Origin of the sequence: Citrobacter sp. Igbk 17 (assembly GCF_028069775.1) — a bacterium.
Taxonomy (GTDB): Bacteria; Pseudomonadota; Gammaproteobacteria; order Enterobacterales; family Enterobacteriaceae; genus Citrobacter.
This window is the reverse complement of sequence record NZ_JANEWI010000015.1, coordinates 57,672-105,490: the sequence shown is the minus strand read 5'-3', so window position 1 is coordinate 105,490 and position 47,819 is coordinate 57,672. Positions and strand designations below refer to the sequence as shown.

Here is a 47,819-nt window from a genome sequence, read left to right as displayed (position 1 = left end):
GTATATACAATTATCATTGATAATGGTTGTAATACCAACCATGCAGCCCCTAGCATACTAGTTTGGTATCTACTTTTAAAGTCACGTTTTATGCTATTAACAATGAAGTCTTTATATCTGTATGCAGAAAATATTATACCTAACATTAATTCAAACCTCGGATTAAATTCAAAATTTCCGCAGTTCTCTTTTTCATTACATCATCCGAATTACGACTTTCTATATTTACTCGTAGAACAGGCTCTGTATTTGATGTTCTGATGTTAAGGCGCCAATCGATAAACTCAAGGGTTAGACCATCAATGTCATGCTCAAATTCACTACATTCTGAGTATTTATTCCTAATTATCTCTATGATGTCATTAGCGTTATTTAGTTTGAAATTTATCTCACCACTACAAGGATATGTTTTAATTCTTTCCCGTACTACAGACACCAAACTAGTCTGTCCTATAGAGAGCATTTCTATTACAAGTAGCCACGGAATCATCCCACTATCGCAATATGCAAAATCGCGGAAGTAGTGATGTGCGCTCATCTCGCCACCGTAGATAGCATCTTCCTTACGCATACGCTCTTTGATGAAGGCATGGCCCGTTTTAGACATCACAGGAATGCCGCCAGCTTTAGTTACAATATCGATAGTATTCCAGGTCAGTCGCGGGTCATGGATGATCTTCGCGCCCGGTTCTTTTTGTAAGAACGCTTCAGCCAACAGGCCTACAATGTAGTAACCTTCGATAAACTGCCCTTCTCCATCAAACAGGAAGCAACGGTCAAAATCGCCGTCAAATGCGATCCCTAAATCTGCGCCATGTTCTTTAACAGCATCGGCAGTGTCTTTGCGGCATTCTGGTAACAGAGGATTAGGGATCCCGTTAGGGAAAGTGCCATCCGGCTGGTGATGAACTTTAATAAATGAAACGGGGACATTAGCAGCAACGAAACGTTTTTCAATCGCGTCAATGACATGGCCTGCAGCACCATTGCCAGAGTTAACCACAAGCTTCATTGGACGAGTGAAGTTCGCGAAATCAATGTAGCCCATTAAGTGATCGACATAAGCGTCAAGGATAGAAATCTTCTTGTAGCTGCCGCGCAGTTGGGCATCCACAGGCGCGAAATTATTTTCTTCGGCTAAACGCTGCACATCGCGTAGTCCTGTGTCACCACTGATAGGTTTCGCATTTTCGCGAACCAGTTTCATTCCGTTATAATCCATCGGATTATGGCTGGCGGTAACTTCGATGCCGCCATCTACACCAAGATGGAAAGTTGCAAAATAGATCTCTTCTGTCCCGCTTAAACCAATATCGAGGATATCGGTACCCGCATCCATTAGACCATTCGCTAATGCCAGCTTCAGGCTCTCGCTGGTTAAGCGAACGTCACCGCCCACCACGATTGTTTTAGGCTTGAGGAATTCACCGTATGCGCGACCAATGCGATACGCAATATCTTCATTTAATTCTTCGCCTAATTTTCCGCGAATATCATAGGCTTTAAAACAAGTCAGCTTAGACATAGATCTTTTTACCTTAAAAATTAGCAACGACCATACTGGTCTTTAATACGAATAATGTCATCATCCCCTAAATACGAGCCAGATTGGATCTCAAGCAGTTCCAATGGAATCTTGCCTGGGTTTTCCAGTCGATGTTGTGCTCCGATGGGAATAAAGGTTGATTGGTTTTCAGTCAGCAGGAATTTTTGATCTTTAATCGTCACTTCACCCGTACCAGAAAGCACAACCCAGTGTTCGGTCCGGTGGTGATGCATCTGCATCGAAAACGCTGCCCCCGGTTTAACGGTGATCCGATTTACATTAAAACGCTCGGTCTGTACCACCACATCGCATCGCCCCCACGGACGGTATATTTCCCGGTGACGCTTATATTCACTGCGATGATTAGCTTTAAGATACTCAACAACTTTCTTAACATCCTGCACCTGATCTTTATCAACGACCAGTACAGCATCTTTTGTATTAATGATCACCAGATTATCGACACCGATAGCTGCGACCAATTTTTCATCAGTGTTGATATAGCAGTTATTTGCGTTGTGCATGAAGGTATCGCCCGTCAGAACATTACCTTTTTTATCTTTAGGACTCACTTCCCATAGCGCCGACCAGGAACCCACGTCACTCCAGTCTGCATCAAGCCCAACGACGACAGCGTCTGTCGTTTTCTCCATGACCGCGTAGTCAACGGACTCATCCGGACAAGCGATAAACAGATCGCGATCGATCTTGATAAATTCATCGCTATCTTTGCAACCGCGGATTGCCGCCTTGCAGGACTCAAGAATATCCGGTCTGAATTTTTCCAGTTCTTCAAGATATTTCTTGGCACGGAACATAAACATTCCACTGTTCCAGTAATATTCGCCAGACGCTAAATAACTTTCCGCAGTTTCTTTGTTCGGTTTTTCCACGAAACGGTTGACCTGGTAAGCGATATTCTCACCAAGGACTTCTTCCTTACCACGGTGAATATAGCCATAACCCGTTTCTGCACCAGTTGGTACAATCCCAAATGTGACAAGGCGCCCCTGCATGGCAAATTTAAATGCTGACTTTACAGCCTGGTGGAATGCCGGCTTATTGTTAATTATATGATCTGCGGCTAATACCAGAAGAATTGGGTCATCACCATTCTCTATTGCACTTAATGCTGCCAGCGCTATTGCTGGCGCAGTGTTACGGCCAACGGGTTCAAGAATGATATTATGCGAGAGCTTATTAATTTGTCTTAGTTGCTCGGCAACAAGAAATCTGTGTTCCTGATTGCAAATGACTACCGGTTCCCGTGCATCGACATCATCCAGGCGGAGCACTGTTTCTTGCAGCATTGAACGCTGTCCATACAAGCGAAGAAACTGTTTTGGGTAGAGCTCGCGCGACATCGGCCATAAACGACTACCGGTACCACCAGCCATTATCACAGGAAGTAACATTTTAAATCCTTAAATATCAATGCGTTATACTAAACCAACGAAAGAGTCTCATCGTCGCTCAATGACAAATGGGCACGCTACCGCACTGGCTCTACAGCTACCAGGACACTGCTCATTTTATGTTGGGCAAACAAATTGCTGATACCCCTCAACGAATTAGGGATATCTCGACCGAATATTCTCTTATTTATTCACTGTGTAGACAAGAAAAATGTCCTACGGCGGACCGGTAATTTCTTACCGATCTACCTTTTTTAGTATTTGAAATTTATAAAAAAACAGTTGTAGCAGCATGCTGCGGGTATCAGACAAATCATTACTCTTTACATATACTGCTGCGATACCCGGTTCAAATCGTAGGCAATGAGAGTAGCAGTGGCATTAGCTCAGCAGTTTTAAAATTTGATCCCTGAACTTCGGCCCCTCTTTCAGGTTGCGCAGTCCGTACTTCACAAATGCCTGCATATAGCCCATTTTCTTACCACAATCGTAGCTATCGCCGGTCATCAACATAGCATCAACAGACTGTTTTTTCGCCAGCTCAGCGATAGCATCCGTTAGCTGAATACGCCCCCACGCACCTGGCTGTGTACGCTCAATTTCCGCCCAAATATCAGCAGAAAGCACATAGCGCCCTACGGCCATCAGGTCCGAATCAAGGGTTTGCGGCTGATCGGGTTTTTCAATAAATTCAACGATGCGGCTGACCTTACCTTCGTTATCCAAAGGCTCTTTGGTCTGAATAACGGAATACTCAGAAAGATCGCCAGCCATACGTTTTGCGAGCACCTGACTACGTCCGGTCTCATTAAAGCGGGCCACCATTGCGGCCAGGTTGTAACGCAGTGGATCCGCGCTCGCCGTGTCAAGAATGACGTCAGGTAACACCACCACGAAAGGGTTGTCCCCGATTACCGGGCGTGCGCAAAGAATTGAGTGGCCCAGACCAAGCAATTGTGCCTGACGGACGTTCATGATAGTCACACCTGGAGGGCAGATGGACTGCACTTCGGCCAGTAACTGGCGCTTAACACGCTGTTCAAGCAGCGATTCAAGTTCATAAGAGGTGTCGAAGTGGTTCTCAACCGCGTTCTTAGACGCATGTGTTACCAGAACGATTTCTTTGATACCTGCAGCTACAATCTCGTCGACAATGTATTGAATCATCGGCTTATCAACGATCGGTAGCATCTCTTTTGGGATGGCCTTTGTGGCAGGCAACATGTGCATCCCGAGGCCTGCTACCGGAATAACTGCTTTCAAATTAATCATTAAGTCATTCACCTATTCAATAGTTGCTGAATTATAGCTTTTTAGCTTGTTTTAGCCAGTATGAATTACATTGCTCAGTTAGGTCGCATGTTACGCCGCTTATCGGCAGAATGCAGTAATCATAATCTTAGCCGGGTAGGTTTTTAGCCAGGAATGGTCGTAAAATTACCGACCCGGTAGTCGAAAATTCACTGCCGCGACATTCACAACCTGGTGGGTTACGCTGTCAATATCAACCGAGCTTTGTCCTGCTTCATTAACTGCATAAACGTTGGCCAGCGAGAGCAAGGTACCCTGTTTGGCCATAAACTTACCGCGGACATCTTTGCGCAGATCAAAGTGCATCTTTAATGCTGGCCCTGTAGTGGATTGTTGCATCACCTTGATATTTCGCAAGAAAAGATGCTGAGGTTTGTTATGCAGCTCCAGCGTCGCGCGCTTCATCTCAACGTTGGTAATGGCCACAAATGAAGTTGCATTACCTGAGGAAATCTGAATACCACGTAATTTATAATCGAGATGTGTGTTATCCAGTTGAATATTATTTAGCTTAAAGTTTTGTGGTATGGACAAATATCGTCCTTTGATCACACCGTAACCAATCAGCATCCCTGCGCTATTTTTCATATTGATATTATCGATCACGAAATTATCACATCCATAAATAGCGACTGTAGCATTATCGATGCCCGCTTTCTTGCTGAAATCCGGGGTGATATTTCGCGCGGTAATATTACGAATGATAAAATGTTTGCCGTTCTCGACATGGACTAACTGCCGACAATCCGAGCCCGTTATATTTGCTACCACAAATCTTTTCACCGCCAGTTCGTCTGGGTAGGTGTTGTCGTACGTACTACCTGCCAGCCCAATACCGATACCCCAGTTAACATTTCCGTTCGTACAATTGATGCGTTCTATAACATGGTCTGAAATCACGATGTCACTGTCGTTTATCGCGACATTCCACTCGATGGCATCACCCTGTAAGTCACTAAAACGACTGTTGGTTATCCGTACGCCATCCATCTGATTATGAAACCCCTGACGCAAGATCCCATAATTCGCATGAGTGACGGTAATGCCATCAATGGTGAGATTACGCATCGCTCGCGGCGTTTTCCCACCGATATAAATTTGCGCCACGGGGGCGAAACCGCTCATGGCTAGGCCTTTTATCACACAGTCGGAGCCCCGAACATCAAGGGTAATATTTCGCAAGCGCCCCCCCTGCCCCCCTGTCACACGACAGCCATCCTGCAGAATAAATCGCCCACGACTACTGCTACTGACCCCGCCTTGCAGATGCAACGTTTTACCTGGCGGGATCACGATTGCGGTATTGATATTCTTGCACTCCAGACCAGCAGGCACGATAACAGTTTGCGCCTCTGAAAACGCCTGGCGGAAGGAAGCCACCCAATCCTGGGGATTGTAATCCTGAATGTTGACGCTACCCGGTGATTCAAGCGCCCGGGCAACGGGAGAATGCAGTACGACAAGCGCAGAACCTGCCGTCAGAAAAGTACGTCGGGAGAGTTTTTTCTCTGGCATACAACCTCGATTTACATCGTTTGCAGCAGACTGGCTAGCTGTTTATTGATCGCCAACTGGTTAAATTCAGCGGCTATTTTTTCGCGGGCGCACGCCACCACCGGCTTCACTTGCTCACTGTCGAGCATACTGATCGTCGCTAATCGCTCCGCCAGGGCCTGAGCATCATTTTCTGGTGCCAGCCAGCCGGACTTTCCAGCGTCCACCAGCTCAGGGATCCCACTGTGCACGGTAGAAACGACCGGTATTCCAACCGCCATGGCTTCCATCAACGCCACCGGGATCCCCTCCATGTCACCATCAATCCCCGTGACGGAGGGCAACAGGAAAACATCCGCCTGCTCAAGCATCTCTTTAACCTGATGGCTGGGTTTAAATCCTGACATTTCAATCACATCATCCAGTTGATATTGCTCGACAAGCGTACGTAACCGACGCTCCCAAGGGCCAATTCCCAGAATGCGATAACGAAATGAGATACCTCGCGCCTTCAACTGGCGGCACGCTTCAATAGCGACATGCAGCCCTTTTTTCTCGGTTAACCGTGCAACGGAAAGAATTTCTAGCGGCGTACCTGGCGCTTTCACCTCACGAGGTGTAAAACGCGTCATATCAATCCCCATACGCGATACCGCTATTTTATGTGGTGGACATCCCATATTTCGCAAACGTTCGGCCCAGAGATTGCTGATGGGCAACATCAAATCACCGCGCTGAAACAGCTTCTGATATTCGGGGGTATAGCGGGCAAGGATGTCCCGATGCGAAACATCAATACCATGGAAGACAGTGGCTATTTTGCCGCGGATCACGCCGAGTTCACGCAGTTTGGCCGCCGTTACGCCAGCGGGCCCAAAGTGCGCAATAAAGACATCGGCCTGGAATGCGCACGGGGTTGCCGCACAGATCGCGGCTAAAATCAGATTACGCGCCTCATCGCCATAGCGTGGAACATTGAACGCCTTCCAGGTCGCAGTCCGGGTAATGCCCTGTAAAATCGTCAAGGTGCGATATTTCAGCTTTGCCAACCTGCCAGCCGGTTCTTTCAATAACCATCGTGTTTTTTCGCCCAGGCGGTAGTCCACATAGGAAGCATGAGTGTTATCAAGATCGCCCTGATATAACGCGATAATTTCAACATCATGCCCCATATCGATAAACGCGGTAATCTGATTCAGCACAAAGGTTTCAGAGGACAGCGGAAATTTAAGCAGGAAAAAGCTGACTTTCATTTCCCCTCCTCAATACGCGTTAATACCGATTGCACCATGTGCATACCGTGTTCACGTTCACGCTTAACGGCCTCCTCTACCCTGACATTAAGTTCAGCCAACCGTCCCAGGATATCGGCAACCCTGCCCTCAAGGCTGCCATCCAACAGATGGTGGATATCAACCGCCATTTCCGCTAATCCCAGTTGCTGCATAATTCCCGCCGATTTGTGCTCATAATTAATGGCTATCGCCGGCGTCATAAAGTTCATCGAGATGATGGCAGAGTGCAGGCGTGTGCCCACCGTCAGGTCACATGCGCCCAATATTTTTCCCATTTCGAGATCGTTTAGTTCATCCATGACCACGTGATAACGGGTCGGATCGTTAACGTACTGGCGCAGGTTCAGTGCAACCATGCGATCATCTTTGTTGTAACTATCAATACCGGTACAGGTTGAGAGCGCCATCACCTGGTAACCTTCGTCAAGGATCCGATTAACCACGCCGGCAAAGGCTCGCTCATAGGCCTGTTGTGTGGTCCCAAGACGCTTATCAAACGGTGCCAGTTCACGTAGTGTAATGGCGACAGTCTTCTGCTTTGCTGCCGTTTGTAACCAGTGCTGTACGGCATAACCCGGTTCAAAGTCATCGTGATGGTTGTCTACCAGCCAGGCGGTATCCACACCCGACTCAACTTTCTCTGTCGTTATTTCACTGCGTTTCATCAGTTCCAGACTGACCGACTCTCGTAAAATTAGCGCATTGCAGTGCCCAAAAACGTAATTCGCCAACTGATTGAACTGTTCGTCCTGGAATGGCCCTACGCTGTGACCAATCATGTACAGCGGTTTTTTGGCCATAAATGAACACAGTGCATGCTCAAACTGCGGCACACCATAAAGATCGACAAAAAACGATCCTCCGACCTGGATAATGGCGTCATAACGCGACAACAAGCGGACAAAGTCAGTAAACCCCTGAGCAATAGCGATGTTGCGCAGATTTCCGGAATCGGTAACGCGCGAGAGCAGCACCTGATGCTGATAGCGACGACGCAGCACTTTCTTTACGCGCCCCATGACGCCTGCAGCGTTGTTATGCTGCTTCATCTGTGAATACAGTGGGTCGCCCATCACCGGTCGGTTTAGTAACCAGGAGGAACTCACCGGATAGCGGCTCATCACATCCACTTCCGTCTCAGGCTGGAGCGTATGAATGGCATCCAGCAAACCGCGCAAAATGGCGCTGTCCCCACGATTTCCGCAGGTGTGGTTGCCCAGAATCAGTAATTTCATCATGACCTCTTAAAATCAGTGCGGATAACGGTTTTCGCGTCTCCGGACGACAACAAACGCAATTCATCCTGCGCGGAACAGGGCTTTCATTTTTTCACCTCGACAGAACTGGCGTTTGATTTCCACCACCAGCGGATCACGCGACAGCATAATCATCACGACAAACGCCAGAGCGCCAGCGGCTATCTGTAGGCTCAGCAACGCACCTAACGGCAATTTATTTTGCAGTGTCATTCCCAGCACGTAACTCACCACCAACGTGGGTAAGGAGAGATAAAACGGTAGCCACAGGCTGAGCATGTACTGCCGATAGCTCGGTCCCAGTACCGGTTTGATCATCACGAAATAGCTCAGGATGGTGTTTATGACCTGTACCAGTAAAAAACCCAGCGTGACGCCAATCACACCCGCCATATTTCCGCCAACCAGGATGGCGGGGATAAACAAGAAAGTTTTGAATATATTGAATTTGAAGCTGATATCGACCCGTGCTTTGGCCATCAGCAGAGAGCCAATCGGATTACCGACTGAGCGCAGCAGACCCACAATGCACAGCAGTTGCAGCACCGGAACAATACTGTTCCACTTTTCACCAAACACCAGCGGTACGACGTTATTCGATACCACCATCAATCCCAGTAGCGCCGGGAAATTGATAATGCCGACAACGGATAGCAGCTTGTAAAAATTCACCCGTAGTTTTTCGGTATCGTCCTGAATTTTGGCAAACGCAGGAAACAGTACTCGGGTAATTATCGGATTCAGTTTGATGGGCGGTACAACTGCCACGTTCCAGGCAAGATTGAAGCCTCCCGCCACGCCCGCCCCCAGGGTTCTGGCCAGCACCAGCGTTGAAAGGTTGGTGTTCACGTAATTGATAATGCTGTCCGCCGTCAGCCACGCCCCAAAGCGCAGATTTGACGACACGGATGAAAGTGAAAAACACAGTCCAGGTCGATAATTTTTGCGGCCAAAATAGCCAAACAGCAGCGTGCGTAGCGTACTGTTCACCAGATACCCAACAATGGCCGTCATGGCGATCGGCCAAAAATGCGCGCTAACCACGGTAAAAGTAAAACCGGCCAGTACTGAACTGGTTTCAATCATGCCAATTTTGTTGAAGGCCAGTTCTTTTTGCATCAGCGCACGGAACTGCTGCCCATGCGGGATCACCACAAACGCCAGCGCTAAGGTTTTAACCAGTGGCACCAGCTCAGGGTTATTAAGCACATCGGCTATAGTCTCGCTGAGCGAAAACATAGCAATACAAACGGCGATCCCCAGTCCAACGTTTAACCAGTACAAGGTGGTTAGTTCAAGATAACCTATCTCTTTGCGCTGAATAATCGAGTTGGCGATCCCAAAATCAGACAACGTGTCGGCCAGCGCGATAATCACCAGTGACACGGTTAATAAGCCGAACTGATGATTATCAATAATCCGCGCCAGAACCGTCATCTGGATGAGCCCCAGACCGATGATGATTACCGTAGCAATGGCTGACCACTTGGCACCGTTGAGGGTTTTTTCTCGTAAGCTCATATTAATATGCCGCTTTATTGACGAAGCCTTTAAACACCGTCAGAAAAACGATTTTGATATCGAACCACACACTCCATTCACGAATGTATTCGAGGTCAAACTCTACCCGTTTTTCCATTTTTTCCAGCGTATCGGTTTCACCACGCCAGCCGTTGATTTGCGCCCAACCGGTAATACCTGGCTTCACCTTATGGCGTAACATGTACCCTTCTATCAGCTGACGGTACTGTTCGTTATGCGCCACCGCATGTGGACGCGGCCCGACAATAGACATCCCTCCTGTCAGCACATTGATAAACTGTGGTAATTCATCCAGAGACGTCCGCCGCAGGAAGTTACCCACGCGGGTCACACGCGGATCGTTCTGCGTGGCCTGGGTAACTACTGCATCGTTTTCCATTACCTTCATGGAACGAAACTTCCAGACTTTGATCGGTTTCCCGTCCATCCCATAGCGGGTCTGACGAAAAATTACCGGCCCCTTTGAGGTCAGCTTCACCATCAGCGCAATGGCGCATAGCACAGGAGAAATTAGCAGCAGGATTAACGATGCCAGGACGATATCCTCCGCGCGCTTCAGCAGACGATTAATGCCAGAAAGCGGTGTGTCATACAGCGGTACCACAGGAACACCGTTCATCTCTTCAATTCGTGAGTGCAGAATATTGAAGGTAAAGACATCAGGGATCAGGAGCACTGAACAGGTGGTATCAGCCAGTTCGCGTACCAGTTTTTTTACGCGCGCCCCATCGCTCATCGGCATAGCGATATAGACGTTATGAATGCGTGAGGCTTTGGCATCATCCACCAGTTGCTGCAGATTTCCCGCCCAATCACGGGCATTTTTCCCGGGTATTGGGTCGTGATAGACACCAGCGACCTCAAATCCCAACCATGGCTCATGGCGAAAGCTTTCCAGCAGTACCTGTCCGGCGGGAAGGTCCCCTGCTACCGCTACCCGGCGCGTGTTATAACCACGATTTCGCAACCATCCCGCCCCGTAGCGAATAAACGCACGGCACAGCACCAGACCAATACTTGACAGCAGATACCATGCCAGCCAAAGAGCAAACCGGTTATCAAAATCGTTATTAAAGGCAATCAGACCCGCGCAAAAAATCAGACTCAGCGTCCAGTTTTGCAACAGCAGCACCAACTCAGTTGAAATTTTTACCCCGCGCCAGGAGCGGTAGAAATCCGTTATCCCGCCCAGCATCTGAAAAACGACCAGCGTGATTAACGCCACCAGCAGGTGCATATACAGGAAAGGCAAACCGCTCAGTTCGCAGACTATCCATAATCCACCAAACATGATGGTGATATCTGAAAAGCGTTGCACCATCGATATTAACGACGCATTGGTTTTGGCTCGTTCGCGCTTTTTTAGATGTGTCATCGTGGTTCCTGTTAGTCGCCACTTGCCCGTATCGGGCAAGGGAAATACCAGCATTACTGATTTAGCAATGCCAGGAGAGTGCGCGTTCGCACGTTCAGGCGTACATCAGCAATTGACCCGTAACAAATATCAAAAGTGGTAACACAGACTATTTGGCTCACGTTATCTCCTTTTTCAGGCAACAGTTAGCCCGGACCTGATTGCCTCAATAAATAAGTAACAAAGGCCAGACTCTGTTATTTTTATTTCATAAAAGTTCGCAGAGAGTCAGTTAACAGAGATGAATAATAGATTTCTATATATGCTCATGATGTGTGCCAAATCTTACAATATCATCTTCTTCAAGGTAGACTCCAGAACGAACTTCAATCATCTCCAAGGGAACCTTCCCTGGGTTTTCAAGACAATGAACAGTACCCTGTGGAATATATACTGATTGATTTTCACTTAATAACTGGACCTCATCACAGATCGTAACTTTCGCAGTTCCCGCAACAATAATCCAGTGTTCAGCGCGATGATGGTGCATACGTAATGCAAAGCCCTGACCGGGTTTCACGGTTATTCTTTTAACCTGATAACGATCGCCTTCATCGATAGAATCATATTTCCCCCAGGGTCTAAAAACCTCCCGATGAATATGATGTTCCGAGCGACCTTCCGCCTGAATTTGTGCAACGATTTTTTTTACATCTTGTACATCTGTTTTATTTGCGATTAATACTGCATCTTTAGTTTGGACAACAATCAGATCTTTTACGCCGACGGTTGCCACCAGTCCCGACTCGGCGTAGACGTAACTGTTTTCAGTGTTATGATCAATGACATCGCCATGATAAACATTGCCCTCATCGTTACGATCGCTGATTTCCCAAAGTGATGACCATGACCCTACATCGCTCCAGCCGACGTTCATCGGCAGGACTACAGCATCCGTGGTTTTCTCCATCACGGCATAGTCGATCGATTCTTCTGGACAATCCTGGAAATCCTCCCGACTGACACGGATAAAATCATTGTCCAGTTCAGCGTTATCCATCGCCAACAAGCAGGCCTGTAAAATATCTGGACGATATTTTTCGAGCTCTTCAAGATAGCGTCGGGCCTGGAATAAAAACATACCGCTATTCCAATAATATTCACCAGCAGAGATATATTTTTCGGCTGTTTCAAGGTCAGGTTTTTCCACAAAAGCATCAACATTGAAAGCAACAGAATCAACTTTTATCTGGGTACTACTGACTTCACCGCGTCGAATATAACCGTACCCTGTTTCCGGTGCATCCGGGACGATACCAAATGTTACCAGCTTGCCATTTTCGGCTAACGGAATGGCTGAGGTCACTGCATCGTGGAAGAACTTATTTTCTTCGATAATATGATCAGCCGCCAGGACCAGCAACAACGGGTTATGATCGGAATTATTGTTGCATGCCGCGATTGCTGCCAGCGCGATTGCGGGTGCAGTATTCCGGGCTTGTGGCTCAAGAATAATATTACCCGTTAGCTTATCAATTTCTTGTAATTGCTCAGCAACAATAAATCGATGCTTTTCATTACATATTACAAGCGGTGGTGAACAATCCAGGCCATCAAGGCGGCAAATTGTCGATTGCAACATAGTGTTTTGCCCATCCAGACACAAGAACTGCTTTGGATATAATGTTCTGGATAATGGCCATAAACGGCTACCGGACCCACCTGCAATAATTACCGGATGAATGTTATTTTGGCTCATACGTCAACCCTTCAAATGATTAATAAATTGATTTAAGACATTATCTTTTTCAAGTGCAGACTCTGCATATGAACGTGCAATCATATTGTATTCAGGCATAGTGATTGCTTCAGTAATACCCGCCACAAGCATTTCAACTGATTCTGGCTCAATACAGATCGCAATACCTGGATGTTTCTGACAAAGCTGCCCCAGTTCGGTGTGGGGCTCTGCTGTAATCACGGCATTTCCCCCGACCGCCAATATGTTCGTTAACTTCGAAGGAAGGACCGCATCTGCAGCGCCACGTCTTTGGATGACTAAATGGCAATCTGCTAGCCTTAATAACGCAGGCAGCATTTCATAAGGTTGCAGTGGGTAGAACTTAACATTCGTTAGGGCTCGTTCCTTGACCATTTGTTCCATCCTGGATTTTCCCCCTCCCTGACCCACAATAACGTATATCCATGGTTTATCCTGAGTCTGACTTGCAGCCTCAACGATATTTTCAACACCTTGCTTCTCACCAATATTGCCGGAATACAAAATCATTTTTTTATCGGTTGGCAAATCAAACTGCTGACGTATTTGCTCTATATCAGCACTATCCACCTGGCTGAATCTTTCCACTTCAGACCAGTTCGGGAAAAAGATAAGTTTTTCTGCAGCAACACCTTTCTCCTGCGCTTTTTGCATCATAGAACGGGAGATCGTGGAAACATTATCCACACTCAACAAACTGCTGCGCTCAAATGCTTTGGCTACTCGCGCAATCATTGTGGAGTTTCCGGTTGCCGCCAGTCCCAGTCCCAACATCGCATCAACTTCATAGTCCTGAATATGCAGCACGGTGCGAGAGCCAGACAGTTTTGCCAACAAACGCATTCCTGGTGTACAGAATAGCGTGGGTACCACACCGATAATGTATTCAGGCTTCCACCGATACTGAGCCAACAGGGGAAAAAGACTGCTCAGGGCAAAACTGCCCAAATGTAGCAACCGCTTTAGCGTTGAAGGCTGAGCCGGTACATATAATGGACAGCGCCAGACAGTAGTGACACCCACTTCCCGACGATAACGCCAGGAAGAATAAGGCTCGCCTACTTGCCACTGCGGATAATAAGGGGGGGCCGTGACAACCCTAACCTCATGCCCCTGGCCTGCCATCCATTCCACCATCTCTCCCGTGTATTTACCAATTCCGGTCAACTCGGGCGAGTAATTGATGCCATAAACCAGAATTCTCATATCCCGGGCACCCGATCTTTCGTCGCTGGGTTGAAATATGCCTGCGTATTTTTATGCACATTTCCATCGACAATCAGTTCATCCGATTTAGCCCAACGCCAGGTATCATGCTGTTTTGACGGCAGCATTGATGTACTGGTATTAATTTTCAGTCGAAAACCCAGCACCACATAATGCGTTGTAAACGAAGAACCAGAAAAATTATCATCATAAAAGTGCTGCCAGACACCAAAAAACTCACCGTGTGTTATGGGAAACTGCTGACCTAATTCCTCTTCCGTCAAACGCATAAATGCTTGTTCCAGCGTTTCATCTTTTAATACTCTGCCGCCTGGCACAAACCAATATCCTTGAGCAGGCCTGTTAGTTCTTTTCCCAACTAAAAACTCCCCAAACTCATTCTCAATGATAAAATCCAGAGAGATCAGCGGTATCGTGCGCACCGCATTAGCGAAGTCTTCTTTATTGAGAAACATTACTCACCCCGATACCGCTGCTGATTATCAAGGAACCAGCGATAAGTATTAACCAGCCCCTGTTCAAGCCCTATTTCATGATGCCATCCGAGTCTTCTCAGGCGGCTCACATCAAGCAGTTTCCGTGGTGTCCCATCAGGTTTAGAAGCATCAAAAATAATTTCACCGCGAAAACCAACAACTTTTGCAATGGCATCGGAAAGTTCACGAATAGTGCAATCTTCACCCGTACCTACGTTGACATGGGAAAGCATTGGCTCTGTATTCTCCTGCCAAACCTCATTGTCTAACTCCATAACATGGATGCTTGCTGCCGCCATATCATCGACATGCAAAAATTCACGCATGGGTTTTCCACTGCCCCAAACTTCAACGTACTTGTCATCACGTTGGGTGGCTTCATGAAAACGACGCAATAGTGCAGGAATCACATGGGAATTATCTTTATGGAAATTGTCGTTAGGTCCATACAAGTTCGTCGGCATCACTGAACGGTAATCCCGGCGATGCTGCCGGTTATAGGACTCACACAGTTTTATCCCTGCAATTTTAGCGATGGCATAGGGCTCATTTGTCGGCTCCAGTGATCCCTGCAACAACTCGCTCTCTTTGATTGGTTGCTGCGCAAACTTAGGATAAATACATGATGAGCCTAAAAATAATAACTTTTCGACATTTGAATTATGAGCCGCATGAAGAATATTACTTTCCATCATCATGTTTTCATAAATGAAATCAGACGGATAATTATTATTAGCCATAATCCCGCCCACTTTTGCCGCGGCAAGATAAACCTGGTCAATATGTTCACTGGTAAAGAAATCATTAACCGCCGTTGTGTCTAATAAATTGAGCTGCTCACGGTTACGAATGATTAACTCTACATCTTCACGTTGTGCGAGTTGTCGGTAAATAGCAGAGCCCACCATTCCCCGATGTCCCGCGATATAAACACGTTTCTTCTTCATCATCATTAGCTCTCCAGTGCAATAACAACATCGTAACCATGGGACTTCAGCAGTGAATGTTTCTTCGCAGCCTCCAGATCGTGGGCAACCATTTCAGAAACCATCTGTCGCAGCGTGATTTCCGGCTTCCAGCCCAGTTTTTCGTGTGCCTTCGTCGGATCGCCCAACAGCGTTTCCACTTCCGCAGGACGGAAATAGCGCGGGTCGACGGCGATCATCACATCCCCCGGTTTCACCCCTGGCGCATCATGCCCAGTCACCGAAACCACAATGCCTTTTTCATTCACGCCCTCACCTTCAAAACGCAGCTTAATACCGAGTTGGGCAGCGGCCATTTCCACAAACTGACGGACGGAATACTGCACACCAGTGGCGATCACGAAATCTTCCGGCTGTTCCTGCTGCAACATCATCCACTGCATCCTGACGTAGTCTTTGGCATGTCCCCAGTCACGCAGCGAATCCATGTTGCCAAGGTACAGACAGGACTCCAGTCCCTGGGCGATGTTGGCAATTGCGCGGGTAATTTTGCGAGTGACGAAGGTCTCGCCACGGCGCGGAGATTCATGGTTAAACAGAATGCCGTTACAGGCATACATGCCATAAGATTCACGGTAATTGACGGTGATCCAGTAGGCATACAGTTTGGCGACGGCATAGGGCGATCGCGGATAGAACGGTGTCGTTTCTTTCTGCGGGATCTCCTGAACCAGACCGTACAGTTCAGAGGTGGAAGCCTGATAGAAACGGGTTTTCTTTTCCAGCCCCAGGAAGCGAATCGCTTCCAGCAAACGCAGTGTGCCGATCCCATCAACATCAGCAGTATATTCTGGCGAATCAAACGACACCGCCACGTGGCTCATTGCGCCCAGGTTATAGACTTCATCCGGCTGAACCTCTTGCAAAATGCGGGTCAGATTAGAGGAGTCCGTCAAATCGCCATAATGCAGATGGAATTTGGGATTACCCGCATGCGGGTCCTGGTAAATATGGTCTACCCGTTCGGTATTAAATGACGAGGCCCGGCGCTTAATGCCATGAACTTCATAACCTTTTTCCAGCAGAAACTCTGCCAGGTAAGAACCATCCTGCCCGGTTACGCCAGTAATGAGAGCGACTTTTGACATGTTATTACCTCTTAAAATTTCCCTTCAGGGAGTAACGTTCTCGACGCGTTTACGCGTAACTACTGCGGGGTTACCCCGACATATGGCATTGGCCGGCAACGATTTAAAAACGCTGCTGCGTGCACCCACGACGGTGCCGTCGCCAATCGTCACGCCAGGCGCGACAAAAACATCTGTCGCCAGCCAGCATTTCTCGCCAATCACAATTGGCGAGGCGCTAATATCAAAGTGTTGACTGGCATAATCATGGCTTCCGGTGCATAAATAGCTTTTCTGCGAAATAACCGCATGAGCCCCAATCGTAATATTACCCAACGTATATAGAACCGCGTCATCACCCACCCAGGCGTAATCACCCAGTGTCAATTTCCACGGGTAAGTAATTTTTACTGAGGGCCGAATAACTACGTTTTTTCCTATTTTTGCGCCAAATATCCTTAATAAAAATGCACGCCAGCGGTACATAACCTGTGGTGACCAGTGAAATAATGTTGCCTGAACTGCCCACCATAATTGCACTTTAATGACACCGCCGCCGCGAAAACCTTTCGGCACCGCGAAGCCGTTTAAATCCTGCATAGCGTATCCTTACGTTTTACCATATAAGTGTTTTGTCTTACCGGTTGTGCGCAGGCGTATATATTCAGAAAATCCGGCCCAAAAGCCCGGCATACGCAATATTTGTCGCTGGACTCTTTTGGCATCCCGGCACAATTCCAGATTATTCGTAGTCGATACGCCACCCATGGAAAACTCCGACACTAAACCAGTCAGTTTTTTAAAAGCGAACCCGGATTTGTATAATTTTGCTGCCAGTGCATAATCCGATGATATTTTATATTGCAAATCATAATGCCAGGTTTGCAGGCCTGTCAGCGGGAAAAATATTGCCTGATGACTGGCTGGCAAACTGTGGTAGATGTACCAACCGGGTTTAGCCCGGCGCGTCATTTTTTTACCATTACCAAAGTCCAGCAATGCATCGCCAATCACCATCGTTTTATCACTCTGCGTTTTTAACTGGCGGATAAAATGCGCAGAATCAGCGTGCAGAATATCTCCAGAGTTGAGAAAGAGTGCAAAACGCCCGCGCGCCATAGCTATCCCTTTATTCATTGCGTCGTAGAGACCGTTATCAGGCTCGCTGACAAAACGTAACTGGTGCTCTCCATTGAGATTCTCCAGGAACGCTGGCGTACCGTCTGTAGACCCCCCATCGATAACAATCCACTCAAAGCTGATATCGCTCGTCTGCGCAAGATGTGCTAGTGACGCGTGGGTTTTGACGATCCCGTCCAGATTGCGAAAAGCGACGGTGATAATACTCAGCAGCATGTAAATTACCTCGCGATATTCAGCGCCTTGCGCAAAATAAACGGACATACGATTAAAAAAGCGTATTCCGGACTAAATACTGAACCGGTGAAAAACAACGACAACGGTGTAAAAAGATAAAGTTGCACCCGATAATTCTGATTATCACCAAATGCATTCATCATCATCTTCGTTACTTTCCCCATGTACCACAGGGATAATATTACGGCGAACCACGAAAAATAGATAATTAACAGATACAAACCATTGTCTATCGTTTTACCTACATCTGCACCGTTAAAGATTCCGAATGATGCAACATATTCATAAAGTGAGCCAAATCGCACTACACCATCGATATTCAGTAATGAATACCCAACCATGACCAACGGCCCGACTATACGATAATACGAAGAAGAACCTTCCGTACCTAAATCACCAAGACGCGTCGCAATGTAGGGGAAGGCAAATATCACGCCCACCATAAACACACTCAGTGAGATAATCGCCAAGGGTAACTTCTTTTTTATCGCATCCTTATTCAGATACTGAAACGCCCACTCCAGTAGGTAAAACAATATAAATGTCATTACCCCAGAAAACGATCCTGACAATACCACCCCTGTCAGAATCATAGCATCGGTCCTGGGCGTTTTGATACCAAACTGTTTGATGCTGAGCCAAATTGAGATTAACGCCAGAGCGAAAAATGCGGGTTCAAAATAGAGTGCAGTGGTACGTTTTCCACCAAATTTAATAAAGTTCAGAACATAGCTATTGCTGTAAATAAGATATTTCGAAATAGCTTCCATTATACTGCTGCCACCACTGAGAATGATCTGTACCATTTCAACGGCAGCCAGACCGACCACTAACCCCACCGCCAGCCAGAATAAACGTAAAATTTTAGGATAGTTATGTGGTGAAATGGTTTTGAAGCGAATACTCCACACCATGCCAATAATGATCACGGTATAGATAAACAACATGGCGGATGTTACATACTTGCTGGCATCCAGCGATTGGCCAAACAGGTAGTTAAACACCGTCAGCCCCCCACCCACTCCCAACGCAATCAACAGTTTTTTAATATTGATACGGTCGACAAACAGCAGTAGCAACAGCGGTAAAAAAGTGACAACGGTGACAGGGAAACTTTCACCCAATTGTGCAAGCTTGACGTTAACCAGCAGATAAAGCAGCGGCAACACCAGATAGCTACAGACCCTGATAGTACGAGACATATTCCTCCAGCATCTGTTGTCCGCTGTATGCTGTCCGACTCTGCTGGCTAAAGGTTGCCAGCGTGGTGCCAAATACCGCCTGTGCAATTTCTGATTTTTTAAGTTGTACCAGACGCAGAACATCCGCTTCACTGAACGTTTTACCGCCTGATTTTGCCAGCACTTCCTGTGCCGCCTCGCTGTGCGTGGCGATAACCGGTACACCGATAGAAAGCGCTTCGCATAAAATTAACGGGTAGTTATCAACCCGTGAACTGAACACCAGCCCATCCATCTGATTTAGCGCCCCCATCAAGGTTCGTTTGTCACTTTCAAACCCATGGTTGATGACGTTTGCTCCGGCAAACGGGGAAAACTTACCGAATGTATGCAGCTCTATTTTGTCCCCGAGCGCGATAAGCGCCTGAACCAGTTGCTGGCTGGTTTTACCGTCATAGCGCAAATCGTGGGCTACCACGGCAATTTTCGGTCTGCCCGGCGGTTCATACTGAACTGGCAAGTCAGCAAGAATCGCTTCTGTCGCCACATCAATACCGTTATTGATGATGTGACAACGCCCGGCACCGTACAGACTGTTAAATGCTTCCGCCACATGTTGACTGGGCGAGATAAACTGGCAGCCAAGCGCCAACATCATGCGAAACATTTGACGTTTGCCAGGCAGTTGCTGGTGTGCTTTATCAACGCTAACCGGGGGATAGTTGCTTAACGTTGGGCATTTCTGGCAGCCCGTTTTCCAGCCTTCGCAACCATCGGTAAAGGCGCAGCGTCCGGTAACACTCCAGTGATCGTGCAGCGTCCAGACAAAGGTGATATCGGGCTTATGTGCCTTCACCTTTTGGCAAAACGCCACCACCTCTTCGAGATTCAGCCAGTAACTGTGCAGCACATGGAAATGCAGAACCAGCGGGCCCGCAGTGCGGGTGATCGTGCGGTACATACTGTCGAGGTTGCCAAACAGATCGCGGTTTGCGAGGCGAAACAGCGCAATATTCGCCGCCGACGTTAAACGCGGCGCATGTTTGATCGCGTGCGAATAATTCCCGTGACTGGCACTTTTCTTGCCTCTTTTGCCATAGCCGTATACAAACCGCGACGACCACCCTTTTTCCAGCGCGCGCAGGTGTAAATCCAGCGCGACCCCTGCCGCCCCGCCTTCGGCAAGCCGAACATTAAATTGCAGAATATTCATTGCATTACCTTTGCTCGCACGTATTGACTTAGCATACTTAGCGTCCTCGCAGACCGTCAGCCAGGCGCTTACCGTTGCGTATGGAAAGCAGCGTCAGCAATGTGCGCCAGTTCATCCGCTTGTTACGGATCTGATAAAGGGTAAACAGCTGATATTTTTTACTCGCCCGGTCAAATTTACCTTTGTGCTTGCGATAGAACTGGAAATAACCGGAGAACTTATGTGGAGAGGAAGTAATGCGCATCTCGCCGTGATTCACATGCAGGATCTGCGTCGCCTCTTTTACCTTCCAGGGTTTACCGTAGGCCACCACCATGCGCAGAAAAATGTCGTAGTCCTGAGCGGCTTTTAACGTGGTATCAAACAGGCATGCTTTGAAACGCCACGCCCAGCTAAAGACCTGATTACCAATGATATTTCGTTTGTAGAATCGGCGTCGTGAGTACATCGACTTCGGATACAGAGGCAGACTGGCTGGCTGTGAATAAACCTCACCTTCACAGACATAATCATCAGCGTAGAGAAAAGCGTGCGTCACCAGTTGATGACGAGACTGAAGGAATGTGCTCAGGCGATTCGGCGTCCACTCATCGTCATCATCAATTCCCGTAATGTACTGCCCACTGGCCTGCATGATCGCCTGATTGCGTACCGCGCACGCGCCGGAGTTAATAGCGTTATGCGTATAGCTCACGCGTGGATCGTTTAACGCCTCAACAAACTGTTGCAGCTGCTCATACTCGCAAGAGCAATCATCGACAATGATCATTTCCCAGTGGCTATAGTCCTGGCGCAGCACCGATTTAATCGCCCGAATAGCCAACTGCTGGCGGTTCCAGGTGGGCATATAAATAGAAATTAGCGGGTTGTCTGTCGTCATTTTTTTGTCCCAGATAAAGTTCACAGATGGCGCTACGCTTATCAGGCCTACATTCGATATGCGTTGCTGTTAGTTATCTATTTCGAATCCGACGTGTATTCGTATTCGTAGTAACCGTAATCCTGATACCCGCTGGCGCGCCGGAAAATGGAGTTGAGGATCACCCCTTTCACCTGAATACCGTTTTGCTCGAAGCGACTCAGACTGGTTTCCACCTCTTTCAGCGTGTTGACCGCGTAACGCGCCACCATCAGCGTGGTTCCGACGTGACGACCAACGATGGCCGCATCGGTCACGGCCAGTATTGGCGGCGTATCGATCAGCACCAGGTCATAGTTTGCGCTAGCCCAGGTCATCAACTCGCCAAAGCGCTCACTCATCAGCAGTTCTGAAGGATTAGGGGGAACCTGCCCGCGAGGGACCAGGTCAAAATGTGCAATTGAAGTCGGTTTTGCGCAGGAGGGGATGTCTCCCTTGCCGCTCAGGATCTCAGACAGACCGTTGACGTTATTGGTCCCGAGCAGCTCATGGGTATAGCCTTTACGCATATCACAGTCGATTAGCAGCACGCGCTTGTCGGTCTGACTGATAACCGCAGCCAGGTTGGCACAGACAAACGTTTTGCCAATCGACGGGCTGACCCCGGTAAGCATCAGCACATTATTACGTGATTGCATCATGGCGAAGTGCAGGCTGGTACGCAGGCTGCGCACCGCTTCTATTGCCAGGTCAGTCGGATTACCTACCGCCAGCAACTGGCTCTGCTTATAGCGCTTAACGCCTTTAATGGTCTGCACGTTATCACGGGCTTTTTGCCATTCGGACAAAGGAATGCTGGCATACACGCTGATGCCGTGCTCTTCAAGCACCTGCGGGCTTTCAATACCGCGATTGAACAGCGATCGCAGCAGCACGCCAACCACTGAAAGCATCAAACCAAGCAGGATACTGCCGAGAATAATCAGCGCCGTTTTTGGTTTCAGGACACCGGGCTGGGCAATGGCGGGATCGACAATGCGCACATCGCCAACCGTACTGGCTTCCGTGATCTTCAGCTCCTGCTGTTTATTCAGCAGTTGCATATAGACCTGCTGGCCGGACTCCACGTCACGCGTCAGGCGGACAATTTCCTGCTGCGTTTTCGGCATCGCTGTTACGCGCCCGTTCAGCTTGTTTTTTTCATCTTCCAGCGCCTGGCGCTTTTCCAGCAACGTGCGGTACGCCGGGTGCGCTTTGGTGAACAGTTTGGAGATTTCTGCTTCTTTAAAAGTCAGTTCATTTAACTGGGCATCAATATTGACCATCGAGTCCAGCACCGCTTTGGCCTCCAGCGGCAAATCAACGGAGTCTTTATCCTGACGAAATGCATTCAGCTTGTTTTCGGCAACGTCCAGACGATTGCGCACCTCTGGCAATTGTTTTGCCAGAAATGCCAGACTTTTGGCGGCCTCTTCAGATTTACGCTCCACGTTTTGTTGCAGATAGTTGCGGGTAATACTGTCGAGGATCTGGCGGATTTGTTCACGATCTTCCCCCGTAAAGATCAGGCTCAGAACCCCGGTATCTTTACCTGTTTCCGTCACCATCAGGTTATTTTGCAGATTGTTGATCGTGCCAAGCGTGGAGAACTTACTGACGGTAAATTCGCTACCCGGACTGGCATGAATTGCCTCAACCCGCATCGATACACCGTCATGGTTCAGTAACTGCCCAACCTGACCACGCGCGCTAAAACCACCGTCACTCACCAGTTGATAACTTTTATCGTTCAGTACACTCAACGTGAAGGTCTGTTCATTCATTGACGTTGGCAAGGTGAAGGTCGTCACATTGACCGTTTCATTCTGGCGGCCCATCAGCCGGTCCCAACCGGCTCCAAAAAGGGGAAATGTATCTTTAGTAACGGAAATATCCAGATTGAGATCGTCTACCGTTTTGCCCAATACCCGTCGCGACTGTATAAGTTGAATTTCCGCTTCAGAGGCAGGTGGCTTGTTGGATAACGCCGAGCCAATATCCTGGACTAACGAGTTTCCGGTATTTTGTTCAATTTGCACCAGCGCATCGGCACTGTAGATCGGCGTGGCAAACAGGGTGTAGACCGCCGCACACAGCGCAAATGCGGCAGTTATGCCCAGTACCCACCAGCGTGCTTCGACTACTGTCCCAACCAGACGTCCGATATCGATTTCATCGTTGCCTGTTACCGACGTTGCAGACTGTTTTTCTTTTTCTGTCATTATTTTCCCTGCTCCGCATTCAGTGCCTGAGCCCATTGGTGGGCAGACCGCTCAAGTAGCGCATACACCGCATCAAATGCATCGCGGCTTTTACGATACGGGTCGGGTATTTCGCGTTCGCTGTCCCAATGGCCGAACAGCATCACTTTGCCACGCATCTCCGGCACCATTTCACACAACGCCGTGATATGACGTTTTTCCATGGTCAGGATCAGGTCATATTCCCGGCACATCCGTCCCGAGATCTGCCGCGCACAATGATTTTCCAGCGACAAGTTATGTGCCTGAGCCACACTAATGGCACACGGATCTGCGCCCTTGCCTACCAGCGCGCCGAGGCCAGCGGAAGAAACCGTCAACGCCGGATCGAATTGCCTTAACAAGCGCTCTGCCGTCGGAGAGCGGCAAATGTTCCCCACGCAGACAACTAATATTTTGTTGAACATGATGATTACCAGTTGTGAAGGTCGCTGGCCGTATCCGTCATGTAACGAACACCGCTAATGGTCGGCAGCAACTGATTGATCAAACGGTTCCAGCGAGCAACCGGCGCGGTCGTGACATACACCACATCGTAAGGCTGGAGTCGGAAAGAGGTCGCCATCACCAACGATGTCGCATCGGACATATCAAGCTGGTAGATATTGGCTATCTTGCCGTTACGCCCCCCCTCGCCTTTTAATGGACGAATAACAAAGATACCGCTGGCATTGGAGGTGGTCAGGTCGATGCCCTCCGCATTACCCAGCGCTTCGGTCAGTGTCATACCGCTGAAGTCCATCTTGAGGGTGCTCTGTTTTTTCACTTCGCCCATCACGAACACTTTCAGGTCGTCATTTCTCGGGACAAACAAAATATCGCCAGGATAGAGCAGACGGTTCTGGCTCAGATCGCCATTTTGCATTAGCGCTTGCAGAGAAATTCGTTGCTCCTGCCCTTTGTGGGTCAGCACAACGTTGCGCCAGTCGGCCGCTTCAGTGAGGCCGCCTGCGGCATTAATAGCATCAAGGATGGTAAGAGGTACGTTGGTGATGGCCTGTTGACCGGATTTATTCACCTGCCCGGAGACATATGCCTTTTGCGAGCGGAATGCGGCGATATTAACGTCCACCTGCGGGTCCGCGATGTACTTCGCTAAGCGCCCGGTAATATCACTACGAATTTCTGCCAACGTTTTTCCCACCACGCTAACTTTACCAATGTAGGGATAAAACATCGTGCCGTCAGGCTGTACCCAGTTTCCCGTATCGCTTGAGCTACGATACTGTCCCGCTGGCGTGGTGAGTTCGGGATGATCCCATACGGTGACATTCAGGACATCACCGGGTCCGACCCGGTACTGATACCCGGAGATCTCCTGATCCAGCGACATATTAGGTTGAGCAACATTCGGTCGCGGACGTAATTGTTCAACCAGTCGTGGGGTAAGCGGATAAACATTCACCATCCGGTTGATATCAAAATCGGCATCCTGTTGCTTAATCACATCTTTGCCCATGGTAGACATATTGCTGCCCGGAAGCACGGTACAACCGTTGATCAATATTACCGACACCAATACTGGTATCAATTTAAGTTTGGATTTCATCATTGATTATTTATCACTTTGGCAGAGTCATTATCACGTGCGTTTTAAATAGCGATTACGCCTGTTTGCATTTACCTTGCCGCTAATTGAATAGAAATTTAACTGGCATCAGTCCTAAAAAAAATGAATTCATCTGCAGTCTCTTGACAGAATAATTTAGGTTTGTCATCAGGCGACCAGGCACGCTACCGCCCCTGGCTTCATTAGCTACCAATGCACTGATTAATTTATATTTTTACTATCCTCGCAATTTTCATCATATTCATAGCATCTACCCATCAGAAATAGCATGGTGCGATACTGGCAACATATTTCTCTTTTGATTATTACGGAAAGAATTGTTGCAGCTAACCGAATAGCAGGCAAGATAACAAGTCCTGAAACGTAGCCTTTTAAGATTAATATTAAGCGTGAGATGTGTATATTTTTAGGATTTTATTGATGTTGACAATGTTAATATATAAATATCCAGTCTGCGATATTTCCTAAATATAAGTGGATAAATAAAACCATTTCGTGCAGATACCTTCAGGCTATTCTCTCCCTCCTATCCTGATATAAACGGAAGAGAAATCCCTTCTCGCCATTGCATTTTTCGTCGATTTTACCCATGATCGAATTGTGACAATTGTCATATAACTATGGGTATAGCATTTACTATGGAATGGATTGCCGATCCGTCAATCTGGGCCGGACTCGTCACGCTAATCGTGATAGAACTCGTTCTTGGCATTGATAATCTTGTTTTTATTGCCATCCTCGCGGAGAAACTCCCTCCAGCCCAGCGGGATAAGGCGCGTATTACCGGGCTACTACTGGCGATGGTTATGCGCCTGCTACTGTTGGCGTCAATATCATGGCTGGTGACGCTGACCACACCTCTGTTCAGCATTCGGGACTTCAGCTTCAGTGCCCGCGACCTGATTATGCTATTTGGCGGCTTCTTCCTGCTGTTCAAAGCGACGATGGAGCTTAACGAAAGGCTGGAAGGGAAAGACAGCGACAATCCCACCCAACGTCGGGGTGCGAAATTTTGGGGCGTGGTCGCGCAAATAGTGGTACTGGATGCCATTTTCTCACTGGACTCGGTGATCACCGCGGTTGGCATGGTTGATCATCTGGCCGTCATGATGGCGGCGGTGATTATTGCCATCAGCCTGATGATGCTGGCCAGTAAATCGTTGACCCGCTTTGTTAACAGCCACCCAACTATCGTTATCCTGTGCCTGAGCTTCCTGCTGATGATTGGTTTCAGCCTGGTCGCGGAAGGCTTTGGTTTTCGCATACCGAAAGGCTATCTGTACGCGGCTATCGGCTTCTCGGTCATGATAGAAGCCCTGAACCAGCTGGCTATTTTTAACCGTCGTCGTTTTCTGTCGGCTAACCACACGTTACGCCAGCGTACCGCCGAGGCGGTGATGCGCCTGATAAGTGGTCAAAAAGAAGATGCCGAGCTGGATGCCGAAACTGCCGCCATGTTGGCGGATCATCATGAAGGCCAGATTTTTGCACCACAGGAACGGCGGATGGTTGAGCGCGTACTGAACCTCAATCAGCGAACCGTCAGTAGCATCATGACGTCACGCCATGATATCGAGCATATTGATCTCAATGCGCCGGAAGCAGAAATTCGCACACTACTGGAGAAAAACCAGCATACGCGTCTGGTCGTAACCGGAGAAGATGAACAGGAAGAACTGCTCGGTGTGGTGCATGTGATTGACCTTCTGCAACAGTCGCTGCGTGGCGAACCACTCGATTTGCGCGTCTTACTTCGCCAGCCGTTGGTATTCCCGGAAACCCTGCCGCTCCTTCCGGCGCTGGAGCAGTTCCGTAATGCCCGTACGCACTTCGCTTTTGTGGCCGATGAGTTTGGTTCGGTGGAAGGCATCGTGACGCTGAGCGACGTGATGGAAACCATCGCGGGTAACTTGCCAAATGAAGTCGAAGAGATCGACGCTCGTCATGATATTCAGAAAAATGCCGATGGGTCGTGGACGGCAAACGGCCATATGCCGCTGGAAGACCTGGTACAGTATGTCCCGATCCCATTAGATGAGAAACGCGAGTACCACACCATTGCCGGGCTGTTAATGGAGTATCTGCAGCGTATCCCGAAAACCGGAGAGGAAGTACAGGTTGGAGACTATTTGCTGAAAACCTTGCAAGTAGAAAACCATCGGGTGCAGAAAGTCCAGTTGATACCACTGCGCAGTGAAGAAGAGATGGATTACGAGGTATAAGCGATATGCCGGATGGCGCTAAAGCGACATCCGGCAATAGAGATCAGAGTTTATCCAGCAGCTTTTTAACATCTTTGCCGTTGCGAGAGTCTTTGTTGCGATCGGCCCAGTCGTTCAATCGACGTTTTGCTTCATCCTGCATATGCTTACGCAAGAGTTGGTCCACCTGCAGGTTATAGTTTAACGACTGCCACTTGCCATAGACCCTGAGCGGAACCGGAGTCGCTTTGAGGAAATCGATCAATTTGCTTTCCCCATTCCATCCGCCCAGCACACGTACGTTAAACTGAGTATCACAATTTTGCTCAACCAGATCTAACGTGCCCTTACCCGAAAGCGCCAGCATGGCGGACTGCCCTTCCATGTTATCCAGCGTAACCTTGCCGTTATCCAGCGTCAGATCGGTCACAAAGCGATCCAGCCGCGTCGCATTATCCAAATCCTGTTGTGAACTTGCACTGCCGCCGCTACGTTCAACCGCCTGTTGCACCAGTTGCTGGAAGTTCATGCCTTCCATACGCGTGCCGCTCATCTCAACATTGGCCTGTCCTTGCCAGCTGTGACGAAATGCCTGCGCATCAATGTCAGAGCCCGAAAAATCGCCAGTCAGTGACAGCTTGCCAGTAAGGGCAATCGGATAGTCAAAGGCTTTCAGGATAGTGCCGATTTCTACGCCTTCCAGCCGTGGGTGAAAGACTGCCCGTGGAGAGCCTTTTCTGGCATCCAGCGAGCCAGGAAGCGAGATCAACCCACCGTCACTTTTCCCCTGTAACTCATTGATATTCAGCAAGCCAGCCTGGTTGACGATTTTTGCAGAAACATTATCAAATGCCATTTTCCGCCAGAGAACTTTATCCGCCTGTAGTGCAATATTGGCGGAAAATCCTTGCAGCCCCTGATAAGAGACGGCATCAACCTGCGAGGCAATAACCGGCCGCGCCAGTGTAGACTGGCTCTGACTCTGCTGTGCCCCGGTATCTGTCGCCGCCAGAGCGTCATGCTGTACGATCAGGTTATCCAGGTTGAGCTGGCCGAATTTCAGATCGACGTCCCATGCAGGTTTCTCCGCCAGCGTTACCTGAGCTTGCCCGGCGAGTGAACTGTCATTCGCCGTTAAGTGAATCTGCGTAAAGTTGAGCTGTTTTTTCTCTTCCTGCCACCGAGCCTGAAGCTGACCCTGGCCGCGGATCCCCTGCGGCGGCAAGTCAGCGCCCTGTAACTGCCAGCTTAGCTGCTCAATGTTAGCGACTAAATCATGCGGATAGTCAGACGCATCGACAGCACCGCTGATGGACAACGTCAGGTCGCGCTGGTCGCGGTTAACGCGACCGGTGAAATCGAACGTTCCGCGATGCTGGGCATCCTGTTCCATATTCAGGTGAATATCACGAACCGTTATCTGTTCATCGTCTTCATGCTGGAATACCAGAACGCTGTCAGCCACGCGCAGGCGAGCGATATCGAACGACCATCCACGATCTTCTGCCAGATCCGGCAGTGTATTATCTTTTGGCGCAACAGGGGCATCGACTCCGCGCACAGCCTCGGTTTCAGGTATAAGTTGAATCACCGCGCCTTTGAGCATGACTTGCTTTACGCTGAGTTGGTGGCTCAACAACGGCCACAAGGCGACGTCCAGACGCATATTGTCGGCACGAACCAGAGGTTCGCTGGCACCTTCGGCCGTTAGCACCATGCGCCCGGAGAGAATGCTCAACTGGGGCCATACGTGCCAGCGCAGAGGACCATCCAACTGCAGTTGATATCCGCTACGCGCAGCAACTTGCTTCACCATGTATGCGCGGAAATCGTTCGGATTCACCAACAATACTAACGCAGAGAAACCGGCCACCAGCACGACCAGAAGAATCATCAGCGTCGTCAGAAATCGTCTCATGCTATCCCCAATGGACTGAAAAACACTCAGTCTTTATCGATCCGGCTGGCTACCGCGCCCTGCTGATCGCGATACTTCGCATCCTGGCGACGGTTGTAAGGTCGCGCTGCCGGGCCGGAAAGCGGTTCGAAGCTCAGTGCACCAATCGGCATACCGGGGCGCAGCGCCAACGGTAATTTTCCTGAGTTGTAAAATTCCAGCACGATGCAGCCCGACCAACCCGGATCAATACGGTGTGCCGTAACGTGTACCATCAGGCCCAGACGTGCCAGCGAAGAACGGCCGTCTAACCAGCCAACAAGGTCGGAAGGCAGCGTTACGGATTCGAACGTTACCGCCAGCGCTAATTCACCCGGGTGCAGGAAAAACGCTTCACCGTCTTTGAGGACAATTTCATCACTCATTACGCGGTCAAGCGCAGCGCTGACCTCATCCTTCGGCCCGCTCAAATCAATATACGCCGCCGTATGACCGCGGAACGTACGAAATTTGTTTCCAAGACGCACATCTACCGTTGCGCCGTTGATACGCTCGACAGGAGGACGTGGATTGATCGACAGACGACCTTCATCCAACCAGGCTTCAATATCTCGGTCACATAAACGCATGGCACTTTCTCCTTTCGTGCTTCAACCCCTTAATGCCAGGCGCGTTAAGGGTGAACCAGGTTATCACTGAACGGTACACAATTCGCTGAACTTATTCAAAGAACTGACTGATTTTCGCCTTCAGAATATCGATAGCAATGCGATTTTTACCCCCGCGAGGCACGATGATATCGGCGTATTGTTTTGAAGGCTCAATAAATTGCAGGAACATCGGACGTACGGTTTTTTGGTATTGCGCCATCACCGAATCCATTGAACGACCACGTTCATTCACATCCCGCTTGATACGGCGCATCAGGCAAATATCCAACGGCGTATCAACAAAAATAGAGAAGTTCATTTCATCACGCAAACGCGCATCCGTCAGCAACAAAATGCCTTCCAGAATAATGACTTTCTTGGGTTCAATATGAATAGTTTCTTGTGTGCGCGTGTGTTCAACATAGCTATAAACGGGCAATTCAATGGCGGAACCACGTTTAAGTGTTTGCAGATGCTGAAACAGCAAACTGTGATCCATCGCATTTGGATGGTCGTAGTTCGTTTTTACGCGTTCTTCCATCGACAGATGGCTTTGATCTTTGTAATAGCTGTCTTCGGGAATAACGCCAATATGTTCGTCACCGACTTGTTCACGCAATTCGCGATAAAGAGTACTGGCAATAAGACTCTTGCCGGAAGCCGATGCGCCGGCAATGCCGATAATGACGCACTGATGGGACTGATCAGTCATAAATTTAGCGACCTGATTAACCTGGATGTAAGGAAGGGCGGCGTCGAAACGCCAAACGCGGCAATTATAGGGATTTCAGCAGCGCGATGCCAGCCCAGGCTGCACCAATGCTTTCCCTGTCGCAAATTAAAACGGTTAATTTTAAAGCAGGCTCAAGTTTTATTCACCCGCCTTAGGAATTAATGGCTTGAGCGTGTTAATTTATGAGCAACTGGCGTATAAATTGTAAATTATTTGTACTAGCATAAACGAAGATTAAACGTGATGCGGCTGGTAACTCTGCTGGCCGACATCGGCTATTTGGGTAAAGTGGTAATGAGTAAACAATTCCAACATGTTTTAGTTACCCTACCCCATCCTCTGCTGCGCCTGGCCAGTTTAGGTCTGGTAGCATTTATCTTTACGCTATTCTCGCTGGAACTGTCGCGTTTCGGTACTCAACTGGCACCGCTTTGGTTTCCAACCTCAATTATGATGGTGGCGTTTTACCGCCATGCGGGGAAAATGTGGCCTGGGATAGCGCTGGCATGCTCATTCGGCAGTATCGGCGCGTCTTTGCTGTTTTTTCCTGGAGGTTCGCTTAACTACACTTATACGACCATCAACATTATTGAAGCGGTCGCCGGCGCGATGTTGTTGCGCAAGCTGCTACCCTGGTACAATCCCTTACAGAATCTGAATGACTGGGCGCGATTGGCGTTGGGTAGCGCCGTCATTCCACCGCTGTTAGGTGGTGTACTGATGTGGCTACTGCTCCCAGAGGGAACCTCGTTAAATACGTTTCTCATTTGGGTGCTTTCCGAATCCATCGGCGCGCTGGCGTTGGTGCCATTGGGTCTGTTATTCAAGCCTCATTATCTGCTGCGCCACCGCGATCCACGTTTACTGCTTGAGACCCTCATCACGCTGCTCATCACTTTAACGTTCAGTTGGCTCTCCATGATGTACGTGCCGTGGCCGTTTACCTGCGTCATTGTGTTGCTGATGTGGAGCGCCGTCCGTTTGCCGCGTATGGAAGCATTTTTAATTTTCCTCAGTACCGTCATGATGGTCTCTCTGATGCTGGCTGCCAACCCATCGCTGCTCTACGCCCCAAAAACGAATGTGATGACCAGTATTCCGTGGCTGCCGTTTTTGATGATTCTGTTGCCAGCCAACATGATGACTATGGTGATGTACGCATTTCGGGCCGAGCGAAAACACATTTCTGAAAGCGAATCGCGTTTTCGTAATGCAATGGAATATTCCGCGATTGGCATGGCGCTGGTCGGTACCGAAGGGCAGTGGTTACAGGCAAACAAGGCGCTGTGTCAGTTTCTTGGCTACAGTCAGGATGAACTGAGAGCGCTGACCTTCCAGCAACTCACCTGGCCAGAAGATCTGAATAACGACCTCGAACAACTCGGCATGTTGGCCCGTGGTGAAATCAATAGCTACTCCATGGAAAAGCGCTATTACACGCGCGCAGGCGAAGTCGTCTGGGCATTGCTGGCCGTTTCGCTGGTACGCCACAGCGACAACACCCCGCTCTACTTTATTGCTCAGGTCGAAGACATAAACGACCTGAAACACACCGAGTGGATGAATAAGCGGCTGATGGAGCGCATCACCCTCGCCAACGAAGCGGGCGGTATCGGTATCTGGGAGTGGGAACTGCAACCCGATGTGATCAGTTGGGATAAGCGCATGTTCGATCTCTATGAAGTCCCGCCGCATATCAAACCCAGTTGGCAAGTCTGGTACGAGTGCGTCGTACCAGAAGATCGCGAGCATGCTGAAAATGTGATTCGCGACTCTCTGGCCGCACGAATTCCCTTTAAGCTCGAATTTCGTATTGCAGTACGTGACGGCGTGCGACACATCCGCTCGTTGGCTAACCGGGTACTGAATAAAGACGGAGAAGTTGAACGCTTACTCGGCATCAATTTGGATATGACCGAAGTGAAGCAACTCAACGAAGCGTTGTACCAGGAAAAAGAGCGCCTGCACATCACGCTGGACTCGATCGGCGAAGCGGTGATTTGTATTGATGTCGACATGAACGTGACCTTTATGAACCCGGTTGCCGAGAAGATGAGCGGCTGGCAGCAGGACGACGCAATAGGTATTCCGTTACTGACAGTGCTGCGTATTACCTTTGGCGATAACGGCCCGTTGATGGAAAACATCTACAGTGCCGATATGTCGCGTACTGCCATAGAGCAGGAGGTGGTTCTGCATTGCCGTAACGGCAGCAGTTACGACATTCAGTACAGCATTACGCCACTCAGTACCCTTGACGGCGGCAGCATTGGCTCCGTACTGGTCATTCAGGATGTCACCGAGTCGCGTAAGATGTTACGCCAGCTGAGCTACAGCGCGTCGCACGATGATCTCACCCATCTTGCTAACCGGGTCAGCTTTGAAAACCATCTGAAACAATTGCTGCAAGCCGTACACGATACGCATCAACGTCATGTTCTGGTCTTTATCGATCTGGATCGGTTTAAAGCCGTGAACGATAGCGCGGGCCATGCTGCAGGCGATGCCTTGCTGCGCGAACTGGCTTCTCTGATGCTCAGCATGCTACGTACCAGCGATGTACTGGCGCGTCTCGGTGGCGATGAATTCGGCCTGTTGCTGCCAGATTGCAACATCGAAAGCGCACGCTTTATCTCTGGCCGTATTATCAGCGCCATCAACGAGTATCAGTTCATGTGGGACGGCCGTCTGCACCGCATAGGCGCCAGTGCGGGTATTACGCTAATCGATGAGAAAAATCATGTCGCGACTGAGGTCATGTCCCAGGCGGATATCGCCTGCTATGCCGCCAAAAACAGCGGACGTGGCCGGGTCTGCGTGTATGAGCCTCAGCAAAGTCAGACGCACACCTCACGGGAACTGCTATCGTTTGATGAACAGAAGCACATTATTGCGCACAACCCGATGCTCATGATCGCCCGGGGTGTGGCCTCTCCACGCATTCCTGAGACATTCAGCTTCTGGCTACTCTCACTGCGTCTGGGAACAGAGGACGGTGATGTTATCGAAGAGCATATCTTCCGTACCGGACTTGTTGACCCTGCGCTTAATCATTCGCTTGACCGCCGGGTTTTTAACGAATTTTTCCAGCATGCAGCGACGGCGATTGCCAGTAAGGGACTCAGTATTGCCCTTCCCCTTTCTGCCGCCGGACTGTTGAGTACCGAACTTGTGGATGAACTGCTAGAACAGTTGCAACGTAGCCCGCTACCACCACGATTATTACACCTGACCATTCCAGCCGGAGTGATGAAATCGCATCCAGCTCTGAGCCTATCGGCCATTCAGCGGCTTCGTCACGCGGGTTGTCGGATTATTTTAAGCCAGGTTGGGCGCGACTTAGAGATCTTTGAAAACCTGAAGTTTCACACCGTCGATTACCTGTTACTCGATAGTGATATCAGCGCCAGTGTTCACGGCAACCTGATGGATGAAATGTGGGTTTCTATTATCCAGGGCCATGCACAGCGTCTGGATATCAAAACGATCGCCGGCCCCGTGCAAATGCCGCTGATTATGGACGCACTTTCTGGTATCGGTATCGATATGATCTACGGCGACATCATTGCTGATGCTCAGCCGTTGGATCTGCTACTCAATACCAGCAACTTCGCTATCAACTGACGGCTGCCACCCTTCCGTATACCAGATATGCAATAACGCATAGGAGCGCCACGGCTTCCAGCGCTCGGCATAACGCCGGATCTGGGCTGGCGTCATGCCCGGAAAGCGTTGTTTAATCAAATAATCGTCAGGGAGAAAAACATCTTTCGCCTGCCAACCGCGTAGCGCGAAATAATTGGCAGTCCAGCGCCCTATACCGGGAAACGTTTGTAGGTACTTTACGCCTTGCTCAATATCGGCTGGTGCAACCGATGCAAGCCTTCCGGTAAGCGTTGCTCGTGCCAGATGAATGAGCGCTTCGGCGCGTTTGAGCGGCATCCCTAAGGCTTTCAGGTGCAAAGGATCAGCAGCAGCCAGCGCTTGTGGTGTGGGAAAACACACATACTCAGGCGCGTCATCAAGCCTGTCACCGTAGGCGCGTACAACTTTCGCGGTCAGTTTTGCCGCCATGGCAACGCTCACTAACTGGCCTAATATCGCCCTCACACCTTGTTCAAAAGCATCGACAGAGCCGGGTAGCCGCAAGCCAGGACGCGCTGCGCCCAGGCTGCCCAGAGCGTTAACAATATGCTGTGGACAGCAGCCAAGATCGAACAACCGCTCAATTTTAGCCAGGCATTCTGGCGCAACGGGCTGTAAACCTGGACTTAACCTGACCTGAAGCTGGTGTGTCTTCAGGTCAGGCACTACCCTCACCAGCCCGCGATACTCACCGATTGCCAGGCTCCTGGCGTAATACAACTCCCCGACGGTTTCGACACCCTCCACCGCACGGGCGGCAAGAAACCCTAGCATCCAGGACCAGTCATAAGGCGGCTGCCAGCTCAGTGTTAACATTCAGGTGTCCTTTTTAGTTAAACCTACAGCATAAACGGTATTCAATCGATACGCCTTGCTTTCATATTCCAGTTGTCGGGGCGGCAACATTTCGCTAAAGTCACGCCCCTTCTTCACTGGCATGGGGATTTCTACGGTGTTTATTGGTTTTGACTACGGTACGGCAAACTGTTCAGTAGCCGTAATGCGTGACGGGCAGCCACACTTGCTCAAAATGGAAAATAACAGCACGCTACTGCCCTCAATGCTTTGTGCGCCTACGCGTGAAGCGGTGAGCGAATGGTTGTATCGCCATCATGATGTCCCCACGACGGATGCCGAAACACAGGCGCTACTGAGTCGTGCGATGCGTTTTAACCGCGATGAAGACATCGATGTTAGCGCCAATAGCGTGCAGTTTGGTCTGGCGTCACTGGCGCAATACATTGACGACCCGGAAGAGGTTTACTTTGTTAAATCGCCAAAATCATTCCTGGGTGCCAGCGGCCTGAAGCCGCAGCAGGTTGCGCTATTTGAGGATTTGGTCTGCGCGATGATGCTGCATATTCGCAATCAGGCGCAAAACCAGCTACCGGAAGCAATCACCCAGGCCGTTATCGGTCGCCCGATCAACTTCCAGGGGTTAGGCGGTGATGATGCCAACGCCCAGGCGCAGGGTATCCTTGCGCGTGCGGCAAAGCGTGCTGGTTTTCAGGATGTTGTTTTTCAGTACGAACCGGTAGCCGCGGGTCTGGATTTTGAAGCAACCTTGCAGGAAGAAAAACGCGTATTGGTGGTGGATATCGGCGGTGGTACCACTGACTGTTCGCTACTGCTAATGGGACCGCAATGGCATCAGCGCGCCGATCGCGAAAACAGCCTGCTGGGACACAGCGGTTGCCGCGTGGGCGGTAACGATCTGGATATTGCGTTAGCCTTTAAACATCTGATGCCACTGCTGGGTATGGGCGGCGAAACGGAAAAAGGCATCGCATTGCCGATTTTACCCTGGTGGAACGCGGTCGCGATCAACGATGTTCCGGCACAAAGTGATTTCTACAGCACCGCCAACGGACGTTTACTCAACGATCTGATCCGCGATGCACGTGAAGCAGACAAAGTGGCGCTGCTGCTTAAAGTCTGGCGTGAACGCCTGAGTTATCGCCTGGTACGCAGCGCAGAAGAGAGCAAAATTGCGCTTTCTGACCAGACAAACGTTACCGCGGCACTGCCATTTATCAGCGATGCGCTGGCCACCGCTATCAGCCAGCAAGGACTGGAAGCGGCGTTAAATCAACCGCTGGCTCGTATTCTTGAGCAGGTTCAGTTAGCGCTGGATAACGCGCAGGAAAAACCGGATGTCATTTATCTGACCGGCGGTAGCGCCCGTTCACCGCTGATCAAAAAAGCCCTTGCTGAACAGCTTCCGGGGATCCCTATCGCCGGTGGCGATGACTTTGGCTCTGTCACCGCAGGGCTGGCTCGCTGGGCGGAAGTGGTTTTCCGCTAAGTCGCTCGCAGGCTGAAAAGCGTACGTATTGACATCATCGTTACTGTGGATTACTTTCAGGAGTGAGGGTTAGGGAGGTTTACCCTCCCCCTGGTGTCTTAGTAAGCCGGTAAGCTAATGACTAAGAGTATCACCAGTATGATGACCTGCTTCATCATAACCCTTTCCTTTTTTTGGCCCCTTCCTCGGGAGGGGTTTTCCCGTTCCAGCGTCCCGCTGAAATCTCTGGCTTACTTCCTTATTGCCTTGACCACACTCTGACACACTATTTCGCATTGGCGATTTTCGCTGCTGATTGTTGCGTAATGCCTCGCAAAGCCGCGCCGTCATTCAGACGAATCCCGACAGTGTTTCATAATTCCTCCATTTTTCTCCCTTGTTCACTGGCTAAACTAGTATCATTCCGCGAAACGTTTCAGGATGAGAAACTCATAACAATGAAAGGCCGTAACAAATCCCGCTGGGTGATAGTAATCGTGATCGTCGTGGCCGCCATCGCCGCCTTCTGGTTCTGGCAAAGTCGCAGCGAACCTCAGGGAACAGTGCCCGGCGCGACCCGTCAGACACAACCCGCTCCGGCAACGGGACGGCGAGGAATGCGTTCCGGTCCGTTGGCTCCGGTTCAGGCGGCTACGGCAGTCGAACAAGCGGTTCCACGCTATCTGACCGGGCTGGGTACCATTACTGCCGCGAACACCGCGACGGTACGCAGCCGCGTGGACGGCCAACTCATCGCCATACACTTTCAGGAAGGGCAACAGGTGAAAGCCGGCGATCTGCTGGCCGAGATCGACCCGAGCCAGTTTAACGTTGCGTTGGCTCAGGCGCAGGGACAGCTAGCGAAAGATAAAGCCACGCTAGCCAATGCTCGTCGCGACCTCGCCCGCTATCAGCAATTGGTCAAAACGAATCTGGTCTCTCGTCAGGAACTGGATGCACAACAGGCGCTGGTCAACGAAACACAAGGGACGATAAAAGCCGATGAAGCCAGCGTAGCCAGCGCGCAATTACAACTCGACTGGAGCCGGATAACGGCTCCTGTTGATGGTCGGGTGGGCCTGAAGCTTGTGGATGTGGGTAACCAGATATCCAGCAGCGATACCACCGGGATTGTCGTCATTACACAAACCCATCCTATTGATCTGGTTTTCACTCTGCCAGAGAACGATATCGCGACCGTCGTACAGGCTCAGCAATCGGGGACGCCACTGAAAGTTGAGGCCTGGGACCGTACCAACTCGAAAAAACTGAGCGAAGGTGTGCTGCTGAGCCTCGACAACCAGATTGACGCCACCACCGGCACCATCAAAGCAAAGGCCCGCTTTAACAACCAGGACGATGCCTTGTTCCCGAATCAGTTTGTTAACGCTCGCATGCTCGTCGATACCGAACAAAATGCCGTCGTGATCCCGACTGCCGCACTACAAATGGGTAACGAAGGCCACTTTGTCTGGGTGCTGAACAGCGACAACAAAGTCAGCAAACATTTGGTTAAACCGGGAATTCAGGACAGTCAGAACGTCGTTATCTCCGCCGGGCTGTCCGCGGGCGATCGCGTCGTCACCGACGGGATTGATCGTCTGACGGAAGGGGCTAAAGTCGAGGTCGTGGAGGCTCACGCCGCCACCGCTAGCGACGACAAAGCCGCACCGCGCGGCTATGGCAAAAAAGGAGCGAGCTCCTGATGCAGGTGTTACCTCCCGGCAATACAGGCGGCCCGTCCCGCCTGTTTATTCTGCGCCCCGTCGCCACCACGTTGCTGATGGTCGCGATTCTGCTTGCCGGTATCATCGGCTACCGTTTTCTGCCCATTGCGGCATTACCGGAAGTGGATTACCCCACCATTCAGGTCATAACGCTCTATCCCGGAGCCAGCCCGGATGTCATGACGTCGGCGGTTACCGCTCCGCTTGAACGCCAGTTCGGGCAGATGTCCGGCCTGAAACAAATGTCCTCCCAAAGTTCCGGTGGTGCATCGGTCGTCACGTTGCAGTTTCAACTGACCCTGCCACTGGATGTTGCTGAGCAGGAAGTTCAGGCCGCCATCAATGCCGCCACCAACTTATTACCGAGTGACCTGCCTAACCCACCGGTTTACAGCAAAGTTAATCCAGCGGATCCGCCAATCATGACGCTGGCCGTCACCTCGAGCGCCATGCCGATGACGCAAGTGGAAGATATGGTGGAAACCCGCGTCGCGCAGAAAATCTCCCAGGTATCTGGTGTTGGCCTGGTGACACTTTCTGGCGGCCAGCGTCCTGCGGTCCGCGTGAAACTTAATGCACAGGCGATTGCAGCGCTCGGCCTGACCAGCGAAACCATCCGCACGGCGATTACCGGCGCCAACGTCAATTCCGCCAAAGGGAGTCTTGATGGGCCAACGCGCGCCGTTACACTTTCCGCTAATGACCAGATGCAGTCTGCCGATGAGTATCGCCAGTTAATCGTTGCCTATAAAAATGGTGCACCAGTACGACTGGGTGATGTCGCCACCGTCGAACAAGGTGCAGAAAACAGCTGGCTTGGGGCATGGGCCAACAAACAACAAGCCATCGTGATGAACGTACAGCGTCAACCAGGCGCAAATATTATCTCCACGGCGGACAGTATTCGGCAAATGCTGCCGCAACTGACGGAAAGCCTGCCGAAATCGGTGAAGGTAACTGTACTTTCGGATCGTACGACCAATATTCGCGCTTCCGTTGCCGACACTCAGTTCGAACTGATGCTGGCAATTGCATTGGTCGTCATGATTATCTACCTGTTTCTGCGCAATATTCCTGCCACCATCATTCCTGCAGTTGCCGTTCCGCTATCGCTGATCGGTACCTTCGCGGTAATGGTCTTTCTTGATTTCTCCATCAACAACCTGACGTTGATGGCGCTGACCATCGCCACGGGTTTTGTGGTGGATGATGCCATTGTGGTTATCGAGAATATTTCGCGCTATATCGAAAAAGGGGAAAAACCACTGACCGCTGCCCTGAAAGGTGCGGGCGAGATTGGTTTCACCATCATCTCCCTGACGTTTTCATTGATTGCGGTATTGATCCCACTGCTATTCATGGGCGATATCGTCGGGCGCTTGTTCCGTGAATTCGCCGTTACGCTGGCAGTGGCGATTCTGATTTCCGCCGTCGTATCGCTCACCCTTACACCGATGATGTGCGCGCGCATGCTCAGTCAGGCGTCATTGCGTAAGCAAAACCGCTTCTCCCGCGCCTCAGAAAAAATGTTCGATCGGGTGATTGCCGGATACGGCCACTGGCTGGCAAAAGTACTTAACCACCCGTGGTTGACGCTTAGCGTAGCCCTCGGTACGTTGGCCCTGAGCGTCATGCTGTGGGTGTTTATCCCAAAAGGTTTCTTCCCGATTCAGGATAACGGCATTATTCAGGGTACGCTGCAGGCTCCGCAATCCAGTTCATTTTCCAGCATGGCCCAGCGTCAACGCCAGGTTTCCGATGTGATCCTTAACGATCCTGCGGTAGAAAACCTGACGGCCTTCGTGGGTGTTGACGGCACTAACCCCGCGCTGAACAGTGCTCGTCTGCAAATTAATCTTAAACCGTTGGATGAGCGCGACGATCGCGTTCAGAAGGTGATCGCCCGATTGCAGGATGAGGTAGACAGAGTCCCTGGCGTTGACCTTTATCTACAACCCACGCAGGATCTGACGATTGATACCCAGGTCAGCCGAACGCAATACCAGTTTACGTTACAAGCTAACTCTCTTGACGCCCTCAGCGCGTGGGTCCCACAGCTACTTGAAAAACTGCAGCAGTTACCACAATTGTCTGATGTTAGCAGCGACTGGCAGGATCAAGGGTTGGTCGCGTATGTGAACGTCAATCGTGACAGCGCCAGCCGTTTAGGGATCAGTATGGCGGATGTCGATAACGCCCTGTATAACGCCTTCGGACAGCGTTTAATTTCGACTATCTACACGCAGGCAAACCAGTATCGCGTGGTGTTAGAGCATAACACTGACAGCACACCTGGACTTGCAGCACTGGATACCATTCGTCTGACCAGTAGCGATGGCGGGATCGTACCGCTCAGCGCTATCGCCAGCATTGAGCAGCGTTTTGCCCCGCTATCGATTAACCATCTCGATCAATTCCCGGTGACGACTATCTCGTTCAATGTGCCAGATAACCAGTCGTTGGGCGATGCGGTACAGGCGATTCAGGATGCCGAAAAAACACTTAACCTGCCCGCAAATATCACCACTCAGTTCCAGGGCAGTACGCTGGCCTTCCAGGCTGCTCTGGGCAACACCATCTGGCTGATTGTGGCGGCAGTGGTCGCGATGTATATCGTGCTCGGCGTATTGTACGAAAGCTTTATTCACCCGATTACGATTCTCTCTACACTTCCCACTGCAGGTGTCGGGGCGTTGCTGGCGCTCATGATTGCCGGCAGCGAACTGGACGTGATCGCGATCATCGGCATTATTTTGCTCATCGGGATCGTGAAGAAAAACGCCATCATGATGATCGACTTTGCCCTTGCCGCGGAACGTGAGCAGGGAATGTCGCCCCGCGATGCCATTTTCCAGGCCTGTCTGCTGCGTTTTCGCCCTATCCTGATGACCACGTTGGCAGCGCTACTGGGGGCGTTGCCACTGATGCTAAGCACCGGTGTAGGTGCAGAGTTACGCCGTCCATTAGGTATTGGCATGGTTGGCGGTCTGCTGGTCAGCCAGGTCCTGACGTTGTTTACCACACCGGTGATTTACCTGCTATTTGACCGACTGTCGCTGTATGTGAAAAACCGCTTCCCGCGTCAGGAAGAGGACGCGTAAATGAAATTTTTTGCGCTTTTCATCCATCGCCCGGTCGCGACCATTCTTATTTCGGTGGCGATTACCCTGTGCGGGATTCTTGGCTTTCGCCTGTTGCCAGTGGCCCCCCTGCCGCAGGTTGATTTCCCGGTAATCATGGTCAGTGCATCACTACCGGGAGCATCACCCGAAACAATGGCGTCATCCGTAGCAACCCCACTGGAACGCTCGCTTGGGCGGATCGCGGGCGTAAATGAGATGACATCAAGCAGTTCGCTTGGTAGCACGCGCATTATTCTCGAATTTAAATTTGACCGCGACATCAACGGTGCAGCACGGGACGTACAGGCCGCCATTAACGCAGCGCAAAGCCTGCTGCCCAGCGGGATGCCCAGCCGCCCGACGTATCGGAAGGCCAACCCTTCAGATGCCCCGATCATGATCCTGACGCTAACATCGGACACGTACTCGCAAGGTGAATTATACGATTTCGCATCGACGCAACTGGCGCAGACCATCGCACAAATCAACGGCGTCGGTGATGTGGATGTCGGAGGAAGCTCTCTTCCCGCCGTGCGTGTGGGGCTTAATCCGCAGGCGCTGTTTAACCAGGGTGTATCGCTGGACGCGGTGCGTAGCGCTATCGATAACGCCAACGTGCGTAAACCACAGGGTGCTATCGAAGATAAAACCCATCGCTGGCAGGTACAAACCAACGATGAGCTAAAAACCGCGGCGGAATATAAGCCAGTTATCATCCACTATAACAACGGTGCAGCTGTGCGACTGGGGGATGTTGCATCTGTCAGTGATTCAGTGCAGGACGTACGCAATGCGGGGATGACCAATGCCAAACCGGCCATTCTGTTGATGATCCGCAAACTGCCGGAAGCCAATATTATTCAGACGGTCGACAGCATTCGCGCCAAACTACCGGAGTTACAAAACCTGGTTCCTGCCGCTATCGATCTACAAATCGCCCAGGATCGTTCACCCACTATCCGCGCCTCGCTGGCTGAAGTAGAACAAACGCTGATTATCTCCGTCGCGTTGGTTATCCTGGTGGTGTTTGTCTTCCTGCGCTCCGGGCGTGCCACCCTGATCCCCGCCGTTGCGGTTCCGGTCTCGCTGATTGGTACGTTTGCCGCGATGTATCTGTGTGGATTTAGCCTCAACAACCTGTCGTTAATGGCCCTAACCATCGCGACGGGTTTTGTCGTCGATGATGCCATTGTGGTACTGGAGAACATTGCACGCCACCTCGAAGCAGGAATGAAACCGTTACAGGCGGCGCTACAGGGCACGCGCGAGGTGGGTTTCACGGTTCTCTCCATGAGCCTGTCGCTGGTGGCGGTGTTTCTGCCACTGCTGTTAATGGGCGGGCTGCCAGGTCGTCTGTTACGCGAGTTTGCCGTCACCCTGTCGGTGGCTATCGGTATTTCACTGCTGGTATCGCTGACGTTGACGCCGATGATGTGTGGCTGGATGCTCAAATCCAGCACGCCACGCGAACAATCGCGTAAGCGGGGATTTGGCCGTGTACTGGTGGCATTACAACAAAGCTACGCCACCTCGCTGAAGTGGGTGCTGCGCCACACACGCATGGTGGGCGTGGTGCTACTCGCAACCATTGCCCTGAACGTCTGGCTCTATATTTCAATCCCCAAAACCTTCTTCCCGGAGCAGGATACTGGCGTGCTCATGGGCGGGATCCAAGCCGATCAGAGCATTTCGTTTCAGGCGATGCGGGGCAAACTGCAGGACTTTATGAAGATCATCCGCGACGATCCTGCGGTGAATAACGTCACCGGGTTTACCGGCGGCTCACGCGTCAACAGTGGGATGATGTTTATCACCCTGAAGCCACGTGGAGAACGTCACGAAACAGCGCAACAGGTGATCGACCGCCTGCGTGTGAAGCTTGCCAAAGAACCCGGCGCAAACCTGTTTCTGATGGCGGTGCAGGATATTCGCGTCGGCGGTCGTCAAGCTAATGCCAGCTACCAATACACTCTGTTGTCAGATGACCTCGCCGCACTACGCGAATGGGAACCGAAAATTCGTAAGGCGCTGGCCGCCCTGCCCCAGTTGGCGGACGTTAACTCCGATCAGCAGGACAACGGCGCAGAAATGAATCTGACCTACGATCGTGACACCATGTCACGTCTGGGAATCGACGTTGAAGCTGCCAACAGCCTGCTGAATAACGCCTTTGGTCAGCGGCAAATTTCAACCATCTATCAGCCGATGAACCAGTACAAAGTGGTGATGGAAGTCGACCCACGCTACACCCAGGATATCAGCGCCCTGGACAAAATGTTCGTCATTAACAGCGATGGCAAAGCAATACCGTTGTCGTACTTTGCCAAATGGCAACCGGCAAATGCGCCGCTATCGGTGAATCACCAGGGGTTGTCTGCCGCCTCAACCGTATCATTTAACCTGCCGACCGGTTCTTCACTCTCTGAAGCAACGGAGGCCATCAACCGAACCATGACCCAGCTTGGAGTACCGTCGACGGTACGCGGTAGCTTTGCGGGTACCGCACAGGTATTTCAGGACACCATGAACTCACAGGTGATCCTGATTATCGCCGCCATCGCCACCGTCTATATCGTGCTGGGTATGCTGTATGAAAGCTATGTTCACCCGCTGACTATTCTCTCCACGCTGCCTTCTGCTGGCGTTGGGGCCTTACTGGCGCTGGAGCTGTTCAATGCCCCGTTCAGCCTAATCGCCCTGATAGGGATCATGCTATTAATTGGCATTGTGAAGAAAAACGCCATCATGATGGTCGATTTTGCGCTGGAAGCGCAGAGAAATGGCAAGTTGCAGCCCGAAGAAGCGATTTTCCAGGCCTGCCTGCTGCGCTTTCGCCCAATAATGATGACCACGCTGGCGGCCCTGTTTGGTGCGCTGCCGCTGGTATTATCCGCAGGTGACGGCTCTGAACTGCGTCAACCATTGGGGATAACCATTGTTGGCGGGCTGGTTGTCAGTCAGCTACTGACGCTGTACACCACTCCGGTGGTCTATCTCTTTTTCGACCGTCTGCGTCTGCGTTTTTCGCGTAAAAACAGCAAACCGGTAGCAGAGTTATGACAGAACTTCCCGACAGCACCCGCTGGCAACTTTGGATTGTGGCATTTGGCTTTTTCATGCAGTCGCTGGATACCACCATCGTCAACACCGCGCTTCCCTCGATGGCCAAAAGCCTCGGGGAAAGCCCACTGCATATGCACATGGTCATTGTGTCGTATGTACTTACCGTCGCCGTAATGCTCCCTGCCAGCGGTTGGCTGGCCGATAAAATCGGTGTGCGCAATATATTCTTCACCGCGATCATTCTGTTTACGCTGGGATCGCTTTTTTGTGCCTGGTCAGGAACGCTGAATGAACTGGTGATGGCTCGCGTTTTACAAGGTGTAGGCGGCGCGATGATGGTGCCCGTCGGCAGGTTGACGGTGATGAAAATCGTCCCACGTGAGCAATACATGGCGGCAATGACATTCGTCACCTTGCCCGGTCAGATTGGCCCTCTTCTGGGCCCGGCATTAGGTGGTATTCTGGTGGAATATGCCTCCTGGCACTGGATATTTCTGATTAACATTCCGGTTGGCATTGTCGGGGCAATAGCGACGCTAATGCTGATGCCCAACTACACCATGCAAACTCGTCGTTTCGATCTTTCTGGATTCATAATGCTGGCTGTCGGCATGGCGGTACTCACGTTAGCGCTCGATGGTAGTAAGGGAACCGGCATTTCCCACATCACGCTGGCAGCGCTGGTAATCTGTGGCGTACTGGCGATCCTGCTGTATCTGAAACATGCCCACAACAACCCTCGTGCACTGTTTAGCCTGCATCTGTTTCGTACACACACCTTCTCGTTAGGCCTGTTCGGCAGCTTTGCCGGGCGGATTGGTAGCGGAATGTTACCGTTCATGACCCCGGTTTTCCTGCAGATTGGATTGGGCTTTTCACCATTTCATGCCGGATTGATGATGATCCCGATGGTGCTGGGCAGTATGGGAATGAAACGCATCGTGGTTCAGGTCGTCAACCGGTTTGGCTACCGTCGCGTACTGGTCACCACCACGCTTGCCCTGTCGATGGTCAGCCTGTTGCTGATGAGCACCGCGTTACTCGGTTGGTATTACGCCCTGCCGTTCATACTGTTCTTACAGGGAATGGTCAATTCTACCCGCTTCTCCTCAATGAACACGCTGACGCTAAAAGACCTGCCGGATGAACTCGCAAGCAGCGGCAACAGCCTGCTGTCGATGATCATGCAACTGTCGATGAGTATCGGGGTAACCATCGCCGGTCTGTTGTTAGGCATGTTCGGGCAGCAGCATATCGCCATCGACAGCGCGTCTACGCATACCGTCTTTATGTACACCTGGCTGTGCATTGCGTTTCTTATCGCACTACCAGCCATCATTTTTGCCCGCGTGCCGAACGACACGCAGACCAACGCGGTGATTTCACGGCGCAAAAGGAGCACCTGATGAAGTTCTGGCGGCCCGGTATCACCGGCAAACTCTTTCTGGCTATTTTCGCCACCTGCATTGTGTTGCTGATCAGCATGCACTGGGCCGTCCGTATTAGCTTCGAACGTGGTTTTATTGACTATATCAAGCACGGCAACGAACAGCGGCTGCAAATGCTCAGCGATGCGTTAAGCGAGCAGTACGAGCAGCACGGCAACTGGCGATTCTTACGCAATAACGATCGTTTTGTTTTCCAGATCCTGCGCTCTTTTGAACACGACAATGACGATGATAAACCGGGACCCGGCATGCCGCCGCACGGCTGGCGTACGCAATTTTGGGTGGTCGATCAAAGTGCCCGGGTGCTGGTCGGCCCGCGCGGTCCAGTTCCTCGCGACGGCATGCGCCATCCCATACGCGTTAACGGCAGCGAAGTGGGGGCCGTGATCGCCTCGCCCGTAGAACGTTTAACGCGGAATACGGATATCAATTTCGACATGCAGCAAAGACGATCCAGTTGGCTTATCGTGGCGCTCTCCACGATCCTTGCCGCGCTGGCGACGTTTACGCTTGCGCGCAGCCTGCTGGCCCCGGTTAAGCGGTTGGTGGAAGGCACACACAAACTGGCTGCCGGCGATTTTACCACCCGCGTGGTCCCCACCAGTACCGATGAACTGGGCAAACTGGCGCAGGATTTCAACCAGCTCGCCAGTACGCTGGAAAAAAACCAGCAGATGCGCCGGGACTTTATGGCTGATATCTCTCACGAACTGCGCACGCCGCTGGCAGTTTTACGCGGCGAACTCGAAGCTATTCAGGATGGTGTACGTCAGTTCACCCCGGATTCGGTAGCCTCATTGCAGGCCGAAGTGGGTACGCTCACCAAACTGGTAGACGATCTCCACCAGCTTTCTATGTCTGATGAAGGTGCGTTGGCCTACCAGAAAACCTCGCTGGATCTGATCCCTCTGCTGGAAGTGGCGAGCGGCGCGTTTCGCGAACGCTTCGCCAGTCGTGGACTGACGATCCAACTTTCACTCCCGGACAGCATGACGGTCTTTGGCGACAGGGATCGCCTGATGCAACTGTTTAACAACCTACTGGAAAACAGCCTACGCTACACCGACAGCGGGGGCGGTCTGCGTATCAGCGCCGAACAGCGCGAGCGGATGGTGTTATTAACCTTCGCCGATTCCACCCCCGGCGTTAGCGACGAACAGCTACAGAAACTGTTCGAACGCTTTTATCGCACAGAAGGGTCCCGTAACCGGGCCAGCGGAGGCTCCGGGCTGGGGCTGGCGATTTGCGTCAACATTGTCCAGGCGCATAATGGTCTGATCCGCGCCGCCCATTCGCCTTTTGGCGGGGTTAGCATTACAGTAGAGTTACCGCTGGAACGCGACTTACAGAGAGATGTATGACTGAGTTACCTATTGATGAAAACACGCCGCGTATTCTGATCGTGGAAGACGAGCCCAAGCTGGGGCAACTGCTCATCGACTACCTGCGTGCGGCAAGCTATGCCCCTACGCTCATCAATCACGGCGATCAGGTGTTGCCTTACGTACGCCAGACGCAGCCCGATCTTATCTTGTTAGATCTGATGTTGCCAGGTACCGACGGTCTGACTCTGTGCCGGGAAATTCGTCGTTTCTCTGATGTCCCGATTATGATGGTGACCGCCAAAATCGAAGAGATTGACCGCCTGCTGGGGCTGGAGATCGGTGCAGATGACTACATTTGTAAACCATACAGCCCGCGGGAAGTCGTCGCACGAGTGAAAACGATCCTGCGCCGTTGTAAACCACAGCGCGAGTTGCAACAGATGGATGCAGAAAGTCCTCTGATCGTCGATGAAGG

35 protein-coding genes and 1 pseudogene (1 of these 36 only partly in view) are annotated in these 47,819 nt (G+C 50.6%); 9 read left to right on the top strand and 27 right to left on the bottom strand.

Going from position 1 to position 47,819, the window contains the following annotated elements:
- From NNO08_RS11280 to NNO08_RS11175, 22 genes and pseudogenes are all read right to left on the bottom strand, one after another.
- A pseudogene (locus tag NNO08_RS11280) lies at positions 1-146 on the bottom strand (ABC transporter permease); the annotation flags it as partial.
- Complete coding sequence (gene cpsG / locus NNO08_RS11275) at positions 146-1,525, bottom strand: phosphomannomutase CpsG (RefSeq protein WP_271456739.1); 1,380 nt, start codon at positions 1,523-1,525, stop codon at positions 146-148. The gene cpsG and the pseudogene NNO08_RS11280, both read right to left, overlap by 1 nt.
- A 20-nt stretch (positions 1,526-1,545) precedes the next feature.
- Positions 1,546-2,961 (bottom strand): mannose-1-phosphate guanylyltransferase/mannose-6-phosphate isomerase, encoded by a 1,416-nt coding sequence (locus NNO08_RS11270; RefSeq protein ID WP_271442417.1) that lies wholly within the window; start codon positions 2,959-2,961, stop codon positions 1,546-1,548.
- Between the two features lie 381 nt (positions 2,962-3,342).
- Positions 3,343-4,233, bottom strand: a complete 891-nt coding sequence (gene galF / locus NNO08_RS11265) for a GalU regulator GalF (protein ID WP_115643576.1) — start codon at positions 4,231-4,233, stop codon at positions 3,343-3,345.
- Between the two features lie 165 nt (positions 4,234-4,398).
- Complete coding sequence (gene wcaM, locus NNO08_RS11260; RefSeq protein WP_271456738.1) at positions 4,399-5,787, bottom strand: colanic acid biosynthesis protein WcaM; 1,389 nt, start codon at positions 5,785-5,787, stop codon at positions 4,399-4,401.
- A gap of 11 nt (positions 5,788-5,798) precedes the next feature.
- Complete coding sequence (gene wcaL, locus NNO08_RS11255) at positions 5,799-7,019, bottom strand: colanic acid biosynthesis glycosyltransferase WcaL (RefSeq protein WP_271450328.1); 1,221 nt, start codon at positions 7,017-7,019, stop codon at positions 5,799-5,801.
- Complete coding sequence (gene wcaK, locus NNO08_RS11250) at positions 7,016-8,296, bottom strand: colanic acid biosynthesis pyruvyl transferase WcaK (RefSeq protein ID WP_271450351.1); 1,281 nt, start codon at positions 8,294-8,296, stop codon at positions 7,016-7,018. Before wcaK ends, wcaL begins: the two co-directional genes overlap by 4 nt.
- A gap of 63 nt (positions 8,297-8,359) precedes the next feature.
- A complete protein-coding gene (locus NNO08_RS11245) occupies positions 8,360-9,838 on the bottom strand; it encodes an MOP flippase family protein (RefSeq protein WP_271456737.1) in 1,479 nt (492 codons plus the stop codon).
- 1 nt (position 9,839) lies between these two features.
- A complete protein-coding gene (gene wcaJ, locus NNO08_RS11240) occupies positions 9,840-11,234 on the bottom strand; it encodes an undecaprenyl-phosphate glucose phosphotransferase (protein ID WP_271455095.1) in 1,395 nt (464 codons plus the stop codon).
- Between the two features lie 295 nt (positions 11,235-11,529).
- Complete coding sequence (gene cpsB / locus NNO08_RS11235; protein WP_271456736.1) at positions 11,530-12,972, bottom strand: mannose-1-phosphate guanyltransferase; 1,443 nt, start codon at positions 12,970-12,972, stop codon at positions 11,530-11,532.
- A 3-nt stretch (positions 12,973-12,975) separates the two neighbouring features.
- A complete protein-coding gene (locus NNO08_RS11230) occupies positions 12,976-14,199 on the bottom strand; it encodes a WcaI family glycosyltransferase (protein WP_271456735.1) in 1,224 nt (407 codons plus the stop codon).
- Positions 14,196-14,675, bottom strand: a complete 480-nt coding sequence (locus NNO08_RS11225) for a GDP-mannose mannosyl hydrolase (RefSeq protein ID WP_271456734.1) — start codon at positions 14,673-14,675, stop codon at positions 14,196-14,198. Before NNO08_RS11225 ends, NNO08_RS11230 begins: the two co-directional genes overlap by 4 nt.
- Complete coding sequence (gene fcl, locus NNO08_RS11220; RefSeq protein ID WP_271450352.1) at positions 14,675-15,643, bottom strand: GDP-L-fucose synthase; 969 nt, start codon at positions 15,641-15,643, stop codon at positions 14,675-14,677. The genes NNO08_RS11225 and fcl overlap by 1 nt, the downstream gene beginning before the upstream one ends.
- 5 nt (positions 15,644-15,648) lie before the next feature.
- Entirely contained in the window at positions 15,649-16,770 is a 1,122-nt protein-coding gene (gene gmd, locus NNO08_RS11215) for a GDP-mannose 4,6-dehydratase (protein ID WP_271442409.1), read from the bottom strand.
- Positions 16,771-16,794: 24 nt separating this feature from the next.
- Complete coding sequence (gene wcaF, locus NNO08_RS11210; RefSeq protein WP_271456733.1) at positions 16,795-17,349, bottom strand: colanic acid biosynthesis acetyltransferase WcaF; 555 nt, start codon at positions 17,347-17,349, stop codon at positions 16,795-16,797.
- 9 nt (positions 17,350-17,358) lie between these two features.
- On the bottom strand, positions 17,359-18,105 hold the full coding sequence (gene wcaE / locus NNO08_RS11205; protein WP_271450335.1) for a colanic acid biosynthesis glycosyltransferase WcaE: 747 nt from the start codon (positions 18,103-18,105) through the stop codon (positions 17,359-17,361).
- 5 nt (positions 18,106-18,110) lie between these two features.
- Positions 18,111-19,328, bottom strand: a complete 1,218-nt coding sequence (gene wcaD, locus NNO08_RS11200; protein WP_271456732.1) for a colanic acid polymerase WcaD — start codon at positions 19,326-19,328, stop codon at positions 18,111-18,113.
- Entirely contained in the window at positions 19,303-20,520 is a 1,218-nt protein-coding gene (gene wcaC, locus NNO08_RS11195) for a colanic acid biosynthesis glycosyltransferase WcaC (protein ID WP_271456731.1), read from the bottom strand. The genes wcaD and wcaC overlap by 26 nt, the downstream gene beginning before the upstream one ends.
- A 37-nt stretch (positions 20,521-20,557) precedes the next feature.
- Positions 20,558-21,400, bottom strand: coding sequence for a colanic acid biosynthesis glycosyltransferase WcaA (gene wcaA / locus NNO08_RS11190; RefSeq protein ID WP_271442404.1), 843 nt, complete (start codon positions 21,398-21,400; stop codon positions 20,558-20,560).
- A 77-nt stretch (positions 21,401-21,477) separates the two neighbouring features.
- Entirely contained in the window at positions 21,478-23,640 is a 2,163-nt protein-coding gene (gene wzc, locus NNO08_RS11185; RefSeq protein ID WP_271456730.1) for a tyrosine-protein kinase Wzc, read from the bottom strand.
- Complete coding sequence (gene wzb / locus NNO08_RS11180; RefSeq protein WP_271450340.1) at positions 23,640-24,086, bottom strand: low molecular weight protein-tyrosine-phosphatase Wzb; 447 nt, start codon at positions 24,084-24,086, stop codon at positions 23,640-23,642. The genes wzc and wzb overlap by 1 nt, the downstream gene beginning before the upstream one ends.
- Positions 24,087-24,091: 5 nt before the next feature.
- Positions 24,092-25,231 carry a polysaccharide export protein gene (locus NNO08_RS11175; protein WP_271456729.1) on the bottom strand — a complete coding sequence of 380 codons (1,140 nt, stop codon included), beginning with the start codon at positions 25,229-25,231 and terminating at the stop codon, positions 24,092-24,094.
- Positions 25,232-25,887: 656 nt separating this feature from the next.
- Here NNO08_RS11175 and NNO08_RS11170 point away from each other — a divergent pair.
- Positions 25,888-27,471, top strand: a complete 1,584-nt coding sequence (locus tag NNO08_RS11170; RefSeq protein WP_271454627.1) for a TerC family protein — start codon at positions 25,888-25,890, stop codon at positions 27,469-27,471.
- 43 nt (positions 27,472-27,514) lie between these two features.
- On the opposite strand, the gene asmA is transcribed toward NNO08_RS11170, so the two are convergent.
- The 3 genes from asmA to udk all read right to left on the bottom strand — a co-directional run bounded on the left by asmA (position 27,515) and on the right by udk (position 30,709).
- The gene (asmA, locus tag NNO08_RS11165; RefSeq protein WP_271456728.1) at positions 27,515-29,368 is read right to left on the bottom strand and encodes an outer membrane assembly protein AsmA; all 1,854 of its coding nucleotides are present in this window, start codon (positions 29,366-29,368) and stop codon (positions 27,515-27,517) included.
- Between the two features lie 26 nt (positions 29,369-29,394).
- Entirely contained in the window at positions 29,395-29,976 is a 582-nt protein-coding gene (gene dcd / locus NNO08_RS11160; protein ID WP_003036774.1) for a dCTP deaminase, read from the bottom strand.
- A gap of 91 nt (positions 29,977-30,067) precedes the next feature.
- Positions 30,068-30,709, bottom strand: a complete 642-nt coding sequence (gene udk / locus NNO08_RS11155; protein ID WP_005128328.1) for a uridine kinase — start codon at positions 30,707-30,709, stop codon at positions 30,068-30,070.
- Between the two features lie 315 nt (positions 30,710-31,024).
- Between udk and NNO08_RS11150 the strand changes: the two genes are divergently transcribed.
- Complete coding sequence (locus NNO08_RS11150; RefSeq protein ID WP_271456743.1) at positions 31,025-34,354, top strand: diguanylate cyclase; 3,330 nt, start codon at positions 31,025-31,027, stop codon at positions 34,352-34,354.
- Here NNO08_RS11150 and alkA read toward each other — a convergent pair.
- Positions 34,322-35,191, bottom strand: coding sequence for a DNA-3-methyladenine glycosylase 2 (gene alkA, locus NNO08_RS11145; RefSeq protein ID WP_271456727.1), 870 nt, complete (start codon positions 35,189-35,191; stop codon positions 34,322-34,324). The two genes, NNO08_RS11150 and alkA, sit on opposite strands and share 33 nt — an antisense overlap.
- Before the next feature lie 136 nt (positions 35,192-35,327).
- On the opposite strand from alkA, the gene yegD reads away from it, so the two are divergent.
- Positions 35,328-36,680 carry a molecular chaperone gene (gene yegD / locus NNO08_RS11140; RefSeq protein WP_271456726.1) on the top strand — a complete coding sequence of 451 codons (1,353 nt, stop codon included), beginning with the start codon at positions 35,328-35,330 and terminating at the stop codon, positions 36,678-36,680.
- A gap of 98 nt (positions 36,681-36,778) precedes the next feature.
- Here yegD and NNO08_RS11135 read toward each other — a convergent pair whose 3' ends face one another.
- A complete protein-coding gene (locus NNO08_RS11135; RefSeq protein WP_109017525.1) occupies positions 36,779-36,838 on the bottom strand; it encodes a type I toxin-antitoxin system Ibs family toxin in 60 nt (19 codons plus the stop codon).
- Between the two features lie 279 nt (positions 36,839-37,117).
- Between NNO08_RS11135 and NNO08_RS11130 the strand changes: the two genes are divergently transcribed.
- The 6 genes in view from NNO08_RS11130 to baeR are tightly spaced (each overlapping or abutting the next) and all read left to right on the top strand, a layout consistent with a single transcriptional unit that may run on beyond the window.
- Entirely contained in the window at positions 37,118-38,365 is a 1,248-nt protein-coding gene (locus NNO08_RS11130; protein WP_271456725.1) for an MdtA/MuxA family multidrug efflux RND transporter periplasmic adaptor subunit, read from the top strand.
- Complete coding sequence (locus tag NNO08_RS11125) at positions 38,365-41,487, top strand: MdtB/MuxB family multidrug efflux RND transporter permease subunit (protein ID WP_271456724.1); 3,123 nt, start codon at positions 38,365-38,367, stop codon at positions 41,485-41,487. The genes NNO08_RS11130 and NNO08_RS11125 overlap by 1 nt, the downstream gene beginning before the upstream one ends.
- On the top strand, positions 41,488-44,568 hold the full coding sequence (mdtC, locus tag NNO08_RS11120) for a multidrug efflux RND transporter permease subunit MdtC (protein WP_271456723.1): 3,081 nt from the start codon (positions 41,488-41,490) through the stop codon (positions 44,566-44,568).
- A complete protein-coding gene (locus NNO08_RS11115; protein ID WP_271456722.1) occupies positions 44,565-45,977 on the top strand; it encodes an MFS transporter in 1,413 nt (470 codons plus the stop codon). The genes mdtC and NNO08_RS11115 overlap by 4 nt, the downstream gene beginning before the upstream one ends.
- Complete coding sequence (baeS, locus tag NNO08_RS11110) at positions 45,977-47,380, top strand: two-component system sensor histidine kinase BaeS (protein WP_271456721.1); 1,404 nt, start codon at positions 45,977-45,979, stop codon at positions 47,378-47,380. Before NNO08_RS11115 ends, baeS begins: the two co-directional genes overlap by 1 nt.
- Positions 47,377-47,819 carry the 5' portion of a two-component system response regulator BaeR gene (baeR, locus tag NNO08_RS11105; protein ID WP_271456720.1) on the top strand. Its footprint extends 280 nt past the window's final position, so only the first 443 of its 723 coding nucleotides appear in the window; the start codon lies at positions 47,377-47,379; its stop codon lies beyond the right edge, outside the window. The genes baeS and baeR overlap by 4 nt, the downstream gene beginning before the upstream one ends.

Bases quoted from the DNA above. Each gene is read 5' to 3' on its own strand.
- wcaL (WP_271450328.1), bottom strand. From the start codon at position 7,019: ATGAAAGTCAGCTTTTTCCTGCTTAAATTTCCGCTGTCCTCTGAAACC.
- baeS (WP_271456721.1), top strand. From the start codon at position 45,977: ATGAAGTTCTGGCGGCCCGGTATCACCGGCAAACTCTTTCTGGCTATT.
- NNO08_RS11270 (WP_271442417.1), bottom strand. From the start codon at position 2,961: ATGTTACTTCCTGTGATAATGGCTGGTGGTACCGGTAGTCGTTTATGG.
- wcaM (WP_271456738.1), bottom strand. From the start codon at position 5,787: ATGCCAGAGAAAAAACTCTCCCGACGTACTTTTCTGACGGCAGGTTCT.
- wcaA (WP_271442404.1), bottom strand. From the start codon at position 21,400: ATGACGACAGACAACCCGCTAATTTCTATTTATATGCCCACCTGGAAC.
- galF (WP_115643576.1), bottom strand. From the start codon at position 4,233: ATGATTAATTTGAAAGCAGTTATTCCGGTAGCAGGCCTCGGGATGCAC.
- wcaC (WP_271456731.1), bottom strand. From the start codon at position 20,520: ATGAATATTCTGCAATTTAATGTTCGGCTTGCCGAAGGCGGGGCGGCA.
- NNO08_RS11225 (WP_271456734.1), bottom strand. From the start codon at position 14,675: ATGTTTCTCAATAAAGAAGACTTCGCTAATGCGGTGCGCACGATACCG.
- asmA (WP_271456728.1), bottom strand. From the start codon at position 29,368: ATGAGACGATTTCTGACGACGCTGATGATTCTTCTGGTCGTGCTGGTG.
- wcaK (WP_271450351.1), bottom strand. From the start codon at position 8,296: ATGAAATTACTGATTCTGGGCAACCACACCTGCGGAAATCGTGGGGAC.
- NNO08_RS11170 (WP_271454627.1), top strand. From the start codon at position 25,888: ATGGAATGGATTGCCGATCCGTCAATCTGGGCCGGACTCGTCACGCTA.
- alkA (WP_271456727.1), bottom strand. From the start codon at position 35,191: ATGTTAACACTGAGCTGGCAGCCGCCTTATGACTGGTCCTGGATGCTA.
- NNO08_RS11125 (WP_271456724.1), top strand. From the start codon at position 38,365: ATGCAGGTGTTACCTCCCGGCAATACAGGCGGCCCGTCCCGCCTGTTT.
- NNO08_RS11245 (WP_271456737.1), bottom strand. From the start codon at position 9,838: ATGAGCTTACGAGAAAAAACCCTCAACGGTGCCAAGTGGTCAGCCATT.
- wcaF (WP_271456733.1), bottom strand. From the start codon at position 17,349: ATGCAGGATTTAAACGGCTTCGCGGTGCCGAAAGGTTTTCGCGGCGGC.
- mdtC (WP_271456723.1), top strand. From the start codon at position 41,488: ATGAAATTTTTTGCGCTTTTCATCCATCGCCCGGTCGCGACCATTCTT.
- wcaD (WP_271456732.1), bottom strand. From the start codon at position 19,328: ATGTCTCGTACTATCAGGGTCTGTAGCTATCTGGTGTTGCCGCTGCTT.
- NNO08_RS11150 (WP_271456743.1), top strand. From the start codon at position 31,025: ATGAGTAAACAATTCCAACATGTTTTAGTTACCCTACCCCATCCTCTG.
- NNO08_RS11130 (WP_271456725.1), top strand. From the start codon at position 37,118: ATGAAAGGCCGTAACAAATCCCGCTGGGTGATAGTAATCGTGATCGTC.
- udk (WP_005128328.1), bottom strand. From the start codon at position 30,709: ATGACTGATCAGTCCCATCAGTGCGTCATTATCGGCATTGCCGGCGCA.
- fcl (WP_271450352.1), bottom strand. From the start codon at position 15,643: ATGAAGAAGAAACGTGTTTATATCGCGGGACATCGGGGAATGGTGGGC.
- gmd (WP_271442409.1), bottom strand. From the start codon at position 16,770: ATGTCAAAAGTCGCTCTCATTACTGGCGTAACCGGGCAGGATGGTTCT.
- NNO08_RS11115 (WP_271456722.1), top strand. From the start codon at position 44,565: ATGACAGAACTTCCCGACAGCACCCGCTGGCAACTTTGGATTGTGGCA.
- wcaJ (WP_271455095.1), bottom strand. From the start codon at position 11,234: ATGACACATCTAAAAAAGCGCGAACGAGCCAAAACCAATGCGTCGTTA.
- cpsB (WP_271456736.1), bottom strand. From the start codon at position 12,972: ATGAGCCAAAATAACATTCATCCGGTAATTATTGCAGGTGGGTCCGGT.
- wcaE (WP_271450335.1), bottom strand. From the start codon at position 18,105: ATGCTGCTGAGTATTATCACCGTCGCTTTTCGCAATCTGGACGGGATC.
- NNO08_RS11230 (WP_271456735.1), bottom strand. From the start codon at position 14,199: ATGAGAATTCTGGTTTATGGCATCAATTACTCGCCCGAGTTGACCGGA.
- cpsG (WP_271456739.1), bottom strand. From the start codon at position 1,525: ATGTCTAAGCTGACTTGTTTTAAAGCCTATGATATTCGCGGAAAATTA.
- NNO08_RS11175 (WP_271456729.1), bottom strand. From the start codon at position 25,231: ATGATGAAATCCAAACTTAAATTGATACCAGTATTGGTGTCGGTAATA.
- wzc (WP_271456730.1), bottom strand. From the start codon at position 23,640: ATGACAGAAAAAGAAAAACAGTCTGCAACGTCGGTAACAGGCAACGAT.
- wzb (WP_271450340.1), bottom strand. From the start codon at position 24,086: ATGTTCAACAAAATATTAGTTGTCTGCGTGGGGAACATTTGCCGCTCT.
- dcd (WP_003036774.1), bottom strand. From the start codon at position 29,976: ATGCGTTTATGTGACCGAGATATTGAAGCCTGGTTGGATGAAGGTCGT.